Here is a 54,500-nt window from a genome sequence, read left to right as displayed (position 1 = left end):
CGCGCCCGGCTTGGGCGTTTCCCGCGACAGTTCCAGCATGGTGGCGAAGATGCGGTCGCGGACGCGTCCATCCCACTTCTCGCTGAGGTCGATATTGGGTTGGACAACACGGACATTGATGGTCCTGTCCGCCGGCGGCGCTGGCCGCGACAGCCTGTAATAGCCGAAGCCCGCATGGGCGGCGACCAGGATCACTGCAAGCGCTGCGCCCAGCCTGAGGTTTCGCCGGTCGGCCAGAAGTGCCGGCACTGCAAAGACAAACACCGCCAGCACGTTCATACCCACGACGCCGACAACAGTGACGCTCTGCATGAACAGCGGCATCGGCATCATGGCGAAACCGATGGGGTTCCAGGGAAAGCCGGTGAACAGGAAGGTGCGCAACCATTCGGTCAGTCCGAAGGCCAGGGCGAGCGCGAAGATGCGGCCGATGCCGTCGCTCCACAACAGCCGGGCAAGGGCTGCGGCAAAGCCATAAAAGAACGACAGGATCAGCGGAATGCCGACGACGGCGAAAGGCAGCGCCCAGGCAAAACTGTCGGCCTCGACCAGCAGCGCCCCGCCGATCCACCAGAGCCCTGCGAGGAAATAGCCGAAACCGAACCACCAGCCGGTGGCGAAGGCCGGCTTCAATCTGCGCAGAAAGCCGGCAGGACGATCGGCAACAGCGCCATCGAGCAGCCAGACCAGGACAGGAAAGGAGACAAATCCGGCGGCGAAGAAATCATAGGGCGCCTGTGCCAGAACAGCGATGGCGCCGGCGACAAAAGCAAGCAGCGCCCGCTTCCATCCCCACAGCAGGATAATCCGCCCGGCAAGACGCTCCATCCGCTCCCCTCGCCCCAGAATCACGGATCGAAGGTGTAGCAGGGCCGCGCGGCGGCACCAAATGGCAGGCCAGAGCGCCGGTCATCCGACCGGCCGCTCAAAGGCCGCTCCGGATCATTCAAATTGCGCTTCGTGCTGGCAGATATCGGCCCGGAAATCCGGGCCGACGCGCGAGCGCAGGCCCGGCTCACGCCTGTTCAGCCTTGGCGCGACGGCGGCGCTCGCTCTTGAGGCTGTGGACGATGCGGACGCGCTTGACGCGGCGCGGGTCGGCATCGAGCACGTGGAACTCGAAACCGGGGATCGCCTGCACCACCTCGCCGCGCGACGGCACGCGGCCGAGCGCGTTGAAGATCAGGCCGCCAATGGTGTCGACATATTCGGCATGCTCGCCCGGCGAGAACTCCTCGCCGAGGACCTTGGCAACTTCCTCGATCTCGGCCTTGCCGTCGACGACATAAACGCCGTCTCCAGCCTGGGTGATCATCGGTTCGTCGTCGTCGTGCTCGTCCTCGATGTCGCCGACGACCATCTCGACGATGTCCTCGAGCGAAACCAGGCCGTCGGTACCGCCATATTCGTCGATGACCAGCGCCATCTGGGTGCGTGTCGCCTGCATGCGCTGCATCAGGTCGGATGCGAGCATCGACGGCGGCACGAACAGAACGGTGCGGATGAGGTTGAGTTCACCGATCGTGCGGTTGAGGTCGACTTGGGCAAGGTCGAGCGGTGCGTCGGCGGATTGCGCCTTGCGCGACCTGCCTTTCTTGACGCGAGCGCCACGGGTAATGTGGGCCAGTACGTCGCGGATATGGACCATGCCTCTGGGATCGTCGAGCGTCTCGACATAGACCGGCATGCGCGAATGTCCCGACTGCTCGACAAGGCCCAGCAGTTCGCCCAGCGTGGTGCCGAGCTCGATCGCCTCGATGTCGGCGCGTGGGACCATGACGTCCTCGACGCGGACTTCGCGCAACCTCAGGATGTTGTTGAGCATCGCCCTTTCGCCGGGCGAGAAGGAATCGGCGTCGCTGCCTGTCTCGGCCAGCGCATCGGCGATTTCCTCGCGGATGTTGCTGCCGTTGCTGCGCTGCCTGAAAAATCGGCTCAGCCGCTCGATGAAGGACGGCCGCTCGGCCTGGATGTCATGCGCCGCGGTCGACGCCGCGGTCGTACTAGGCTCGTCTTCGGCCTGGTCGGAGGCCTTGGCCGCAGGTCCCGGCTCGGGAGTGGCGGCAGTCTCTTGCTTCTCGTTCATCTTCTTCCGGTCGATTGTCCGTCCCTGTTACGCGTAGGGATCGGGAATGGCAAGCCTCGCGAGCGCCCGCCGCTCCAGCGCTTCCATCTCTTCCGCTTCGTCATCGGTCTCGTGATCATACCCCAAAAGATGCAGGAGTCCGTGGATAATGAGGTGGGTGATGTGGTTTTCGAGCGGCTTTTGCTCAAGCTCAGCCTCGCGCACGACTGTCTCGTAGGCAAGGACGATATCGCCCAGCATCGGCGGCAACGGATCGCCTGGCTCGACGGGAAACGCCGGGAACGACAGCACGTTTGTCGGCTTGTCCTTGTCGCGCCATTCGGCGTTGAGCTTCTGGATCGCCTCGTCATCGGTGAAGACGAGGCTGAGCTCGACACCTTCGCCGCCCTCGACCTCAGCCTCGGCAAATGCTGCCGGCACGGCCCGCTCGACCAGCGCGCGCAGCGCCGCCTCGTCGGCCCAGCCGCCAGCCTCGACCATCACGTCGATATCCAGATCGACGCCGGCCGCGACCGGCGTTTGCTTGTCCGGGGTCATGGCAGCCTGTCAGTCTTCGCTGGCAAGGCCGCGTGCCATCTTGCCGTCACGGTCGTAGGCCCTGACGATTTCGGCGACAAGCGGGTGGCGGACGACGTCGGTGTCGTTGAAGCGCACCGTCACGGCACCCGGAATTCCATCGAGAATGCGCAGCGCCTCGACCAGGCCCGACTTGGTGTTGGGCGGCAGGTCGATCTGAGTCGGGTCGCCGGTGATGATCATGCGCGAGTTCTCGCCGAGTCGCGTCAGGAACATCTTCATCTGCATTGAGGTGGTGTTCTGCGCCTCGTCCAGGATGACGGCCGAATGCGCCAGCGTGCGGCCGCGCATGAAGGCCAGCGGCGCGATCTCGATGACCTCTGCGGCGATGGCGCGCTCGACCTTGTCGGCCGGCATCATGTCGTAGAGCGCATCATAGAGCGGACGCAGGTAGGGATCGACCTTCTCCTTCATGTCGCCGGGCAGGAAGCCGAGGCGTTCGCCCGCTTCCACCGCCGGACGCGACAGGATGATGCGCTCGACCATGCCGCGTTCGAGCAGCATGGCGGCGTGCGCCACCGCCAGATAGGTCTTGCCGGTGCCGGCAGGGCCGATGCCGAAGACGAGCTCCGAACGCTCCAGCGCCCGCATATAGGCGTCCTGGTTGAGTGAGCGGGCATAGATGGTGCGCTTGCGCGTCGAGATCTGGGCAGCCGCCATCTTGCCCTTGCGCTCCAGCGTCGGCAGCGTCAGCTGGTCGTCGGGCGCGACCGCCATGCGGACGGCGCCGTCCACGTCGGATTGAGCCACTTCGCCGCCTTTCTGCAGGATGGCATAAAGATGGTCGAGCGCCCGGCGTGCCTGCTCGGCGGCCTGCGCGCTGCCCTTGATGGTAAGCTGGTTGCCGCGTGAGCGGATATCGACGCCGAGTTTCTGCTCGAGCCGCGCGAGATTTTCGTCGAACTGGCCGTACAGCGCACTGGCAAGCTTGTTGTTGTCGAAGGTCAGTACGATGTGCGCCATGTCAGACGCCCCGGAGGGCAGGTTCTTGAGTTCAGCAGCGCTCAACCGTCTCTCCTCATCTGCCGTGCGGCCGATCAGACCACCTCGGCGAACAGGCTGTTGGTGCCTGTCTTCGTGATTCGTACTTCGATAATGTCACCGATTTCGCCGGCCTTTTCATCAACAATCACAGGCTGGAGCCAAGGCGAACGTCCGACGACCTGACCGGGCTCGCGGCCGGGCTTCTCGATCAGCGTCGACATGGTCTTGCCGACCAGCCCGTCGGCAAAGGCGTGCTGCTGTTTTGTGATCAGCGCCTGCAGGCGCTGCAGCCGCTCGTCCTTCACCCTCTCCTCGACATGCCCGCCCATCTCGGCGCCCGGCGTACCGGGGCGCGGCGAATATTTGAACGTGTAGGCCGAGGCGTAGTTGGTGGCGCGAATGATATCCATCGTCGCCTCGAAATCGGCATCGGTCTCGCCGGGGAAGCCGACGATGAAGTCGCCCGACATGGCAATGTCGGGGCGCGCGGCACGGATGCGCTCGATGAGCTTGAGATAGTCCGATGCCGTGTGCTTGCGGTTCATGGCTTTCAGGATGCGGTCCGAGCCCGACTGCACCGGCAAGTGCAGATAGGGCATCAGCGCCTCGAGGTCGCGATGGGCAGCGATCAGCTCGTCGTCCATGTCACGCGGATGGCTGGTGGTGTAGCGCAGCCGCGCCAGGCCGGGGATTTCGGCCAGGCGATAGAGCAGCCGCCCAAGACCCCACTCTTTGCCGTCGGGGCCTTCACCATGCCAGGCGTTGACGTTCTGGCCAAGCAGCGTCACCTCGCGCACGCCGGCCTCAGCCAGGCGCTCGGCTTCGGTGACGACCTGGGCCACCGAGCGCGACACTTCCGAGCCTCTGGTATAGGGCACCACGCAGAAGGTGCAGAACTTGTCGCACCCTTCCTGTACGGTCAGGAAGGCGGTGACGCCGCGCTTGGCGACTTCAGCCTTCCGCGGCTGCGGCAGATGTTCGAATTTGTCCTCGAGCGCGTATTCGGTCTCGACCACCTTCTGGCCGCCGCGTGCCTTCTTCACCACCTCGGGCAGGCGATGGTAGGTCTGCGGGCCGACCACGAGATCGACCGCCGAGGCGCGGCGCAGGATCTCGCGGCCTTCCGCCTGGGCGACGCAACCAGTGACGCCGACGATCAGCTCGCGACCGTTCTCGGCCCTCTCGGCCTTCAGCTTGCCCAACCGCCCGAGCTGCGAATAGACCTTCTCGGCCGCCTTCTCCCTGATGTGGCAGGTGTTGAGCAAAACGAGGTCTGCATCCTCGATGGTCTCGGTCGCCGAATAACCGTCGGCTGCGAGCGCATCATTCATGCGCTGCGAGTCGTAGACATTCATCTGGCAGCCATAGGTCTTGATGAAGACCTTGCGGGCCGCGCCCGATCCGGCGGCAACAGCCTCATCAGAGGCTGCCGGCATGATTTCAAACATATCGTCGAGTTCCATGCCGCGCCTATTAACGCCTTTCTGCGGCAAAAAACAGAGCTTTGCCTATCTGGGCGCTCAGTGCGCCGGATGCGGCTCGGCGAGTGATTGCAGCATCATCTCGCGCACCCGTTCCTCCATTAGCCGCGTCGCCTCCTTGCGGCTCGACTTGGCCGAGAAATCGATCGGCTCGCCAAAGCGGATTTCGACGTCGAGTCCACCTTCGGCAAGCAGCTGGCCGACATGCGGCACCAGGTCCATGTCGCCGATCCAACTGGCGATCGGGCGATGCTGACGGCCCAGCGGCAGTCCGTGGATGCGGGTATAGGCAATCGACACCGGCTGGATGACGACATGCTCGGCCGCCCCTTCGGCAATCGCCATGGAGGCAGCGCCGAACAGCGTGCTCTTGAACGGCAAAAGCAGATTGCCGTCGCCGGTGCTGCCCTCGGCAAACAGCACCATGGCGTCGCCGGCAGCCAGCCTGCGGGCGATCTCGCTCGCCTGGTCACCCGACTTGCGCTTGCGCTCGCGCTCGATGAACACGGTGCGCTGCAGCCGCGACAGGAAGCCGAAGATCGGCCAGCCATTCAGCTCCGACTTGGCAATGAAGGTCACGTCGAAGCGCGACCCGAGCGCCATGATGTCGGTCCAGGAGATATGGTTGGCAGCAATCATCAACGGCCGGGTCTTCACCATCTCGCCGACGACGCGGACGCGCATGCCAAGCGCCCACAACATGGCGCGATGCCAGATCTTGAGGATTACGGTTTCGGGCCACAGGCCTGTTTTCATCGAGATGAGCTGCAGCGGCACAAGCACCAGCGAGGCAGCGACCATCCATGCGAGCGCCAACCCTGTGCGGATCTTTCCGATCATGTAGCGCTCGATACCTTCAATCGGAGCACTTTTCTCGAAAGCGCTCTATCTCATTGTTTTGTCGCAGGTCTCACGAAAACCGCTTCACGGCCTCCTGGAAATGCTCCAGCAGGGCTTCTGGCTAACGAAGATCGAGCCGCATGACAAGCGCACCGGTAGCGCCCTGCGCCGACTGATAGTAGTTCGGGCGCTTGCCGACCTCATGGAAGCCGAACTTGCGGTAGAGACCGATCGCCGGCGCGTTGGTCTCGTCGACCTCGAGGAAAAGCGCCTCGGCGCGCTGGCCATGCAACTCGCGCAGCACCGCATCCATCAGGCGCCAGCCGAGCCCATGCCGGCGGTGGCTGCGCGACACGGCGATGGTCAATATCTCCGCCTCGCCCGCCGCCAGCCGCGCCAGCACGAAGCCGGCGGGTGCGGCAGCGCCTTGGCCTACTTCACGCACGGCAAAGCCGAACACCGTGTCCTGTTCGAGCAGCGACGAAAATTCCTCCGCCGACCAGGGGCGCACGAAGTCCTCATGGTGCAGCGGCGCGATGGCCGTGCTGTCGCCAATGGTCAGGAGTTCAAGCGCGTAATCCCGCTTCGGCCAGAAAGGCAGTCTCATTTGGCTTCCCTCGGCAGCACGAAACCGGCCTGCGGCTTGGCATCGGGCGCTCTCAGATAGACAGGCTTCGGCCTTTCACCAAGCGCCTTGCCAGCAGCAAGGCGCGCATAGGTTCCGATGTCGGCCGTCGCCAGCATCGGCCCGAACTGGAAAACCTTGTCGACGACAACGGCATCGGCAACCATCCGCGCCGCCGTACCGGCAAGCGCCACCGCACCAGAAGCGGCAATTGTCGCTGCTTCTTCAAGCGACAACACCGCAGGCTCGCGCAGCACCGCTCCGCTTTCGTCGTAGAGAGCAGCGTGAATTTCCGCGCGACCAGCATCGAGCGCGGCAAATACCGGGCGCTCGCCCAGAGCATCGCGCGTCTCCTGGGCCAGGGCCTCCAGCGTGGTGACGCCAACGGCCGGGATTTTCAGCGCCAGCGAAAAGCCACGAGCGGCGGAGACGCCGACGCGCACGCCGGTGAAGGAGCCCGGACCGGTGGAGACGGCAATCCGTCCGAGATCGGCATAACTTTTGCCAGCCTGCGCCAACGCCTCATCGATCACGGCCATCAAATGTTCGGCATGGCCCTTGCCGAGATCGCGCACGGAACGGCCGAGTTCTATGCTCGCACCGGCGTCATAGACAGTTGCGGCACAGAGGCTTGCGGCACAGTCGATGGCGAGCAGGATCATGATGCCCGGTACCTTGCGGAAATGGCGAGCTCTTTCGCACCCCCCTCTGGCCTGCCGGCCATCTCCCCCACAAGGGGGGAGATCGGCAGGTGCCGCCTACCGCCCGCTCTGTAAAGTCCTAAGAGGTCCCCTTTGCCTCGCGGTTGATTAGCTGAGGCGTGCATGAAGGCCTGATCTCCCCCCTTGTGGGGGAGATGGCCGGCAGGCCAGAGGGGGGCGGCGTAAAGCGCAGTCATAATCATCAGGCTGTCAAAATCTCACCGGGCATCATACCCGAGAAATCTAAACTCTTTCCTTGGCCTTGAGCTCGAGCCTGCGCTTGTGGAGCACCGGTTCGGTGTAGCCATTGGGCTGGGCGCGGCCTTCAAAGACGAGATCGCAGGCGGCGCGGAAGGCGGTCGACTGGTCGAACTCGGGCGCCATCGGTCGGTAGAGCGGATCGCCGACATTCTGGCGGTCGACGATGGCTGCCATGCGCTGCAGCGAGTCCATCACCTGGATGTGCGAGCAGACGTCATGACGCAGCCAGTTGGCGATGTGCTGGGAGGAAATGCGCAAGGTGGCGCGGTCTTCCATCAGCCCGACGTCGTTGATGTCTGGAACCTTCGAGCAGCCGACGCCCTGGTCGATCCAGCGCACGACATAGCCGAGAATGCCTTGCGCGTTGTTGTCGAGCTCGCGCTGGATCTCATCGGGTGTCCAGTTGGGACGGACGACAACAGGCACCGACAGAATGTCGTCGAGACGCGCCTTGGGCCGGCTCTTCAGCTCGGCCTGCACTTGGTGCACGTCGACCTTGTGGTAGTGGGTGGCATGCAGCGTCGCTGCCGTCGGCGACGGCACCCAGGCTGTGTTGGCGCCGGCCTTCGGATGAGCGATCTTCTGCTCCAGCATCGCTGCCATCAGATCGGGCATCGCCCACATGCCCTTGCCGATCTGGGCATGGCCCGACAGGCCGCATTCGAGCCCGGTGTCGACATTCCAGGCCTCATAGGCATTGATCCACGGCGCCTGCTTCATGTCGCCCTTGCGCACCATCGGGCCGGCTTCCATCGAGGTGTGGATCTCGTCGCCGGTGCGGTCGAGGAAGCCGGTGTTGATGAACACCACGCGTTCCTTGGCGGCACGGATGCACTCCCTAAGGTTGACGGTGGTGCGCCGCTCCTCGTCCATGATGCCCATCTTGATAGTCTTTCTGGGCATGCCGACCAGGCGTTCGACGCGGTCGAAGATCTCGACGGCAAAGGCCACTTCCTCGGGGCCATGCATCTTCGGCTTGACGACATACATCGAACCGGCACGGCTGTTCATGCGGCGGCCATGGGCGCCGACGTCGTGCAGGGCGATCAAAGCGGTAACAGCCGCATCCATGATGCCCTCCGGCACCTCGTGGCCGTCGCGGTCGTGGATCGCAGGATTGGTCATCAGGTGGCCGACATTGCGCACCAGCATCAAGGAGCGGCCGGGCAGCGAGACAGTCCTGCCATCGGCGCCGGTGTACTCACGGTCGGCATTGAGCTTGCGGGTAACCGGCTTGCCGCCCTTGTCGAAGGTTTCGGACAGATCACCCTTCATCAGGCCAAGCCAGTTGCGGTAGACGGCAACCTTGTCTTCGGCGTCCACCGCCGCAACCGAATCCTCGCAGTCCTGGATGGTGGTCAGCGCAGATTCCAGGATCATGTCGGAGATGCCGGCCGGATCGGACTTGCCGATCGCACTCTCCCTGTCGACCACGACCTCGACATGCAGGCCATTCTTCACCAGCAGCACCGCGTCGGGATTCTTTGCCTCGCCACGATAGCCGGCGAACTGTTTTGCGTCGCGCAGCGCAACCGCGCCTGAAGCGCTCGCAAGCTTCAGCTGCCCGCCCTCGACCGCAAGCCCTGTCACGTCCGACCAGCTGCCCTGTGTCAGCGGCGCGGACGCGTCCAGAAACGCCTTGGCCCAGGCGATGACCTTCTGACCGCGCCTGGGATTGTAGCCCCTGGTCTTCTCGGCACCATCGCTGTCGGGGATCGCATCGGTGCCGTAGAGCGCATCATAGAGCGAACCCCAGCGGGCGTTCGCAGCGTTCAGCGCGTAACGCGCATTCATCACAGGCACCACCAGCTGCGGGCCGGCAACCGTGGCGATCTCGGGGTCGACATTCTCGGTGGTCACCGCAAAGGCCGGACCTTCCGGGATCAGATAGCCGATGTCGGACAAAAACGCCTTGTAGGCGGCCATGTCGTGCGGGGCGCCGTGCTTGCGGTACCAGGCGTCGAGCTTCAGCTGGAAGTCGTCGCGCTTCTCAAGCAAAGCCCGGTTCTTCGGCCCGAGATCATGCACGATGTCGGCAAAACCCGACCAGAACGCATCCGCATCCACACCCGTCCCAGGCAGAGCCTCGGCAACGACAAAGTCGTGCAATTCCCGAGAAATCGAAAGGCCGTGAAGGTCGACGGTGTCGGTCATGACATGCGCTCCAGAATGTCCGGCGCCGCAGGGGCGTTCAAAACAAGGTTTTCGGGCGTTTGGCACGCAAAGCGTGCAGGGTCAATTCGTCCATTGTTGCAGGCGGCATTTCGCGTGCCGCCCATCGCCCGCAACGAAACGATTCAGCCGTCAAACGGCGATGCGGGGCCGGCCGCTGGCGGTCGCAACCACATGCGCCTCAATGAACATACGCTGGCTCTCGACCGTCGACGCCTTGATGTCGACAGCGACATCAATCTCGGCGGCATCGGTACCGGCGTCGCGCGCCTTGGTCGCCACGATCGCGCGCGCTTCAGCCTCGGCCAACGCCATTGCCGCAGCCTCGTCGGTGAAGTCGCGCAGGAGTTCGCCGACCGCGACGCGGAACAGGCCTTCCTTAGGCTGGCTGACGCGCGCCTCGGCCGTGACCCTGACCTGGCCGACCACCGCGCCTAGCGCATTGGCGACATCGGTATCCTCTGGAACCACGCATTCGTTGCCGACGAGCGGCGGCAGGCCGGCATAATGCAGCGGCGCCGAAGCACCCAGCCCGATCACCGGCCGGTCCAGCGCAACCGTGAAGCGGGCGATGCCGGGATGCGCGTCGACCGCGCGCTGCACCAGCGCGTGCGCGACGGTAGCGGCACCGTCGAGCCCGTCCTCGGCAAAGGCTGTTTCGAGGATTACTTCGGCCGAAAGGCGGGTGAGCGCCACAAGCACGCGCTCGGCCAAGATTTCCGGCGTCGCAGCGATCGGCTGGCCACGGCCGTCGCGCTTGCGGGCGAACAGCTCCGCACCCAGCCGTGCTGATATCTCGTCCCAATTGGCCTGGCGGCCCATAACATGCGCCGCATCCGACGGAGTGAAGCCTGCGACATGGACCAGCCCGCGCGACACCAGACGGTTGAGCGTGGCGTTCTGGGCGTTCGAGGTGAGCAGGCGGTCGATGGGCAGCGGGGTGGCGCCGATCTGGTCGTAGAGCTTGGCTTCTGGCGCGGTCAGCCCTGCCGCGAGCTGTTCCGGCACGCCGGTGCGCACGGCGAAGCGGCCGTCCATGCGACCGGGATTGGGGGCGCGCAGCTGCCGCTCCAGTTCGCCCGTAACTGCCTCGCCATGGATCATGCCGGCAAGCGCCAGCGGCACGACGCGGCGCGGCCCGAGCTTGATACGGGGTGTCAGCCCGCCTTCTTCCAGCGAAACCTCGGAGTCGCCGCCAAGACCGAAAGTGCGCATGGCGACAGCCTCGACCATGGTGCGGAAGCCGCCTACGGTAGCGCCCTCGGGGTCAAGTCGCGGACGACCATGATCGAGCACGGCGACGTCTGTCGTGGTCCCGCCGATGTCGGAGACAACGGCGTTGTCGAGGCCGGTCATGTAGCGCGCGCCGACGAGGCTGGCGGCGGGGCCGGAGAGAATGGTCTCGATCGGACGCTGGCGAGCGAACCCGGCCGACACCAGCGCGCCGTCGCCACGCACCACCATCAGCGGCGCATTGATTTTCCGAGCCTCCAGAAAGCCTTCGGTCGCAGCGACCAGGCGGTCGATCATTGAGATCAGGCGCGCGTTGAGCAACGTCGTCAGCGCCCGGCGCGGGCCGCCGAGCTTGGCCGAGAGTTCGTGACTGGTGGTGACGGGCAGGCCCGTGCGCTCGCGGATAAGGTCCCGCGCAGCGATCTCGTGGGCGGGGTTGCGGGTGGCGAAATAGGCGCAGACGGCAAAGCCCGAGACTGATTTTTCCAGCTCCGGCAGCGCGGCTTCGAGCGGTGCCAGGTCGAGGGGGCGAGCATTGCCGTGGACGTCGTGGCCGCCTTCGCACAGCACCAGCGGGTCGGTCCCGAGTGCTGTCTTGAGGCCGTCGCGGCCAAGGTCGGCCTCGGAGAACCCGATCATGACCAGCGCCACGCGCCCTCCCTGGCCTTCGACCAGCGCGTTGGTGGCGAGCGTGGTGGACATTGACACCAGCTTGATGGCGGCGGGGTCGACACGGGCCTTCTCCAGCACCGCATCGACCGCGCCCGAGATGCCCTCGGCCAGGTCGTGGCGGGTGGTGAGCGACTTGGCCTTGGCTATGACGGTACCCGAACCCCTGGGTTCCTCACTCCAGAGCACCGCATCGGTATAGGTGCCGCCGGTGTCTATGCCGAGGAAAAGCGGGGCGTGGTGGCTGGCGTGCATGCGCGGAAGTTCCAGAGTTCAAAAGCTCCGTTCCGCTTAGCCGATATCCCCGGGAAAGGAAAATTGGCCAGACAGACCATTCGACCGGCTCAGAAGCGACGGCCTGTCGTGCGGCTCCTTTTCCGAGGTCGGTGCCGCGTCTGCCCGTCATGCGACGAAGCCGATCTTCTTGTGCGAACCGTCGCAATACGGCTTGGTGGCCGAGTTGCCGCAGCGGCAGAGCCAGACTTTTGTCGCGCGGTCGACCGTGTGGCCTGTGCCGGTGACGATCTCGACATTGCCTTCCAGCTTGAGGTTGCCATTGGGCTGCGGCGTCAGCACCAGCGGGCCGTCACGAGCGGCGAGCGGCTGGCTCTCCTTCAGCGCCGGCTCGCCGGTCGCGGCAAAGCCGATCTTGCTGTGGCTGCCATCGCAGAACGGCTTGTTCTGGGATGCTCCGCAGCGGCACAAGGTTGCGCGGTGGAAGGTCTCGCCATTGAAGACGATCTCGGCATGCACGGCGAGCGGGCCGTTCTCGCGGATGCGCACGGTGTTGACGACGGGCGGCGCCTCCTGCGGGCCGCCATCCTTGCGACGATAGGTGATGGCGCCCGACGGACAGCTTTCGGCGATGGCGACGATCTGCTCGGCCAAAGCCGCATCGGGGTGGATCCACTCGCCCGGCGCATTCGGCTCGAACACGTGCGGATTGCCAAGCACACAATTGCGCGAATGGATGCAGCGGCGGCCGGAAAAGCCGACATCGATCTTCTCGCCTTCGACCACGCCCTTGGACATCTTTTCGTCGCGGCCTCCATGATCCCCTGACACAGCTTATTCCTCGGGTTGGCGCTGGCAAGAGGCCGCCTCCCGCGCTGCGCATTGGGCCAGGATACGGTCGCGCTCGGCGGCGGCCGGTGGAATGGCAAGGCCAACCGCTGGGGTCGCGATCCTTCGCGGCCCAACAAAGAAAATCCGGAACGTGGGAAGAAAACAGTCCCCGTCAGTGCTGGGAAATCTGCTCGTCCTGCTCGACGGTGAGCGGCTTGACCCCTGATGGCAGCGGCTCGACCACGGGCTGGGGCGCTGTGACGGGTGCTGGCGGCACCGGGACGCGGGCAGCGCAGGCGGAGAGGGTTGCCAGGGCAAGGAGGACGGCCAGGGATTTCATGGAACGGGCGTTAGGAGGAAGGTGTGGCGGTATCGCGGCGGCAGATGAACCCGCCGAAGAAGCGAGGTCAAGCCACCCTGACAGCTCCTGACAGAAGGTTGTCAGGAGGCATCGACTATTCTTCCTAGAACCGGAGGAGGATGACATGAGTGGCTTTGATGATTTCGACTTTGTGATCGGCGACCAACGAGCGCCTGCGCGAGCGGCTGGTGGGCTCAAGCGAGTGGGAAACCTTTTCCGCCTTTTCGCATGTCGAAAAGGTGATGCAGGCGCCTGACGGGACTTTTGGCGGCCACATCGACCAGATGGCGGTGCCCGAGCGCGGCTTCACCGGCATGACGCTCAGGCTCTACAACCCCGAGACCGCCCTGTGGTCGATCTACTGGAGCGACACCCGCAGCCACCGGCTGTTCCCCGCGATGGTCGGCAAATTCGAAAACGGCCGCGGCGCTTTTTTTGGCGACGATGTCGAGGGTGGTGTGCCGGTGCTGGTTCGGTTTCTCTGGCTGCCCGGCACAAGCCCGCGCTGGGAGCAGGCGATGTCGGCCGATGGCGGCGAAACCTGGGAGGTGAATTGGCTGATGCGGTTTGAGAAAGCCCCTTCAAACGTCTAAGGTCGCGTTCCACGTCATGACGGACAGGGCGCTTCCTGATTTCTTAACACCGACTTTGTGACGCTTGCTACAGCTCTCCCCGCCCTCATGGACAAACCCCGGCCCGTCCGTTCTACCAAGCCGCTGCTGGCGCGTACTGCATGAGTCGGGCGCGGGCGGCGTTTCAATCCTTGGGGAAGAACATGCGCATTCGGTCGATGATGATGGGCGCCGCCGCACTGGTCGCAGTTGGAGCGTTTGCGCAGCATGCGCAGGCCGACGGGTTCGAAAACATCGTGCTGTCGGCAAGCGAGGACGCCGAAGAAACACAAGCGGCATTTGCGCCTGACACGGCCAAGATTTTCCTCTCCGCCGACCTGACCGACGCCGTGGCCTCAGGGTCGAAGGTGACCGTGAGTTGGGTCTCGGTGAATTCGGGCGGCGTCGCGCCCGCGAACTACAAGATCGATGAAGCCAGCTTTGAAATCGGTATGATCGACAACCATGTCGATGCCTCGATCACCAAGCCCGACGCCGGCTGGCCTATCGGCACCTATCAGGCGCAGATCGCCGTCGATGGAACAGTGAAGGAAACGGTGGATTTTGCCGTGAAGTGATAGGGTAGGGTGGCGCCAGGAGTCCCCGTCACCCGGCCGCTGCGCGGCCACCCTCTCCCCGTGGGGGAGAGGAGGATTGAGGCGTTTGCGCCGCCCTCATCCGGCCCGTTGGGCCACCGCCCTCCGCTATGGCTCCTGGCGTTCGTCGCTCCAGTCGACAAATCGTTGTCGACTGGTCGGCCTTGGCCGAACGCTCCTCACCCCCGCAGGCAGGGAGAAGGAAGAGAAGGCGTCAGTTGTCGCCCATCTTGAGCGCCTGGATGAAGGCTTCCTGAGGGATGTCGACCTTGCCGAACTGGCGCATGCGCTTCTTGCCCTCTTTCTGCTTCTCGAGCAGCTTGCGCTTGCGGGTGACGTCGCCGCCGTAGCACTTGGCGGTGACGTCCTTGCGCAGCGCCGAGATGGTCTCGCGGGCAATGACCTTGCCGCCGATGGCGGCCTGGACCGGGATCTTGAACATGTGCTGCGGGATCAGCTCCTTCAGCTTCTCGACCATGACGCGGCCGCGCTTTTCGGCCGCCGTGCGGTGGACGAGCATCGAGAGCGCGTCGACCGGCTCCTCGTTGACCAGGATCGACATCTTGACGAGGTCGCCCTCGCGGTAGTCGGTGAGGTGGTAGTCGAAGGAGGCGTAGCCCTTGGAGATCGACTTCAGGCGGTCGTAGAAGTCGAACACGACCTCGTTGAGCGGCAGGTCGTAGACCAGCATGGCGCGCTTGCCGACATAGGAGAGGTCGGCCTGGATGCCACGGCGCTCCTGGCAGAGCTTGAGGATCGAGCCGAGATAGTCGTCGGGCGTGAGGATGGTGGCGCGGATCCAAGGCTCCTCGATCGAGGCGATCTTGACCACGTCGGGCATGTCGGCGGGGTTGTGCAGTTCCTTGGTCGAACCGTCGTTGAGGTTCATGCGGTAGACGACCGAGGGCGCGGTGGCGATGAGGTCGAGATTGAACTCGCGCTCCAGACGCTCCTGGATGATCTCTAGGTGAAGCAGGCCGAGGAAGCCGCAGCGGAAGCCGAAGCCGAGTGCGGCCGAGGTTTCCATTTCGAACGAGAAGGACGCGTCGTTGAGGCGCAGCTTGCCCATTGCGGCGCGCAGGTCCTCGAAGTCGGCGGCGTCGACGGGGAACAGGCCGCAGAACACCACCGGCTGAGCCGGCTTGAAGCCCGGCAGTGCCTGGGCGGTGGGGCGCTTGTCCTCGGTGATGGTGTCGCCCACGCGAGTGTCAGCCACTTCCTTGATCGAGCCGGTGAAGAAGCCGAACTCGCCAGGCCCAAGCTCGTCGACCTGGACCATCTTGGGCGTGAAGACGCCGGTGCGCTCGACCAGATATTTGGCGTTGGTCTCCATCATGCGGATGGTCTGGCCCTTCTTGAGCTTGCCATCGATGACACGGACCAGGACGATGACGCCGAGATAGGTGTCGTACCAGCTGTCGACCAGCATAGCCTTGAGCGGGGCGTCGATGTCACCCTCGCGCGGCGGCGGCAGCTGGGTAACGATCGCCTCGAGCACGTCGGGGATGCCGAGGCCGGTCTTGGCCGAGATGTAGACAGCCTGTGAGGCGTCGATACCTATGACTTCCTCGACCTGCTCCTTGATGCGCTCGGGCTCGGCGGCGGGCAGGTCGATCTTGTTGAGGACGACGACGATCTCATGGTTGTTGTCGATGGCCTGGTAGACATTGGCGAGCGTCTGGGCCTCGACGCCCTGCGAAGCGTCGACGACGAGCAGCGAACCCTCGCAGGCCGACAGCGAACGCGACACTTCATAGGCGAAGTCGACGTGGCCGGGCGTGTCGATCAGGTTGAGGACATAGTCCTCGCCGTTCTTGGCCTTGTAGTTGAGGCGGACGGTCTGGGCCTTGATGGTGATGCCGCGCTCACGCTCGATGTCCATGTTGTCGAGGACCTGTTCGGTCATCTCGCGCGCCTCCAGTCCGCCGGTGGACTGGATCAGGCGGTCGGCAAGTGTCGACTTGCCGTGATCGATATGGGCAACGATGGAGAAATTGCGGATGTGGTCGAGCGGTGTGGTCATGCGCCGCGCTTTAGCAGGGGCGGCAAGGGTTAACAAGCAGGGCGGTGCGGGTTTGCAAGGGCAAGGCTCACGCCCGGCCGGCGACCTGCATGGTGCCGAGGTCGCGCGCGCGGCGGCGGGCGGCCGCGCCGAAGAGGGCCGAGCACAGCAGGTCGACATCGGCGCCATCCTGCGGGCACCAGCCGCAACCGCAGGCATAGGGGCCGGAATGGGCGTCGGCCGCCTCGCGGTAGACGGCCCCTACGGCGCGCGCGGCAAGGCGCAGCACCACCATCGGCGGCAGGCCGGACTTGCGCATGGCATCCGAAAAGCCGTTCATGACGGCGGTGCGCAGGATGGCCTCGGCCTCGTCGGCGCGGCGATCGTGGTCGTCGAGATGGGCCATTGGTGTCTCCTGGCGGGTCATGGGTTGGTGGCCTCGTGGGCGGCGGTTCGCAGGGCGGCACGGGCGGCGTCGAGCTGGCGCATCGCCTCGAACAGCGCCTCTCGGTCGCTGCGGTGGAGGTCGAGCAGGGCCATGAAGGCCGAGCCGTCGCCGATCTCGGGCCGGGGTGCGGTGTTGAGCCGCTCCAGGCTGTCGGACGCGGCGGCGCGGGCCGAATTCACGCGCGCCTGCAAGGTTTCAACCCGGGCGAACAGCTTGATGTAGCCGGAGAGGCCAACCTCAGTCGGCGCCGCCGCGCGGGCGGGAGGGAAATGCATCATCTCTGCCTCCTTGTGTTGTTCGAGCGGCAGGTGCTGTCGCGCCCCGCCGTTTCATCGCTGCAGCACGACTACAAAACATGACTATAAATATCAAGTTTAAAATCGAGACTGCGGAGCGCGATGGCGGGCAAGGTTGACGCAGGCGGCATCGCGCGCTCCAATGCAGCTTGCGGTCGTTGCGACCGCTGCGAGGGAGGATGCCATGGCCGAGGAAGCCCTGCCCAGCGACGAGGGGCTGACAGCCCATGCGCGCCCCGCCACCAAGGACGACGCGGCGGTGCTGGCGCGACTGGTCAACATGGCCGGCGACGGGCTGCCGCTCTACCTGTGGACCAAGATGGCCGAAGGCGGCGACCCGTGGGAGGTCGGCCGGCAGCGGGCGTTGCGCGAGACCGGCAGTTTTTCCTACCGCAACTCGGTCGTGCTGGAGCACGGCAAGGTGCTGGCCTGCCTGATCGGCTATCCGATCGTGGCGTCCGTGCCCGATCCCGACACACCCGCCATGTTCGTGCCGATGAACGAGCTCGAGGCGATGGCGGTGGGCAGCTGGTACGTCAATGTCGTCGCCACGATGCCGGAAGCGCGCAAGCAGGGTTTTGGGTCGCGGCTGCTCGCCATGGCCGATGAGATCGCCGAGGCGACCGGCTGCCAGGGCACCAGCCTGATCGTCTCCGACGCCAACACCCGGGCGCGGCGGCTCTATGACAACGGCGGCTATCGCGAGATCGCAAGGCGGCCAATGGTGAAGGACGGCTGGGACAATCCGGGCCAGGAATGGGTTTTGATGGTCAAGCCGTAGCCGGTTCGGCCGACGCCTCAGGACGAAATTGCCGCATGCCCGCTGCCCCATGACATCATTCTGCGACGACACCGACATGGTCTATGACGCGTCGCGCCGGGGCTTTATTCCCGGCGAGGCGCTGACGTTCGACGATGCCTATCGCCTTGCCCATCTGCCGCTGGTAGCCCCCGGCCACGCCGAGATCATCGTAGGCAAAGACGAGACGGACTACCGCAACGGGCGCTACGAGGCGCCGAGATATTCGCTGGTCGTGCCCGTAGATGCGAGTGGGCTCTCCGCATCCGAGGCGTTTCGAGCATTCGAGGCGGAGCTTCGCTCGTTTTCGTTCAGCGACAAGATTGCGTGGGAGCTTGGCCGCAAGCGGACATCGAAGCTGCATGCGACCATCGTCGGCGGCCTGAGCAAAGCGGACGTCGAGCGTTGTGCGCAGGCCGCTGCCGGGGCGCTTGCCTCGCTGGGCCCTCTGTCAATCCGGCTCGCCGGGCCGTTTCTCGGCCGCATCAATACCGGCCGCATCTACCTGCCGGTCTACCCTTGTCGTCACAACGGCGAGGATGTGCTCGGGCTTGTGCAAAGCGCGTGCGGCGCGCGGCAGACGCGCTTCTACGTGGTCGGCATCTACCATTTCACCGCTGCATTGACAGTTGCCGAGACGGCCGACCTAGCCGCGCTGGCGGAGGGGTGGCGCCGGCAGACGCTGGCGGAATTGCCGGTGACGTCGCTGGCGGTGCTGGCGACCAACGACGACCTCGCTCTGTCGGCGCGGGTCGTTGCGACGATCCCGGCGGGCGGGCAGCTGATTTGATTTCGCAGGCGTTGTCGCGGGCCGCCCAGCGCGATCAGGCGGGCGACAAGGAGCTGGCGCATGGAGCGCCAGCTCCGGGGCCGTCGTGCCATTCATCGATGCCGTAACATTGCAGAAGGGCAAGACGGTCCAGATCTGGAATGAGCCGCAGCAACCCAGCGGTCAGAAGCCCAAAATGGCCGCCATGCCGCGATAGCGTTGGAGCGGGTCGCTGGCGTGCTTGACGCCGGGGCGGCATTCGGAGCAAATCGCGGGCACTCGTGGGAGCTTGCCTGAAAATGTCCGTTGTCGGCCTTTCGCTGCTTGGTTTTTCGACCGTCATATTCCTGATTGCCGCGATGGTGGCCAAGACCTGGGGCATCGAGCCAACCATCGGCAAGCTGGTGGTGACGCTGATCCTCTATTCGCTGGGCAATCTGATCATGCTGCGACTGGTGCGCGAGTTCGGCATGTCGGTGTCGTTCTCGCTGTCGGCGGTGATCCAGCTGATTGCCGTCAACCTCGTCGCCATCCTCTATTTCGGCGAGAGGCTGACCGGCATCCAGGGCGTGGGCGTGGGCTTTGCGGTGATCGCGGTGGCGCTGATCACGCTCGGGCCGGCACTGGCCGGGAAATAGGGCGTAGCTGGCAATTACCGCTCTTCCCGAGCTTGTAAGATCGGACACAGGTGCAAATCCTGCACCGATCCTGGTCCGTCGCCGTCTCAGCATGGATTCCCGACACTCTCCGCTCGTTTCACTGGCTCACGGGCCGGGAATGACGGTGGAAGGGGCACGCCACAGTCAACCTTCAAGGTTGCATCGCGTGCAGCATCAGCGCTTGAATCCGCGGCCAACGCGGCAACGCGCAAAAAAATGGGGGCCAACGGCCCCCATTGTCGTCACATAGGTTCTGTCCGGATCAGACGGCGATCTTGCCGCCGCCCTGCCTGGTAATGGCGACGACGGCAGGACGGACCGGCATGTCGGGCTTGAAGTCGGGCCAACGGGTCGAAAGGTCCTCGTAGTAGGACGGACGGCCGAAGCCTTCCCAATCCTCGCCGCCGTCGCCCGGATGCTGGACGGCGACGAAGGCCGTCTGGTCGTCAGGCGTGAACAGCGGGCCGCACATTTCGGCGCCGACAGGCACGCGGAAGAACAGCTTGGAGGTAGCGCGGGCATCACCCTCGGTGTCGACAGCCCAGAGACCGTCGGTGCGGCCGGTGGCCTTGGGCGAGTTGCCGTCGGTGGCGACCCAAAGGCGGCCGGCGGAGTCGACGGCGCAGTTGTCGGGCATGCCGAACCAGCCATTCTCAGTGGTCGAGGTCGAGAACGAGGCGCCTACCTCGGCGACCGAGGGGTCGCCGCATTTGAGCAGGATTTCCCACTTGCCCTTGGTAGCCGTGAAATCGCCTGCGTCTTCGACCAGCTCGATGATGTGGCCGAAGGCGTTTTCGGCGCGCGGATTGGCGGCGTCGACCTGGTCGGTCTTGCGCTTCGAGTTGTTGGTCAGCATCACATAGACCTTGCCGTTGACGCCGTTGGGCTGGATGTCTTCGGGACGGTCCATCTTGGTGGCCTCGAGCAGGTCGCCGGCGCGGCGGGCCTCGATGACCACGTCTGCCTGGCTGGCAAAGCCGTTTGCAGCCGTCAGCGGGCCCTCGCCCTGGACCAGTGGCAGCCAGACGAACGAGCCGTCTTCGGCAAACTTGGCGACATAAAGCGTGCCTTCATCGAGCAGGTCGAGATTGGCGGCGCGGTCGTTGGCGTTGAACTTGCCCTTGGTCACGAACTTGTAGACGTAGTCGAAGCGCTCGTCGTCGCCGAGGTAGAAGACGACGCGGCCGTCGCCAGCCACGATCGATTCAGCACCTTCGTGGCGGAAGCGACCGAGGGCAGTGCGCTTCTTCGGCACGGAGTTCGGGTCGTTGACGTCGACCTCGACGATCCAGCCGAAGCGGTTCGGCTCGTTCGGCTCCTTGGCAACGTCGAAGCGGTCATAGAATTTGTGCCATTCATAGGTGCCCTCGGGCACACCGACGCGCTTGTAATTGGCGGCCTCGGGGTGACCGGCGGGCAGTTCGCCGCCGAAATAGCCGTGGAAATTCTCCTCGGCCATGATGTAGGTGCCCCAGGGCGTGACGCCGCCGGCGCAGTTGTTGACGGTGCCGAAAACCTTGGTGCCGGTCGCGTCGGCATTGGTCTTCAAGCGGTCGCTGCCAGCGGCCGGGCCGGTAATCTGCATTTCGGTGGACGAGGTGATGCGTCGGTTGAGCTTGCCATCGCGGACGGGCTGCCACTTGCCGTCCTGTTTGCGGATCTCGACGATCGAACCGCCATGGGCTGCCATCTCGATGTCGACGCGCTTCTGGTCGGCAGGCGCAACCTCGACCTTGCCATCGACGAGCTTGACGATACCCGGGAACATCAGGTGCTCGTTGGTGTATTCGTGGTTGACCACGAGCAGGCCGTGGTCGGACGAGCCTTCGAGCGCGATGTAGCCGACATAGTCGTTGTTGTAGCCGAACTGTTTGGCTTGCGCCTCCGCCGACTGGTTGGTCGGATCGAACTCGGGAGCATCGGCAAAGATCGGATCGCCCCAGCGCAGAAGCACGTCGGCATCATAGCCTGATGCGACATGATGCTTGTCGTCGATGCCCGCCTCGACCTCGTCGAAGTTGAAAGCCGAGCCCGAAGCGGCGCGGGCGTCGTCGGCCAGGATGATGGCGATGGGGCTGACGGTGGCGGCAATGGCCGAGACGGCGAGCGAGCCCTTGAGGAAGCCGCGGCGCGAGAAGCGGGCCGCGATGATGTCGCCCATGGTCCGGTTGTCGGTCGGGTTGTGGCCGGGACCGTCATTGTCCTCGAGCATCGAGGTGCGGAACTTCTGATCGTAGGGTTGGTTCATGATGTCGACCTCTGGCTAGCATACGGCTTGGGGTTCGCCGGCACCGCTAAGGGGAGGAGATAACAACAGCATGACAATTTCGCCGAAAATCGGCCGCTCCACAAAGCGTGATCGGCGAGGCCGCGCGCAGCAGACTTTGGAGTGCCGCCTCGCACTCTTCGCAAACCGATTGTGGTTCTCGGGTTGATGCGCTGCGACCTTTTGCATGGGCGCCTTTTCTTTGGGAAAGGCTTCCCCACTTGTTGCGTAACAGCCGATTAGGAGCCATCCCGAAGACGAACGGCGAAACGGAAACGACAGGACGATGCACGACAGATTGTGGAACAGGATCGAGTTTTCGCTTTTGGCGGCCGGCATCATCATCGCCGGCGGCCTGTGGGGCTTCGTCGAGCTCTCCGAGATCGCGCGCGACGCCGCCCCGCATGCCTTCGACACCGACATCCTGCTGTTCTTCCGCGAGGCGGGCAACCCGGCCGACCCGATCGGCCCGCTGTGGATGGAAGAGGCCATGCGCGACATCACAGCACTCGGCAGCGCCTCCGTGCTGATCTACATCACCGCCATCACTATCATCTTTCTCGGCATGACCAGGCGCTGGGGGCCGGCGCTGTTCGTGTTCGTCTCGGTGGCGGGCGGTCAGGTGCTGTCGAGCCTGCTCAAGCTCGGCATCGACCGTCCTCGCCCCGAGCTCGTACCGCATCTGGCGCAGGTCTACACGATGAGCTTTCCGAGCGGGCACGCGATGCTGTCGGCAGTGACCTACCTGACGCTGGGTGCGCTGCTGGCGCGCTTCCTGCCGGGCCGGGCGACGACGGTCTTTGTCTTTTCCATCGCCATCCTGACCACACTCATGGTCGGCATCAGCCGGGTATATCTCGGCGTGCACTGGCCTTCAGACGTGCTTGCGGGCTGGTGCGCCGGTTTTGCCTGGGCGACTTTGTGCTGGCTGGTCAGCCGCTATCTGATGCGGCCAGCAGAGGGCGACGCGTAACATGGGGCATAGGCATCAATAATGATGCTTGAAACATCACTATGAATGTATGATACATTTATAGTGCGGATCGAGACGGGAACATCTCAGTGATCACAGCCGCACAGATGCGCGCCGCACGAGCGCTGGCAGGCATCGACCAGAAGACGCTCGCGGACCTCGCAGGCGTGTCGGTGCCAACCATACAGCGCATGGAAGCGAGCGAGGGCGTGGTGCGCGGCGTGGTCGACACGCTGACCAAGGTCGTCGAGGCGCTGAACGCTGCCGGCGTGGAGCTGATCGGCGAGAGCGACACCGGCGGCCGGGGCGTGCGGCTGAGGAAAAAAACCTGAGTTCCCTGACGATCCGCGCGATGTAGTCGCGACGCGACCGCCGACAGTTCTGCCGACGATCCCGCCGCGTTTGCCACGTGGTGGGATGATGGACGCAGGCAGCAATCCAGGACAGCACGGACCGCAGCACAGGCAGCCGAGCTTCGCGGAGCTGTTCACGCCGAAGCTGGTGACGGTTTTGCGCGAGGGCTATGGCACCAGGCAATTCAAGGCCGATGCTATTGCCGGGCTGACAGTGGCGATCGTGGCGCTGCCTCTGTCGATGGCGATTGCCATTGCTTCCGGCGTATCGCCGGACCGGGGGCTGTTCACGGCCATTGTCGGCGGCTTCATCATCTCGGCGCTGGGCGGCAGCCGGTTCCAGATCGGCGGACCGGCGGGCGCCTTCATCGTGCTGGTGGCGGCGACCGTGGCGCGCGAGGGCGTCGATGGCCTGCTGCTGGCAACAATGATGGCAGGCGTCATGCTTGTCGTCATCGGCTATCTCAGGCTCGGCACCTACATCAAGTTCATCCCCTACCCGGTGACAGTGGGCTTCACGGCTGGCATCGCCGTCATCATCTTCGCCAGCCAGCTGAGCGAGATGTTCGGACTGACCTTGCCGGGCAAGGAGCCGGGGCCGCTGCTGCCGAAGATCGAGGCGCTGGCGCAGGCAGCAGGCACGGTGAATACGTCGGCGGTGGCGGTGGCCGCGCTGACCATCGGCACGATCCTTGTGCTCAAGCGGCTCAGACCGCATTGGCCGGGCATGCTGATCGCGGTGGGCGTGGCGTCTCTGGCGGCAGCCTTGCTTGCCCTGCCAGTGGAGACAATCGGCACGCGTTTCGGCGGCATTCCGCGCAGCCTGCCCTGGCCCTCCTTGCCGACCTTCACGATGGACAAGGCAATATCAGTGCTGCCGGATGCGATGGCCTTTGCCCTGCTTGGCGCCATCGAGTCGCTTCTGTCGGCTGTCGTGGCGGATGGTATGACCGGCCGTCGGCACCGGTCCAATTGCGAGCTGGTGGCGCAGGGTTTCGCCAACGTCGCCTCGGCTCTGTTCGGAGGCATTTGCGTCACGGGCACCATCGCGCGCACCGCAACCAATGTGCGCGCCGGCGCGCACGGGCCGGTGGCGGGCATGCTGCATGCGCTGTTCCTCCTCGCCTTCATGCTGGTGGCGGCACCGCTTGCGTCATACATCCCCCTGTCGGCGCTAGCCGGCGTGCTGGCGGTGGTGGCCTGGAACATGATCGAAAAGCAGGCCTTCGCGACGCTGATCCGCTCGTCGCGCGGCGATGCGCTGGTGCTCCTGGTGACGTTCCTGCTGGTGGTCTTCCGTGACCTGACCGAGGGCATTGTCATAGGCTTCGCGCTGGGCTCGGTGCTGTTCATCGACCGCATGGCCAAGAGCGTGGCCGTCGAAACCGAGCTGCCGCTGGCGCAGGAGGACGTGGCCGATGACGTGAATGGTGACCGCCACGCTTATGAGTCACGTGATGCGGGAGACGCCGCGACGGTGATCTACCGGATCTCGGGAGCGTTCTTCTTCGGCGCCGCCTCGACGGTGGGTGCGGTGCTCGACCGCATCGCCGACCAGCGCCGCAACTTCATCCTCGACTGCAGCCGCGTGCCGCTGATTGACTCGACGGGGGCCAATGTGCTGGAGGGTGCGGCGCGCAAGGCCGCAAAAGCCGGCGTGCGCTTCTACATCGCAGGGGCCTCGCCGCAGACGCGGCGCATGCTGATGACGCATGGGCTCAGGCAGCCCGAGGTGACGTATGTCGCGTCCGTGGAGGAAGCGCAGGAACTGGTGCGGGCGGAGAAGGTGGAGGGACCCGCACTGGCAGGGTGAATTGCTCGTTTTGAACTGGTTTCCCTGCGCATGCCCCCTGCGACGAGCCGTTTCCGGCACCGTCATGGCGCGACAGTGCCACCGCCTCGACGGCGGCACTGCCACAAACTCATCAGCGAACTTCCGTCAGCCGAACTTGCGCTGGGCGTCGAGGGCGAGGCCCATGCCGACGGAGCCGAAGGCGTCGCCCTGGACGACCTTAGCGCCGGGAATCAGTTCGAGAATGCTCTGGCGGGCGAGCGGGATGGCAGTCGAGCCGCCGGTCAGGAAGACGGCGGTGATGTCTTCGGCGCGGACGCTGGCCTCGGCCAGCGTGTCGGCGACGGTCGCCGTCACCCGGCCAACCTCGGTGCGGATCGTGTTTTCGAGCTGCTGGCGTGTGAAGGACGCGGTGAATTGCGCGGCCGGCAGGTTGACCTCGACGGTGGCGCTGTCGGCGTCGGTGAGGTCGATCTTGGCCTTCTCCACCCGGGTGGCGAGCGCATGGCCGAAGCGCTGGTCGACCACCTCGATCATGCGATCGACGAGGTCGGGCCGGGCCGCCTCGAAGCGGATCGCGCGCATGTCGAGCTTGGCCTTGGGGGTGTAGAGCAGGTTGATGCGCTGCCAGGTCGCGAGATCGATGAAGTAGCCGGCGGGCAGGTTACGCTTGCCGTCCTTGGTCGCGCTGAGATAGCCGAGCTCGGGCATGACGTGGGCGATCGAGAGCAGGCGGTCGAAATCGGTGCCGCCGATGTGGACGCCACGGTTGGCCAGGATGTCAGCCTTACGATCGGCCGCCGCCGCACGCTCGGGCGAAACGCGGACGATGGAGAAGTCGGAGGTGCCGCCGCCCATGTCGACGATCAGCGCCAGCTCCTCGCGGCTGACCGTGCGCTCGTAGTCAAGCGCGGCCGCGATCGGCTCGAACTGGAAGTCGATGTGCTGGAACCCTTGCGCGCGGGCGGCTTTTTCGAGCTCACCCTGCGCGTCGGCGTCGGCCTTGGCGTCCTCGTCGACGAACTGCACGGGGCGGCCGAGCACGACGTTTTCGACCGGCTCGCCGACATGGTTTTCGAGCTTGTCCTTGAGGTGACCGACGAACATGCCGATAATGTCGGTGAAGGCGATCTGCTTGGCCTTGATGCGCGTCTTTTCATGGACAAGGGACGAGCCGAGCACGCTCTTCAGGGCGCGCATCAGGCGGCCCTCGGCGCCGTCGGTGTATTCGCCGATGGCACGGCGGCCCATGGCGGTGTTGTCGTCCTCGAAATTGAAGAAGATGGCCGACGGCAGGGTGACGCTCTCGCCTTCGAGCGCGACGAGGCGCGGGCGGCCATCCTCGATCACGCCGACGGTGGAGTTGGAAGTGCCGAAGTCTATGCCGCCGTATGCCGGTCGCATCATGTAGATCCTGAATTTTGCTGCGTGGGTCGGCGGCGCTCGACAGATCGGGCCGCGGCGGGGACCGTGCGGGTACACGAGCAGGCGGCGAATGTCGATGTCCGGGCACATTATTTCTGGAAATGTGATCGCTGGCCCAACGTCGCGACGTTCACAGGAAACCGCTTTCGTGGCATAGGTCGGCCGACCAACCGACAATCAGGCTGTTCCGATGACGCTTACAGGATTTCTCGCCTATAGCGGCGCACTCGCCATTGCCGCGGCCATTCCCGGCCCGGGCGTGACGGCACTTGTGGCACGCGCGCTCGGCTCCGGCTTCCGCTCGTCGCTGGCGATGTCGCTGGGACTGGTGGTGGGCGACCTCACCTATCTCACCGCGGTCGTGCTGGGGCTTGCCATGGTGGCGCAGACCTTCGGCATGGTGTTTCTCGCCATCAAGTGGCTCGGCGTCGCCTATCTCGCCTATCTGGCCTGGTGCTTCTGGAACAGCGGCATCACACCTGAGACGATCGAGGCGAAGAAGGGCAAGAGCGGGCTGTTTTCCAGCTTCCTCGCGGGACTTACGGTGACACTCGGCAATCCGAAGACGATGATATTCTACCTGGCGATCACGCCGACGGTCGTCGACCTCAGGACGGTGACATTGGCCGACTACGGCATCCTGGTGGCTATCACCATCGCGGTGTTGCTGGTGGTGCTGATCCCTTATCTGGCGCTGGCCTCGCAGGCGCGCTGGCTTTTGAAGACCCCGCGTGCGCTGAAGACACTGAACCGCACGGCAGCTGCCTTCATGGTGGGTGCGGCGGCAGCGATCGCCGCCCGCCAATAGGCCTCCGGACGGATTCTTTTTCCACTAATTTGGCCATTGCGGAAATACGTTTCCGTCAATGGTCGCCAATCAGCATGACGCCCACTCGGAATTTGCCCGGCGACACCCTATCTTCAGGGCCGAAAAAAGCATTATCCGGCAGGGAGCGAAACCGCATGAACAAGCCCGTCACCTCCACCCGCATTCCCGGCCGCGGACGCATCTACGGCTCGATCACCGAGACCATTGGCGACACGCCGCTGGTACGGCTCGACAAGTTCGCCAAGGACAAGGGCGTTGTGGCGAACATCCTCGCCAAGCTCGAATTCTTCAACCCGATCGCCTCGGTCAAGGACCGCATCGGCGTTGCGATGCTTGAGGCACTGGAAGCGTCGGGCAAGATCGAGCCGGGCAAGAGTACGCTGATCGAGCCGACTTCGGGCAACACCGGCATTGCCCTTGCCTTTGCCGCCGCCGCCAAGGGCTACAAGCTTATCCTGACCATGCCCGAAACGATGTCGATCGAGCGCCGCAAGATGCTGGCGCTGCTCGGTGCCGAGTTGGTGCTGACCGAAGGCGCCAAGGGCATGAAGGGTGCCATCGCCAAGGCCGAGGAGCTGGTGCAGACCATTCCGAACGCCATCATCCCGCAGCAGTTCGAAAACCCGGCCAATCCGGAAATCCACCGCCAGACAACGGCCGAGGAAATCTGGAACGACACGCAAGGCTCGATCGACATCCTGGTTGCCGGCATCGGCACGGGCGGCACGATCACTGGCGTCGGCCAGGTGATCAAGGCCCGCAAGCCGTCGCTGCATGTCGTGGCGGTCGAGCCCGAGGGCTCGCCCGTGCTTTCGGGCGGCCAGCCGGGCCCGCACAAGATCCAGGGTATCGGCGCCGGCTTCGCGCCGAAGGTTCTGGACACGACCATCTATGACGAGATCATCAAGGTCTCCAACGACGACGCCATCGCCAATGCCCGGCTGGTGGCGCGGCTGGAAGGCGTGCCGGTCGGCATCTCCTCGGGCGCAGCGCTGCAGGCGGCCGTCGTCGTCGGTTCGCGGCCGGAGAATGCCGGCAAGAACATCGTCGTTATCATCCCGTCCTTTGCCGAGCGGTACCTGTCGACGGTGCTGTTCGAGGGATTGGGCGGATAAGCCTTCCTTCTCCCCTTGCGGCAGAAGGTGCCCCGAAAGGGCGGATGAGGGGTGCGGACGGACCGGCTTTGCCGAGTTCGCTGGGATGGCGCCTGTTCTGCGCCCGCTCATCGCTTCCAACAGCCCTCATCCGTCTTGGCGCTGCGCGCCAATCCACCTTCTCCCACTAGGGGAGAAGGCACGGGCCAACGCTCACCCGGCCGCCACCCCTGCCCGCTTGCGCTCCAGAAATGCCCGCACGGCGGGATCGGTTTCGAGCCCGATGGCGAGCCCGTAGGCCTGGTTCGCCTCCTCCGCGTGGCCGACGAGCGACAGAAGTTCGGCGCGTGCCGCCCAATAGGGCTGGTACTGGTCGAGCCTGGGGTCGCCCATGGCATCGAGCAGGGCCAGGCCGTTGGCCGGGTTGCCGGCATAGGCGACGGCGACCGCGCGGTTAACAGCGGCGACCGGCGAGGCGGTGATGGTGGTGAGCGCCTCATAGAAGATGGCGAGCGCCGGCCAGTCGGTGCGGCCGGTCATCCGGCGGGCTGCGTGGACGGACTGGATCGCCGCCTCGATGTGGTAGCGGCCCATGGTTTCGAAGAAGCCGGCGCGGACCAGAAGCGCATCGGCCTCGGCGATAAGGCCGGCATCCCAGAGACGGACGTCCTGCTCGGCGAGCGGCACGAATTTGCCCTCCGTGTCGCGCCGGGCCGGGCGGCGCGCCTCGGCGTGGAGCATCAGGGATAGAAGACACAGTGCCTCGGGCTCGTCGGGCATCAGCCGGGCAACGAGTTGGCCGAGCCAGATGGCTTCGGAGGCGAGGTTGCGGCGACGGGATTCTGTGCCCCCGGCATCGGCCCAGCCTTCGGAAAAGGCGGCGTAGATCGCTTCCAGTACGGCCGAAAGCCGCTCAGCCATTTCAGGCCTTTCGGGCACGCGGAAAGGAATGCCCGCCTGGCGGATGCGTGTCTTGGCCCGCACCAGGCGCTGGCTCATGGTGGCGGGCGAGACCAAGAAGGCGGAGGCGATGGTTGCCGCGTCGAAGCCAAGCACGGTCTGCAGGATCAGCGGCGCGCGCACGCTCGCATCGATGGCCGGATGGGCACAGGCGAAAAGCAGGCCGAGGCGCTCGTCGGGCAATTTTTCGCGCACGGCCTCCTCCTCCAGTTCCTCGCCGATCAGCCTGAGATGCGGCAGCGCCGCCTCACGGACTGCGTGGCGGCGATGCCGGTCGGTGGTGCGGCGACGCGCGACCGTGAGCAGCCAGGCTTCGGGATGGGTGGGCACGCCCGTCTGCGGCCAGCGGACAAGCGCCTCGGCGAAGGCGTCAGCCAACGCATCCTCGGCGCCCGCGACATCGCGTGAGCGGGCGGCGAGGAAGGCAATGAGCTTGCCGTAGCTTTGACGGGCGGCGGCTTCGGCTGCCGCCCGGGCGCTGTCGCCGATGTCAGGCACCGTCAGCGTGTCTTCCAGATCGGCCTGACCTCGATGGTGCCGGTGCTGGCGCCAGGGCAGCGCGCCGCCCAGTTGATCGCGGCGTCCAGATCGGGAGCCTCGATGATGTAGTAGCCGCCGAGCTGTTCCTTGGTGTCGGCGAAGGGGCCGTCGAGGACCTCGGTCTTGTCGCCACGGACGCGGATGACCGTGCCGGTGGACGACGGGGTCAGCCTTTCGCCGCCGACCATGGCGCCGGCTTTGATCAACGCTTCGTTATAGGCCATGTAGGGTGCGGCCATTTCATAGGCCTTGTCAGCGGGCGTTGCGGCCATCGCGGCCTCGTCGACGTGGATGAGAAGCATGTACTGCATGGTCGTCTCCTGCGTTTGCCAGCACCGCATCATCGCGGGCTGAACTGATGTCGCGCTGGCCGAGGCGATTTCGACAGCCGTTCGAAACTTTTTGCAAGAGAGCGGCAATGGATCGGCTGGCCCGGTGAAAATAGCCGGCTGGCGAGTGCATGCCACGCTTGAGCAGCCTGCGTCGGGCGTGCCAACTAGAGCGCAGTGCGTCCGAACGGACGCACCAGGGACGCTCGAAATGTTTGGATCTGTGGCATCGTGCTTTCCGAAAATCGATTCCGATCTTCGGGCCGATGCGCCAGGATCGCCGGCTAAGATGCCGGAAAGGGGGAATGAGAATGTACCAGCTCTACACGCGCGCCGGCAGCGGCGGTTTTGCGGTCGAAGCCGCGCTGGAACTGGCGGGGGCACCGTTCGAACGCACCAATGTCGTCAAGGGCGTCGATCCCGACACGCGGTTCCGCGAGATCAGTCCGCTCGGCCAGGTGCCGGCGCTGGTGCTGCCGGAAGGCGGAGCGATGACCGAGTCGGCAGCGATGTGCCAACTGATCGCCGAGCGTTACCCGGCATCGGGACTGGCGCCAGCAGCCGATGCACCCGACCGGCCTGACTTCCTGCGCTGGATGACGTTCATGACTTCGGTGATGTATCCAGCGCTGCTGCGCATCTATTACGCGCCGCGCTACACGGCCGATCCCGACGGCATCGAGGCGGTGAAGGCGGCGGCGCTGGCCGAGGTCGATCGCGGCTTCGGCATCGTCGACCAGGCGCTGGAAGGCAAGCTGTGGCTGGCAGGCGAGCGCATGTCGATCGCCGACATCTATCTGCTGATGCTGGTGTGCTGGCATCCCGAGCCGCGCAAGGCGGAGGGGGCATGGCCCGAAATCGCCCGCGTCTCGGCCATGCTGCGCGATGTGCCGGTGATCAAGGACCTGAACGTCCAGCACGAGATGTGGTGAGACAGCGATCCGAAGGCCCGTCGGGCTTTCGGACTGACGCGCCAAGGCGCTGCCGCTGGCCGGAATTGGAGTTCCGGCAGGCGGCGGTGCAGCGATGTGGGGGCGTGGACGCCGGACTTTCGCCGCGGCAGGGTTCAAGGTGTGCAGCGTCTTTGCGCGTCCGATTGGACGCGCGGTGCCGCAAGACCTTTAAAGGCGGGTGGACAAAGCGCGGCGTTCGCCGCGCAGCGTGGTGCTACGGTGGTCGGTTGTCGGCCGCGATTTGCGGCTTTCGTGGCGCGAGGTGACGGTCATAATCAGTGGATCGTCACGCGGGTATGAAGCTGGTGCTCGCGACGGGCACAAGCCGGGCCCGGGCCGCGCATGTAGTGGCGCTCGGGGCGATAGGTCGGGGCGATGAATTCGCGAAACGCCACAGCGGCGTGAGTGAGTTGGTTCCAGATAGCCATTGTTCTTATCCCTGTCCGCCCGGGGCTCGTCCCGAACGTGAAAGCGATCATAGCCGGCGGTTGTGAATCTTCGGTGAACGCGATGTTAATCTTCGTGTGAAAATGCGGCCGATCGCGGCTGAATAGTGTTTTTTTCTAGGCATTTAGGCCGGATCAGGCGGCATTGGTTAAGATGTGCCTTTTGGACCACACAAGTAACGGTGCATTGTCGCCGAACTGTCCACAGGTTTCGGCGCACGGTTACATCGACAGAGGTGGTTGACAGGCTACGGCGGCAGATCCGGCTTCAGGCGAGGAAGAGTTTCTCGAAGGCCTTGCGTCCGGGCGGGGTGAATTCGACGACGCGGCTGCCGGCAGGGCGGCGCGCCCATTTCTCTGCAAGAATCTTGTCGAGGATGGCGGTGCCGAGCGAGCCTGCCAGGTGCGAACGCCTGACGCTCCAGTCGAGGCAGGCGCGGCACATCGGCCGGCGCGATCGGCCGAGGCCTGAGGTATCGATGCCGATGGCGGCGAAGAAGCCCGGGCCGGCCGGCCCGAGCCGGGTTTCCTCGCCATTGCGGACGATGATCTCGTCGACCAGGAAACGGTCGAACATCGCCACCGCATGGTCGCCGGCAAGGTGGTCGTAGCAGACGCGGGCCTCGCGCATCGACTTGTCGCGCGGGCCAGGACGCGCACGCTTCGGTCCGGAATGGGCGGCGACGCCGCTGATCGCCTCGATCATGTTGGCGACCTCGGTGCCTGACAGCGCGTAGTAGCGATGCCGGCCCTGGCTTGCCACCGTCAGCAGCTTGCCGTCCATCAGCTTGGCGAGATGCGAACTGGCCGTGGGCAGCGAAACGCCGGCTTCGAGCGCCAGTTCGCTCGCCGTCAGCGCACCGCCATCCATCAGAGCGGTCAGCATGTTGGCGCGCGCCGGATCGCCGACCAGGCTGGCGATGCGGGCGATGTCGGGACCTTCCTTCATAGCACGGCTACCTCCATGGTTCGATGCTAGTCGAAGCATTCTCGTCAGGCAAGGCGTAGTCTCCGGCCAGACAAAGGAGTTCGCCATGCCGACGAAAACCGAATTCGCCACCGCACCGAAGCGTCTGCCGCTCGGCGTCTTCGGCCGGGTGCTTACGTTTCTCTGCCGCGGCTACGACCGGCATCTGCAACGGCTCGACCTTTCCGAGTTGACCGACGACCAGCTCGACGACATCGGCCTTTGCCGCCGCGACGTGACGCATGAAGTCGCAAAACCATTCTGGCGCTAGCACGTCTTTTCGACCCGACGCTTCGATACCGATCGAAGCGTTGCCAACATTTCCGGAGACCAAGATGACCATCACCTGCTTCATCCGCTATCAGATCGAACCGTTCGGCAAGGCGGCGTTCGAAGAGTATGCCCGCAACTGGGGCCAGGCGATCCCGCGCTGCGGCGCCGACCTGATCGGCTATTTCGCGCCGCATGAGGGCTCGGCGACAACGGCCTATGGTGTGTACAACATCGACAGCTTGGCGGCCTATGAGGCCTACCGGGCAAGGCTGGCGGCGGACCCGTTGGGTCGCGAGAATTACGAGTTCGCGCGGCGGGAGAAATTCATCCTCAGGGAGGATCGCGTGTTCCTGAAGCTGGCCTCGGGACCGCATGCGGCCTTGCATGACCCCGAAAAGCTGCAGACTTTTCGGACGGGGATCATGCAGCAACAGGAAAGCGTGAAGCCATGATCGCCGTGATCTTCGAAGTGGAACCGGCGGAAGGACAGCGTGATGCCTATCTCGGCATCGCCGCAGACCTCCGGCCGCTGCTCGATGGCATCGACGGCTTTCTTTCCATCGAGCGCTTCCAGAGCCTCGCCTACCCCGGCCACCTGCTGTCGTTGTCGTTCTGGCGCGACGAGGAGGCGGTTAAGGCATGGCGCACGACCGAAGAGCATCGCCAGGCGCAGAGCGCCGGGCGCGGCGGGGTGTTTGCGAGTTACCGGCTGCGAATTGCGCATGTGGTGCGGGATTATGGGCTCACCGAGCGGGCGGAGGCGCCTGCAGACAGCAGGGTTGCGCATGGATAGGTCGCGTTCCTTTGCGCCCCTCTCTGCCCTGCCGGGCATCTCTCCCTCAACGGCGAGATCATGCCGCCATTGACTTCGCGACAATCACCAACGTGGCAAAGCCCATGACCTTGCAGGTCAAATGCCACCGGCGATGAACCCCATCTCCCCCTCGAGGGGGAGATGGCCGGCAGCCCAGACGGCGATGCCGTGCCCGCTAAGCGTTGCCGATCAGCACGCCAGCGGCAAAGACCAATGCGCCGCCGAGCACGACCTGGAAGGCGGCGCGGAGGAAGGGGGTTTCCATGAACCGGTTCTGGATGAAGGCGATGGCCCAGAGTTCGAAGAACACGACGATTGCCGCCACCGTGGTGGCGGTCCAGAAATGCGGGATGAGATAGGGCAACGCGTGGCCGAGACCGCCGACTGCGGTCATGATGCCCGACGCCAGGCCGCGCTTGAGCGGAGAGCCGCGTCCCGACAGCTTGCCGTCGTCATGGGCGGCTTCGGTGAAGCCCATCGAGATGCCGGCGCCGACAGAGGCGGACAAGCCGATGAGGAAGGTCTGCCAAGTGTCCTGGGTGGCGAAGGCGGCGGCGAAGATCGGCGCCAGCGTCGACACCGAGCCGTCCATCAGGCCGGCGAGGCCCGGCTGGACATAGGTCAGGATGAACTGGCGGCGCTCGCCCGCCCTCTCCTCGTCCTTGACGTTCTCGGGCACGAGCTTGTCCCCCAGCCGCTGGGCGAGCGACTCGTGGCCCTGCTCGGCGGCAGCAAGGTCACCGAGCAGCTTGCGGGTCGAGGCATCGCTCGTGCGCTTCATCGCCTCGACATAGAAGCGATAGGCCTGACGCTCCATCTCCTCGGCCTGGTCGCGGACCTTGTCGATGCCGAGCGGACGCACGAGCCAGTCGGGCTTGCGCTCGTAATAGCCGCGGACATGCTCGCGCCGGATCAGCGGGATGCGCTCGCCGAAGCGGGCGCGGTGCAGTTCGATGAGGGCGGCGCGGTGGCCGTCCTCCTCCTCGGCCATGGCGTCGAACACCTTGGCCGATTGCGCAAACTCGTCGCGCAGGCCATCGGCATAGGCGCGGTAGATGCGGGCATCGTCTTCTTCCGAGGAAATGGCGAGCGCGAGGATCTCCTGTTCGGACAGGGACTCGAAGGCGCGGCGGCCGAAGCCGAAGACACGGGAGAGCATGCTGATTCCTCAGTTTAGAATAATTCTAAACTAGAAGCTGAGGATGGCGCGGTCAACAAGCAGGAACGCCTTCCGCATTTTTTTGCCGCAGGCGCAGATATCGAGGATCGCCTTCCTTGTTATAGGGCAATGTTCGCCTATATTGCCTAACTTCACAGGATAGAGGCGATCATGACGGCAAAGCAGAAGACCCCGCAATTCGATACCAAGCCCGTGCTCGAGCTGATCGCCAGCATCGAAGCCGATCTGCAGCGCCTTAAGGACATGCTGCGGCAACCAACCGAGATGTTCGACCCGGCTAACCCACACAACAAGGGTGGCGACGGAAAACTGACTGAACAGGGCGTCGAATGCTGCTACCGCATGTTTGACGAGGGCAAGTCGCGCTACTCGGTGGCGCGGGCGATGAAGATCTCGTTCGCCGCGGCCACGCACCGCTTCAACGCCTGGCGCAAGGCCGGCGGCAAGAAGCGGATACGATCGCTGCTGGGGTGATCTCCGGGCGTGTTGTCTTCCCCTTTGCAGGAGCGTCATGCATCGTCTTCAGACGTGGCGCGTGCAGACGCCCGCCCCTGCACCCTTCCTGCAAAGCGCAAGGAGACGCGCGCAGCACCCCGTCTCCACGATCCCAGTAGCTTCGGATTCATCGGTCGAAACCCAACCAAGATCCGCTTTCCCCTCGCGGGGAGGATCAGGGTGTCTGACAGGCACCACGCAGGCAGCTCTATTTCCGTGCCTCGTTCCCCGACAACACCTGGGCCGCGCCGCCGAGGCCGTTGCGGAAGGCATCGTCGAAGCCGACGCCTGATGTGCTCCAATCCGTGGGCTGGCCGGCGATGTGCCATTCGGCGACCCAGCCGAGCGCCTTGTCGTTCCAGACGAGCGTGCCGACCAATGTCATGTCGCCACCGGCCGCACGAGCAAGGCTGGACATCGTCACGGGATCGGCTTTGGGCAGCTTGCCGATATCAGCATGGGCCGCGACCAGCGCCGCCTGGCTGGGGAGCACGAGTTCGAGCCCCTGCCTTTCGGCGGCGGCGGCAAGGGACGTGCGCATGTCCTGGTCCCGTGGAGCGACGGCATCGGCGGCGAGCAGGCTCTCGGCGCCCTTCATGTCGCGGATGCCGACCATAGCGACCAGGCGCGGGCGTTCGAGCCATGGCTTGCGTCCCAGCGTCGCCAGGAAGGCGTCGAGCTTTGCCTGGTCGAAGACACAGGTGAGGTCGTGCGGGCGGTCGTAGCTGCCCTGCTCGTCATGCATGGGCACGCCGGAAAGCCGGTCGCGGAAGGCGAAGGTTGAAATCAGCTCCCCTGCCCTGCCAGCCTCGATCGCCACCGCAGGTTCGGCCAGCACGCGCTGGTCGCCCGACACCTTGACCAGTATGTCGCGGAAGCAATTGCCGAAGCCCAAGGCGCGGCGCTCGGGTGCGGTGCCGCTGGTGACCGTGACGGTGGTGTAGAGATCGGAACTGGACGCCGCTGCGCCGCCAAATGAGACGGCGGCGACAAATGCTGCAGCAACCAGTGCCATTACCCTGCGCGACATCCTGCCAGCTCCCCTGGTATGCGTGAAGCCAAAGGGGCGGCATCCTGACGAATGCAACTCAACCGCTTCAGCTGCCATTTTTCAGCCGCATCCTGCGACGTCATGTTTCAGCCTGGCTGCCGAAGGTTCCAGCAGACCGGTCGCGGGTGCAAGAGCTCAGTCGAGCGTGCGGCGGAAGCGGAACAGGGCAAGGGCGGCAAAGACCACGACGAAGACACCGAGGATGGCGATCTCGCCGGCGACGGCGGGCAGTTCGGCGCCCTTGAGCATGACGGCGCGGATGATGCGCAGGAAATGCGTCAACGGCAGGATTTCGCCCAGCGCCTGGGCCCAGTCGGGCATGCCGCGATAGGGGAACATGAAACCCGAAAGCAGGATCGACGGCAGGAAGAAGAAGAAGGTGAGCTGCATCGCCTGCATCTGGGTGCGGGCGACCGTAGAGATGCTGTAGCCAAGCAGCACCAGCGCCATGACGAACACCAGGATGGCCGACAGGAGCAGTGCCAGCGAGCCGACGAAGGGGATGGCGAACATCAGCTTGGAGGCGACCAGCACGACCGTCACCTGGACCGCGCCGACCACGAGGTAGGGCAGCACCTTGCCGAGCATGATCTCAGCCGGGCTCGCCGGCATCGCCAAGAGGTTTTCCATCGTGCCACGCTCGGTCTCGCGCGTCAGCGCCATCGCCGTCATCATCACCATGGTCATCTGCAGGATGACGCCGAGCAGGCCGGGCACGATGTTGTATTGCGAGATGCCCTCGGGATTGTAGCGGCGATGGACGACGACCTGGAGCTGGCTCTTGGCCTGCTCGGCAGCGGCCGCCTGCATACCCTGGGCCCTGAGCAGCGCCTGGCTGGCGACCGTGCCGAGCGTCGACACCGCGCCTGAGGACGCGGAGGGATCGGTGGCATCGGCCTCGATGAGGATCTGCGGCTGGTTGCCGGAAACCACCCGCCGGCCGAAATCGGCGGGGATGGTGACGACGAAGGCGACCGCGCCGCTGGCCATCAGTTCCTCGGCCTCGGCGGCAGTCTTTGCCACATAGTCGAAACGGTAATAGTCGGTGTTCTGCAGCGAGGCGACGATGGCGCGGGTGTACTGGTCGTTGCTCATCGTCAACAGCGCGGCGGGCAGACTCTTGGGGTCGCTGTTGATGGCGAAGCCAAACAGCACCAGCTGCACCAGTGGCACGCCGAGCATCATGGCGAAGGTGATGCGGTCGCGCCGCATCTGGATGAACTCCTTGGCCAGGAGCGCACCGAGGCGGGCAAAGGAGAACAGGCCATTGGCGATGCTCTTCATGACATGTTGTCCTTCGAGCCGGCCATGAACTGGATGAAGACATCCTCCAGGCTGGTCTCGCCCGGCTCGACTTTGATGTCTTCGCGGCCCGCGAGATCGGCGAGCGAAGCTTCCAGCGCGGCCCTGTCAGAGCCGACGACATGGAGCGTGTTGCCGAAGGGCGCGACCTGATCGACGCCCGGCCGGCCCTCGAGTTCTGCAGCTACCTGGTCAAGCCTTGCACCGGAGACGACGAAGGTGGTGAGGCCGGCATTGCGCACGACCTCGTCGACCGTGCCGGTTGCCAGGAGCTTGCCATAGGAGATGTAGCTGATGCGGTGGCAGCGCTCGGCCTCGTCCATATAGTGGGTGGAGACCAGCACGGTGAGACCGCCACGCGCCAGCTTGTGGATCTCGTCCCAGAACTCGCGTCGCGCCTTGGGATCGACGCCGGCGGTGGGCTCGTCGAGCAGCAGCAGCTTCGGCTCGTGCATGATGCAGGCGGCGAGCGCCAAACGCTGCTTCCAGCCGCCCGACAGCGTGCCGGCGAGCTGGTTACGGCGCGAGGTCAGCCCAAGCTCCTCCAGCGTGCGGGCGACATAGGTCTCGACCGGGCGGAGCTTGTAGAGCCGGGCGACGAATTCGAGATTTTCGCCGATCGTCAGGTCCTCATAGAACGAGAACTTCTGTGTCATGTAGCCGACTTCGCGCTTGATCTTCAGCCCTTCGTTGCGCAGGTCGTAGCCAAGCACCTGCCCCTCGCCCTCGTCGGGAGTGAGCAGGCCGCACATCATACGGATGGTGGTGGTCTTGCCCGAGCCGTTGGGGCCGAGGAAGCCGACGATCTCGCCTTCGGCGACCGACATCGTGACATGGTCGACGACGGCGCGGCCGCCATAGCGCTTGACGAGATTCTTGACGTCGATGGCGTTCATTGGATGCTGCCTCTGGCAGCGGGCGAATAGGGAATAGCGAATAGTGAGTAGAGAATGATTGCCATGACCTGTTCCGACCTAGACCCGCCCTATTCGCTACTCACTATTCGCTATTCGCTCTTTTCCAACGCCACATCCACGATCTGCCCCGGCTGCAGCACCGACACGGGATCCACCGGCCGTGCCTCGACGAGGTAGACGAGCTTCTGGCGGTTCTCGAGCGAATAGATGACGGGCGGGGTGAATTCGGGATCGGGCGAGACATAGCTGACGCGTGCCTTGAGATCTGGAGCGCAGCCGTCACAATTGACGCTGAGCAGCGAGCCGATCCTGACCGACGAGAAATCGGCCTCGGGCACATAGACCGTCAGCTTGACCGCACCGTCGGGCAACATCGACAGTACAGGGGCCGACGGGCCGGCGAGATCGCCGGGGTTGCGGATGACGTCGGTGATGCGGCCAGGCGCCGGCGCGGCGATGGTGCGCTGCGAGCGGCGCCACTGGGCCTGGCCAAGCTGATGTTCGGCGACCTTGACGGCATTCTCGGCCGCTTTGATGGCTTCGGGGCGCGCCGGCAGCTTGCCGACGGCAAGATTGGCCGATGCCTGGCCGATGGCTGCCTGGGCGAGCTCGAGCTGGGTGGTGGCATCGTCGAGCTGGGCCTGAGTGGCGACGCCTCTCTTGGTGAGGTCCTGGGTGCGGGTCAGCGTGCGCTGAGCCTCGTCGGCCTGGGCCTGGGCCGAGCGCAGCGTCGCCTCGAGCACGGCGATTTCTTCCGGGCGCTTGCCGATCCCGAGGTCGGCGAGCTGGGCCTGCGCCTGGGCCAGGGCGGCTTCCGCCTGGGCAACGGCGATGTCGGTGTCGGCGGCTTCCATCATCGCCACCGGCTTGCCGGCCTCGACGCGGTCACCGCGGCGGACGGCGATGGAGTTGACCTGCGCCACCTCGATGGGAGCGAGCAGTACATAATCGCCCTCGACATAACCAACGGCGAGCGGCGCGGGCCCCGCGCACGCGGAAAACAGCGAGGCGGCGAACGGGATGGAACAGAGGATGCTCATGGCTTTCCTGCCTTCCGCGCGGCGATGATGGCCGCGACGTTTTCCTTGGCGATGGCGATGACTTTGGCCGCTTCGGCCGGGCCGATGTCGGGCCATCCCATGCGCCTGACGACGGCGGCGCGGGCGATGCGGAAATAAACGACCTGGCCGATCATCATGAAGACGGTGATGCGGGTGTGCTCGCTTTCGGCCGTCTCGCCAGTCGAGGCGGCCCACAGCCGGCACAGGCGCCTGTGCACCGGCTCGAACACGCCGGAATAAATGCGGTCGAGCGCATCGGTCGGCGTCGACAGTTCACGCAGCACGAACTGGACGATCTCGCCAGCCTCGGGACGGGCGATCATGAAACCGGCCATGCGCTCGACAGCGGCCTCTATCTGCGCCTCAGCCTCGGCGGGGCTGGCGGGATCGGGCTGACTGAGCGTGGTGCTGCCCAGAGCCTGGGCGGCGACTGCCTGAATGGTGTCGACGATGTAGTCGACGGCTGCCAGCCTGAGGCCTTCCTTGCTGCCGAAATGATAGGCGATGGAGCCGATGTTGGCATTAGCCGCGGCCGCGATCTGGCGCGTCGAGGTGCCGTCGAAGCCCTGGCGTCCGAACAGGCTGAGCGCCGCCATGACCAGGGACGTGCGGGTGGCGTCGGCGGCGGAGACCGCCTGCTGGGCGACGTTGCGCGGCTTGTTCATGCCATTATTTTTAATCAATCGATTGATTAATGTCAAGATCAGTGTTGCGTCGCGCCCCGCCACACGCTTTACTGCCGCCCATGGCCAAGGAGATCGAACGCAAGTTTCTGGTAAATGGACCGGAGTGGCGCACCCTTGTGTCGGACAAGCTCGAAATCCGGCAGTTCTATCTGGCGTCGCACAGCGGCCGCAGCGTGCGCGTGCGCGTCACCGACGGAGTCAAGGCCAAGCTGACGCTGAAATTCGGCGAGCAAGGCCGCGAGCGCGACGAGTTCGAATATCCGATCCCGCTGTCGGACGCGGCAACGATGGAAGAATTCGCCATCGGCAATGTCATCGAGAAGACACGCCATCATGTTAGCCACCGGGGCCATCTCTACGAGGTCGATGTTTTCCATGGCGCGTTGTCGGGGCTGATCATCGTCGAGCTGGAGACGCCGGAACAGGTTCCGGCCGCCATGCTGCCCGGCTGGCTCGGCCGCGAGGTCACCGGCGAGGCGGAATACTACAACTCGTCGCTGGCGCTTGGCGACGTCCCGGAGGCGGTTGCATGAGCTTTCGCATCGATCCGCGCGCACCTCTCACAGTCGAGGTTCGGCGTATCGCGCATGAAGAGCTCGACAAGATCGCCGCCTATCTCGACGCCGCCCGCGACGACCCCGACAAGGCTTTGCACAAGGCGCGACGCCGGCTGAAGAACCTCAGGGCGCTGCTGCATCTGGTGCGCCCAGGGGCGGAGGCTTTCTGCCGAGGCGAGAACGACCGTTATCGCGACATCGCGCGCTCGATTGCCGGTCCGCGCCAGGCCAGCGCGCTGATCGAGACCGTCGACAGGCTGGCCGACGATTTTCCGGAGGAGGCGAAAGCAGCCGGGCTTGGCGCGATCAGGCTTTCGCTGGTGCGTCACCGGGCAGAAACGACCTATGGCGAGGCAGGGCTTGCCGCCACCCTCGACGCCGCCCTTTCGGAATGCACGGTGGGCCGGATCGCGCTTGAGACGCTCACCTTGCCCGACAGCCCCGAAGCTGCCGCCGACGTGCTGGCCGAGGGCGCGCTCGGCACGCTGCGCCGCGCCCGCAGAGGGCTTGAGCAGGCGCGCGAACGCGGCGAGGCCGAGGACTTCCATGAGCTGCGCAAGGCGGTGAAGACCCATGGCGCGCATCTGTCGTTGCTGCGCAAGCTGTGGCCATCGCCGGTCAAGCCGCGGCGTGAGCGCATCGACATGCTCGGCGAGAGCCTTGGCGAGTTGCACGACATCTTCGTGATGCGAGCACTGATCGAGGCGCATGAGGCACCGTTTGACGAAGCACCCGAGCAGAAGTCGCTGATGAAGGTCATGAAGCGCTCGGAAAAGGTGCTGCGCAAGCTTTGCCTTACCAGTGCGGAAGACCTGTTCGAGGAGAAGCCGAGGCGCGTGGCGCGGCGGCTTGCCCACAAGGCCCGCGACGGATTGGCGGAGGCTGCAGCCGACGGCAAGGCGGAGCCCTCGACGGGAAAATAGCCGGCTCAAGAAGAGCCGTCGACGCTGCTGGCCTCGCCGGCCTGCCCCGTGCTACGTCCTTCGCTCATGACGCAGAAGACGGACACATTGCTCGACCGGCTCGGGCGCCGGGTGGCGGCGCTGCTGCAGGCCGAATCCTCCGGCTACCAGCCCTACACGCCATCCGATCCCGAGACGCTGCGGCGGACACTGCAGCCTGGCGACATCCTGTTGGTCGAAGGCAACCAGCACATCTCAGCGGTCATCAAGTACCTGACCCAGTCGACATGGTCTCATTCAGCGCTTTATGTCGGCGATGCGCTGCCCGAGCCCGCCGACGGCTCTGAGCGGCCGCGACTGATCGAAGTCAATCTCGGAGAAGGCTGCGTTGCGGTGCCGCTGTCCAAGTACCGCACCTACAACACCCGCATCTGCCGGGCCAACGGCCTGTCGCCGGAAGACCGCCAGAAGGTGGTCGACTTCATGCTGGCCCGGCTCGGGCTGAAATACGACATGAAGAACATCTTCGACATGCTGCGCTATTTCATGCCCGCGCCACCGGTGCCGGTGCGCTGGCGGCGCCGGATGCTGGCCTTCGGCTCGGGCGACCCGACACGCGCCATCTGCTCGACGATGATCGCCGAAGCCTATGGCGAGATCCGCTATCCGATCCTGCCCGAGATCACGCGTGCGCCCGGCCGGGCGTCGGCCCAGTCGAACTACATGCGGCGCGAGATCATGCACATCCGCCACCATTCGCTCTACACGCCGCGCGACTTCGACCTGTCGCCCTATTTCAGGATCGTCAAGCCGACGCTGGAATATGGCTTCGACTACCGCCAGATCACCTGGGGCGAGGAGGCAAAGAGCGGCGGCGACGGGGAAAAGACCGGAAGCGCCTGAACCTCAGGCCTGCGAAAAATCCTCATCGAGGCGCTTTTCGAGATCGACTAAGTCCTTGGGCAGCGGCAGGCCTTGCGCGCGCAGTTCGGCGAGCTTTTCGCGGATCTGTTCCTGAAGCTCGTGGGCGTCCTCGGGCTGGTTGACCATCTCCTGAAACAGGACCGCGATCTGGGCCTTGATCTGTTCGAGCGCCATCTGGGCCTCCCTTGGAACGCCGTTTGCCCAACCCTGTCGAGAGTGCGCAGAGCACTTTCCGAAACCTGCGGCGGTCTGGCTCGGCGCGGACTGGGCAGTCAGCGCAGCATGCGCGAAATCAGCTGCGCCGTATAGTCGACCATCGGCACGATGCGGGCATAGTTGAGCCGGGTCGGGCCGATGACGCCGAGCGCGCCGACGACGCGGGCATCCTTGTCGCGATAGGGCGCGACGACAAGCGATGAGCCCGACAGCGAAAACAGCCGGTTCTCCGAGCCGATGAAGATGCGCACGCCCGAGCCTTCCTCGGCGAGGTCGAGCAACTGGATCAGCCCGTCCTGGGTTTCCATGTCCTCGAACAGGTGCTTGAGAAGTTCGATGTCGGCCTGGGCAGTGACGTTTTCGAGCAGGTTGGCGCGGCCACGCACGATTAGGCGCGCCGGCAGACCGCTCTCGGCGCCGGCCCAGACGGCGAGGCCCTTTTCGACCAGCTGCTGCGACAGCGTGTCGAGCGCCGCCTTGGTCTCGTCCTTGATGCGGGCAATCTCGAGCCGCGCCTCGGCGAGGGTGCGGCCGCGGATATGGGCATTGAGAAAGTTAGACGCCTCATGCAACTGGGAGACGGTGACGCCGAGCGGCAGCTCGACGACGCGGTTTTCGACATCGCCATTCTGCGAGACGAGCACGGCAAGCGCCTTGGTGGGTTCGAGCTGGATAAACTCGATGTGCTTGAGGGCGACCTCGTTCTTGGTGGCGAGCACGAGGCCGGCGCCGCGCGACATGCCCGACAGCATCTGGCTGGCTTCGGTCAGCATATGTTCGAGCGTGGCGCCCTCGCCCGAGGCCTTGACCTGGGCATCGATGGTGCGGCGCTCCTCGTCGGAGAGATCGCCAAGCTCCATGAAGGCGTCGACGAAGAACCGGAGCCCCTTCTGCGTCGGCAGGCGCCCGGCGGAGATGTGCGGCGCGTAGACGAGACCGAGATGTTCGAGGTCGCTCATGACGTTGCGCACGGTGGCCGGCGACAGCGACGAGGGCAGCATGCGCGACAGGTTGCGAGAGCCGACGGGTTCGCCGTCGCGCAGATAGGAATCGACGATGCGCCGGAAGATGTCGCGCGAGCGCATGTCGAGGGATTGCAGGCTGGGGTCGGTAACCGCTTTGGTCATGTCTGTTCGTGGTCTCCGCCTCAAATGATATAGACAGCGCCGGGCCGAACACAACCGCCTGGGCGCTGCGACCCGTTTTCCTTTGCGCTGCACCCGGCATGGGGCTACAAGCCGGCAACGTTTACGATTTTCCCTGGAAAGAACCCGAATGCGCCCCTCAAAACGCCAGTTCGACGAAATGCGCGCCGTTTCCTTCGAGCGCAACATCTCCAAGCACGCCGAAGGCTCGTGCCTCGTCAAGTTCGGCGACACCCATGTGCTGTGCACGGCAAGCCTTGAAGAGAAGGTGCCGGGCTGGATGCGCAACACCGGCAAGGGCTGGGTGACGGCCGAATACGGCATGCTGCCGCGCTCGACCGGCGACCGCATGCGCCGCGAGGCCTCCTCTGGCAAGCAGGGCGGCCGCACGCTGGAGATCCAGCGCCTGATCGGACGCTCCTTGCGCGCCGTCGTCGACATGCAGGCGCTGGGCGAACAGCAGATCACCGTCGACTGCGACGTGCTGCAGGCCGACGGCGGCACCCGCACTGCCTCGATCACCGGCGCTTGGATCGCCCTGCACGACTGCCTGCGCTGGATGGAAGCGCGCCAGATGGTGAAGGTCGACAAGGTGCTGAAGGACCATGTCGCCGCCATTTCCTGCGGTATCCATGACGGCCAGCCGGTCATCGATCTCGACTATCTCGAGGATTCGTCTGCCGGCACCGACGCCAATTTCGTCATGACCGGCAAGGGCGGCATCGTCGAGATCCAGGGCACCGCCGAAGGCACGCCGTTCTCCGAGGAAGAATTCCTGCAGCTGATGGGCCTCGCCCGCAAGGGCATTGCACGGCTGGTCGACCTGCAGCAGATGGCGGTGGCGTAAGCCGCCGCAAGGTTGGTCATGCTCGCGCTGTGGTAGCTGTTCCGGAGGCGTTCTAGATGCAACCCTCGGCCATCCTCGAATCCGCCCTTTACGTTTGCGACCTCGATGCTGCGGAGAGATTCTATGGCGAGGTGATGGGGCTGGAGCGGATCGCCAAAGTGGAGGAGCGGCATGTGTTCTTCCGCTGCGGCCAGGGCGTGCTGTTGCTGTTTTACGCCGAGGCGACGCGGCAAGCGCCGAAGCCGGGCGCAAGGCTGCCGGTGCCGCCGCATGGCGGGTCGGGTCAGGGGCATCTGTGTTTTGCCGGCACTGCAGCCGAGATCGATGACTGGAAAGTCCGGCTCGAAGGCCAAGGCATTGTCATCGAAGCCGATTTTGAGTGGCCGAACGGCGGCCGCTCCATCTATTTCCGCGATCCCTCGGGCAATTCGCTTGAAATCGCCGAGCCGAGGATATGGGGTATCTGATGCGTGAACTCGCCGACAAGAAGATCGTGATCGCCAGCCACAATGCCGGCAAGCTGCGCGAATTCGCCGACCTGATGGCGCCGTTCGGTTTCGAGGCTAAGTCGGCCAAGGAATACGGCCTGCCCGAGCCCGACGAGACCGGCACGACCTTCGAGCAGAACGCCTACATCAAGGCACTGGCTGCAGCACAGGCGACCGACCTGCCGGCACTGTCGGATGATTCCGGCCTCGTGGTCGACGCGCTCGACGGCGCACCCGGCGTCTACACCGCCAACTGGGCCGAGAAGGAAGACGGGACGCGCGACTTCGCCATGGCGATGCAGCGCACCGAGGACGCCATGCAGGAACGCGGCGCAAGCTCGCCGGACCAGCGCAGCGGCCGCTTCGTCGCCGTCATCTGCCTGGCCTGGCCCGACGGGCACGCCGAATATTTCCGCGGCGAGGCCGAAGGCAAGCTGGTGTGGCCGCCGCGCGGTGAAAAGGGTTTTGGGTACGACCCGGTGTTCATGCCCGAAGGCTTCGACAAGACCTTCGGCGAGATGAGCGCCGACGAAAAGCACGGCTGGAAGCCGGGCCAGGCCGATGCCCTGTCGCACCGGGCGCGCGCCTTCCAGAAGTTTGCGCGCGCCAAGCTTGGTTCGGCCTGAGGAATGTCGTTGGAACGCAAGCGCCGCCCCGCATCCCTCTGCCGGGATCTTCTCCCCGTAAACGGGGCGAAGGAGGCTGGCCGCGACGCCGTAGCTTCGTCCTTCTCCCCGATCGCCGGGCCCCAAAGGACGAGGCGAGACCCGAGAGCCGCCCCCGTGTGGCGGCGGCCGAATGAGGGGCAGCGCCAGTCTTCGAGGGCAGCCCTGTGACCTTCGACCGCTCCCCCGGCTTCGGCGTCTATGTGCATTGGCCGTTCTGCGCGGCCAAATGCCCTTATTGCGATTTCAATAGCCATGTCCGTCACCAGCCTGTCGACCAGGAGCGCTTTGCCCGCGCCTTTGCGACCGAGCTTGCGACGATGCGCGCCCGCACCGGACCGCGCGAGGTGACGAGCGTGTTCCTCGGCGGCGGCACGCCGTCGCTGATGAAGCCGGAGACCGTCGGCGCGGTGCTGGAGGCGATTGCCGCCAACTGGACAATTGCAAACAACGCCGAGATCACGCTGGAGGCGAACCCCTCGTCGGTGGAGGCCGAGCGCTTCCGCGGCTATCGTTCGGCCGGCGTCAACCGAGTGTCGCTTGGCGTGCAGGCACTGAACGACGCCGACCTGCGTTTCCTCGGACGGCTGCACAATGTCGAAGAGGCGCTGCACGCCATCGGCCTTGCGCGTGAAATCTTCCCACGCCTGTCGTTCGACCTGATCTATGCCCGGCCGGGCCAGATACCCGATGCCTGGGCGGCGGAGCTGAAGCAGGCGATCGGCTATGCCGTCGACCACCTGTCGCTCTACCAGCTGACCATCGAGGAAGGCACGCGCTTCTTCCAGCTCTACAATGCCGGCAAGTTCCAGATACCCGACGGCGAGCACGCGGCTGAACTCTATGCGATCACGCAGGAGGTGACGGCGGCCAACGGCCTGCCGGCCTATGAGATTTCCAACCACGCCAGGCCGGGCGCCGAGAGCCGGCACAATTTGACCTACTGGCGCTACGGCGAATATGTCGGCGTCGGTCCCGGCGCGCATGGCCGCTTCGTCGAAGGTGGCAGGCGCATCGTCACCATTGCCGAGAAGATGCCGGAACGCTGGGCCGATCTGGTCGAAGAACGCGGCCACGGCGTCACCGGCGGCGAGACGCTGAACCGCTCGGAAGAGGCCGACGAGTTCCTGCTGATGGGGCTCAGGCTGGTCGAGGGCATCGACCTCGCCCGCTACGAGCAGCTTTCGGGCAAGTCGCTGTCATCGGCGCGACTGGCCATCCTGCAGGGCGAAGGACTGGTGGCGCCGATCGGCAATTCACGCCTGCGCGCCACGGCGGAAGGCATGATCGTGCTGGACGCGGTCGTAGCGGATCTGGCGCGGTAGGCGCAGGCTGCAGTGAAGAACGTTCTCTTCGTCTGCAGCCAGAACAAGTTGCGCAGCCCGACGGCCGAGCAGATATTTTCCGGTCGCCGCGACATCGAGGTCGAGTCAGCCGGCACCAACCACGACGCAGAGAACCCGCTGACTGCGGAGCTGGTTGCCTGGGCCGATATCATCTTTGTCATGGAAAAGGCCCACCGCGCCAAGCTGCAGCAAAAGTTCCGCAAGGCGCTTAAGGCGCGTGTCGTCTGCCTGGACATCCCCGACGACTACGCCTTCATGGCACCGGCGCTGGTCGGTCTGCTGGAAGAGCGGGTTTCAAAGCACCTGCACTGATCAGACCACCTGCTGCTTCATCGCAAAGACGTTGAGACCTTCGACGTCGTCTTCGATGCGTCGCCAGCCCATGGCTTCGTAGTAGCCTGAAAGATGAGGCTTGGCACAGAGGTAGACGGTGTCGTGGCCGGCGGTGAAGGCGGCTTGCGCCGTGGCAAGCGCAAGCGCGGTGCCCACTCCCATCTTGCGCGCTACCTCGTCCACCCAAAGAGCGGCAACCCAGGGTGAATACTGCGGCCGGGATTCGAGGTCGTTTTCGATCAGGTGGGCGGTGCCGAAGAATGTACTGCCGTCATGGGCGACGAGCGCCATGGGCAGGTCCGTGGAGGCAAAATTCTCGTTCACGAGACCCTGGATGAAGTCGAGTTCGTGGCCATCCGCGCGCCACCACGCATTCCAGATGCGGTCGGCGACGGGTTCGGCGAATTCGGGCCTGTCGCGAAGGTCGGAGATGGAATAATTCTTGTCCTTGATGTTCGCCATCGCGCCTGCTGCCGTGCTGGAATTTCAGAAATCTGGCGACCGATAAGGGGCGGGCAAGCAACTATCCAGCAGCCAATAGCTCAAATCCACGGAGCCAACATGAACACCGCATTCGAATCCTGGCAGTTCTGGGCGGTGCTTTCAGCCGTCTTTGCGGCGCTGACGGCGATCTTCGCCAAGGTGGGCATCGAGAACATCAACTCGGATTTCGCCACGCTGATCCGCACCGTGGTGATCTTGCTGGTGCTGGCCGGCATCGTGACCGCCACCGGCCAGGCACAGGCGCTCGGCACGATCTCGACCAAGACCTACACCTTCCTGATCCTGTCGGGACTGGCGACCGGTGCGTCGTGGCTGTGCTATTTCCGCGCGCTGAAAATCGGCAATGCGGCGCAGGTGGCGCCGATCGACAAGCTAAGCGTCGTTCTTGTCGCGGTGTTTGGCGCCATCTTTCTGGGCGAGCGACTTGGCCCGGCGAACTGGCTCGGCGTCGCGCTGATCGCGGCGGGAGCGGTGCTGGTCGCCTACAAGGCGTGATGGCGGAGCTGCCTTGGTGGCGGCGTCGAGACGGGAGATGAAGGCGTCGAAGCGATGAGGCATGGCCCGTACTTTGCCGTTGATCGCGAATCTCAGGGGTTCTGATCCGCGCCGCGATTTCTGTCCCGCACTGTGGCAAAGCCAAGGCAATGGCGATCACATGTTTTGCAACCAGGCACCGGTCGTGCCAAACAGGCGCTGAAAGTGAGGCGGCGTGCAGAACAACGACAACAGGCGGGTTTATGTGATCGGGCAGACCGAGGTTACGGCGCGGCCGCTCGATCCGGCGCTTTATCTGGTGGCGACGCCGATCGGCAATCTCGGCGACATCACGCTGCGCGCGCTGGAAACGCTTGCCGGCGCCGACATGGTGGCCTGCGAAGATACGCGCGTGACACGCGTCCTGCTCGACCGCTACGGCATCCGCCAGCGGCCGACCGCCTATCACGAACACAACGCCGCTGAGGCCGGGCCGCGACTGATCGAGGCGCTGGAGAACGGCCGCAGCGTCGCGCTGGTGTCGGACGCGGGCACGCCGCTGGTTTCCGATCCCGGCTTCAGGCTGGTGGAGCAGGCGCAGGCGCATGGCATCCGCGTGGTGCCGATCCCCGGTGCTTCCGCCGTGCTCGCTGCACTTACCGCCTCGGGCCTGCCGTCGGATGCGTTTTTCTTTGCAGGCTTTTTGCCCGTGAAGGACGGGCAGAAGCGGACGCGCCTTGGCGAACTGAAGGCCGTGCCCGGCACGCTGATCTTTTTCGAATCGCCACGCCGGCTGGCCGATACGCTCGAGGCCATGGCCGACGTGTTTGGCGCGCGCCAGGCGGCGATCGGGCGCGAACTGACCAAGGCCTTCGAGGAAATCCGCACCGGCACGCTGGCCGAGCTCGCAGCACATTATGCCGAGGCGGACACGCCGAAAGGCGAGGTCGTGATCTGCGTAGCACCGCCGGAACAGCGGCCCGAAACGGCTGACGATGTCGACAAGCTGCTGATTTCGCTCGCTAGCGAGATGCCGGCATCGAAGGCCGCTGCGGAAGCCGCGCGCATGACCGGCCAGCAGAAGCCCGCACTCTACCGCAGGCTGCTGGAGCTCAAGGAAGGATCAGGTGACTGACCGGCTCGCCCGGCAGAAGGCACAAAGCCGCGGCCACCGCGGCGAATGGCTGGCCGCGCTCGCGCTGATGCTCAAGGGTTTTCGGATCGTTGCCCGGCGCTACAAGACCAGGCTCGGCGAGATCGACCTGATCGCGCGGCGCGGCAATCTGGTGCTCATCGTCGAAGTGAAGGCGCGGAAAACGCTTGTGGAGGCGATGGACGCGGTAGCCTACGGTTCGGAACGGCGCATCGAGGGCGCGGCCGATCTGTGGCTGTCACGTCAGCCTGACTATGGCAAGCTTTCGGTGCGCTTCGACATGGTTGCGGTGTTGCCGAGGCGCTGGCCGGTGCATGTCGAGAACGCGTTCCAGGGGCGGAATTGAGGCTGGCCCTTTACGCTGGGCGCCAATGCCCTTAACAGGCCTCGCAAAGCCCGCGATGCGGGCAACGCTGACTGCGCCCTGCAGGGCGCCTGAATTCCCGGAGTGAGCAATGACCCTTCCCGACCGACTGAGCATCGACCCGCGCAGCCCCTTCTTCGACGGCGAAGCGCTGCAGGCAGGTGTCGGCATCATGTTCAACGGCAAAGAGCGCGAGGATGTCAGCGAGTATTGCGTCAGCGAAGGCTGGATCCGCGTGCCGGCAGGCAAGTCCAAGGATCGTTACGGCGACCCGGTCACCATCAAGCTCAAGGGCACTGTCGAGCCGTTCGTGAAGCCTTAAGGCGCCTCCGACCTGCCTCAGCCTGTGATGTCGAAGCCTGAAGGCGCGTCTGTCGGATCGGCCGTTTCCGGCACGACGCTGCGGACATTGGCGCCGCGCGGCCCCTGCCATAATGCATCGAGCATCGAGGCCACGGCGTCGTCGGCCCCCGAAATCAGGGCGCTGACGGAGCCGTCGCGCTCGTTGCGGACCCAACCGTTGAGGCCGAGCCTTTCAGCTTGACGCTTGGTCCAGATGCGGAAGCTGACGCCCTGGACGCGGCCGGTGATGCGGACGAGGACGGCTTTCTGGTCTGGCATCGACATCTCCAAGTCCGTTAGAGGCGGCGCTGCCCCTCCCTTCGGGGGCGGGCCAACGGTCTCCCCCAGTCCTCGCTTGGGGGAGGACGCAGCGTCAGCGCCGTGTCACTCGCATCGGCAAGCCGCCTTGCGGCTGGGTGGTGAGTTTCTGCACTGGCCATGGCCTTGTCTCAGCGACGGTGTCGAAGCGGAAGCGGGAGAGCAGGACGGCGAGCGCGATGATTGCCTCCTGCATGGCAAAGCTCATGCCGATGCAGACACGCGGGCCGGCGCCGAAGGGCAGATACTGGTAGCGGTCGATCCTGTCGCGGTTTTCGGGATGGAAGCGCTCGGGCAAAAAGGCTTCGGGCTTGTCCCACAGCTTGCGGTGGCGATGCACCGTCCAGGGCATGACCAGCACCTGGGCCTTGCGGGGAATTTTCAGCCCCTTGTACTCGTCATCGGCGATGGGTTCGCGGTTGATCGACGGCGCCGGCGGATAGAGCCTGAGCGCCTCCTCGAAGACAGCGCGGGTATAGGGCATGGCGTCGAGCCATTTGACAGGATCGGGTTCGCGCCTCAGCACCGCGTCGATCTCGCGCTCGACGCGGTCGCGCTCCCAGGTGGCCTCCGCCAGGCAATAGATGGTCCAGCCGAGCGCTCGTGCCGTGGTTTCGTGGCCGGCGCCGATGAAGGTGATGATGTTGTCCTCGATCTCCTGGCGTGACAAGCCATCGGGGCCTTCGGCGCGCAGCAGCAGCGTCAGGAAGTCCTCCGGCGCACCGTCGGGATCGCGGGCCAGCTTTTCGCTGCGCATCGCCACGGTGTCGGTGACGATCTTGCGGAAATAGGCCATGGTCTTGCGACCACGGAGGCGGGTGATGCGCGGCAGCCATTCGGGCGCGCGCAAGAGGTCGAGCGGATCGACGCGTCCCATGGTCTCGAACAGCCGGTCGATCTCGTGGGCGAAGCTGCCGGCCTCGCCGGCGATCTCACCCGAAAACAGTGTCTCGGCCAGGATCTCGTAGGTCAGCATGGTCATGTCGTGGGCGACGTCGACAGCGCCTGCGGCATCGTCGTAGCGCTTGACGAAATCGAGCGTGCGGGAAAGCATCGGCCGGGCGAAGCCGAAGATGTGGCGCGGCGTGAAGACCGGCGCCATGGCCTTGCGCGAGCGCTTCCAGACATCGCCCTCGGCGGTCAAAAGCCCGTCGCGCAAGATCGGCCTGAGGATCATCTGGCGGACGGTCGCCATTTTGTAGTTCTTGGCGTTGTCGACCAGCACGTGGCGGATAAGGCCAGGATCGTTGGCGATGACCAGCGGGCCGCCGATGCCGTTCACCGAAATCCACGGCTCGTTGTAGGACGGTTCGCCCCACAATTCGAGCGGGTTGCGGTAAACGATCCGCATCATCTCCAGCGTCGACGGCGGCGAGGTGCGCGGCGTCGGCGCCGGCGGTATGAAGGGTTCGGGCCTGCTGTCCATCAATTCTGCCTCCCTGTGCAATGTAGGTGCGGGGGAAGCAGCCGTCCATGCGACGGATGGATTAACCTCAGGCGCTCCAGCCGAGCTGGCGGGCCTGGACGCTACTGTCGCGCACGCCCCAGCGCTCGACGATGCGGCCATCGACGACAGTGAACCATTCGATGGCTGTCACCTCGAAGCTCTTGCCGGTGGCCGGCATGCCGCGGAACGGCGCGATCGACTTGCCGGTCTCGCGGAAGCGGACGACGACGCTTTCGCCCTCCTCGGCCATGTCGGTGATCTCGAGGCGCATGGCCAGGCACTCGTGCAGCTCGCGCCAGATGGGCAGGGCGACCTCGAGCGAACCATGGCCAAGCACCCCATGGATGACGGCCTCGGGCGCGAACAACGAGGTCAAGGACGCGAAATCGCCTGAGTTCATCGCCTCGACATAAGCGCGCACGACAGCCTTGGCGGGTGTGGGGTTCAGCATGTGACGGTCTCCAGGGCAAGCATGGCGTGACGGCATGGCGGTTGAGTTTCTCTGCGGTTCGGCGCCGGTTTACCGCGACGGCCGATGGTCAGGTAACTGCGCCCCTTGCCGAACGGTTCTGCATAAGTGCAGAATAGGCGATGTTCGACTGGAACGACCTGCGCTACCTGATCGCCACTGCCCGCCACGGCTCGACGCTGAAGGCTGCCGGCGCGCTCGGCGTCAACCAGACCACGGTCGCCAGGCGCATCAAGGCGCTTGAGGACGCGCTCGGCATCGGGCTATTCCATCGCAGGCAGTCGGGCTACAGCGTGACCGGCGAAGGGCGCGCCGTGCTCGACCTCGCCCGCGCCACGGAGGAGGCCGCGGCAAGGCTGGAAGAGAGGGTAGAAGCACGCAAGCGCACGCTGTCGGGCAAGGTCAGGATCACCGGTACGGAGCTGACCGCGCGCCTGTTGCTGGCGCCGGCGATTTCGCGGCTGCGCGCGACCTATCCTGAAATCGCTACCGAGATCATCGCCACCGACAAAAGGCTCGACCTCGGCAAGGGCGAAGCCGACATCGCGCTTCGCGCCGGCGGCGCCGACGAGCGCGACGACATCGTCAGGCGCAGGCTGCCGGACTCCGTGTGGGCGATCTACATGGCGAGATCGCTGGCCGAGACCTCAGGGATGCCAGAGAACGAGGCCGACATCGCCCGCTTTCCCGTCGTTGCCGGCGAAGGCGCCATCGCTGTCGCGGGACCTGTAGCGCTGCTGGAAAGGCAAGCCGACCCGGTACGGATCGCGCTGCGGTCCAACTCGCTGCCCGGGCTTTTGGCCGCTGCCGAGGCCGGTCTCGGGCTCGCCGCGCTGCCGGCGGTGGCGGTGCATGGTTCGACCCTTCTCGTGCGCTGCGAAGCGCTCGGCAGCTTTCCGAGCCCGTTCTGGATGTGCTGGCACGAAAGCCGGCGCAACGACCCGCTGATCCGGTCGGTGGCGGATTTGCTGGTGGCCGAGATCACCGCCAAGCAGGCGCTGATCAGCAGGGCGATTACCAAGATGTGATGCGGTTACCTCCAGGTGCCTCCTTGCCACTGGAGGGTTTGGGCGACTATGTCCCGCCAGTCACCTTTTGATACCGCCCCCCCCCGAACTGCCCAAGGACTGAAATCTTGAAACACCAGCTCAACATCGTCGTGGCCAGCACCCGCCCCGGCCGCGTCGGACCCGTTTTCGCCCGTTGGCTCGAAGCCTATGCATGTGAACACGGCAAATTCGAACCCGTCATCACCGACATCGAGGCATTCGGCCTGCCGATCTTCGACGAACCCAAGCATCCGCGTCTCGGCCAGTACGAGAACGAACACACCAAGAAGTGGTCCGAGGCGATCAAGGCCGGCGACGCCTTCGTGTTCGTGACGCCGGAGTACAATTTCTTCGCGGCGCCCGCACTGGTGAACGCCGTCAACTACCTGGCGCGCGAGTGGAACTACAAGCCGGCCGGCTTCCTGAGCTATGGCGGCGTCTCGGCCGGCCTGCGTGCCGTGCAGTCGGAAAAGATGCTTTTGACGACGCTGAAGATCATGCCGATCCCCGAGGCGATCGCGATCCCGGCCTTTGCCCAGCACCTCGACGAGGGCGGCGAATTCAAGGCCAACGACCTGGTCAAGGACAGCGCCAGGACGATGCTGGACGAGCTGCACCGCTGGAGCGAAGCGCTGAAGCCGCTGCGCGCCGCCTGATACGCCCTTGCCGCCCCGGTGCATCATCGGGGCGGCAACCGGCCACCCGGAAGACCTTGCCTGCCGTGTCGGTGACGGCATCGTTTTCACGGCCCGCAATCATTGCCCGCACGGTGATCGCGACTGGCCCGCAGGGAGCCCATTATCCCCGCCCAAAAGCCCGGTAAAACTTGGAAAAACCACACTTAACCCCTATATCTTGGGGACCAACGGGCGTGCGATTCGGGGCCGATTTTGCCGCGTCCTCCTGCGGCAGTCAGACGAAAGATTTTCATGAGCGACCAGTCCGAGAACCTTCCCGGCGCCGAGGCCGAATACGGCGCAGATTCCATCAAGGTTTTGAAGGGCTTGGATGCCGTCC

General features: G+C 64.9%; 62 protein-coding genes and 1 pseudogene (2 of these 63 only partly in view). 30 read left to right on the top strand and 33 right to left on the bottom strand.

What is annotated here, in order from left to right:
* From lnt to B015_RS33195, 12 genes are all read right to left on the bottom strand, one after another.
* Positions 1-828, bottom strand: the 5' portion of a protein-coding gene (gene lnt / locus B015_RS0103050) for an apolipoprotein N-acyltransferase (RefSeq protein ID WP_018426187.1). 759 nt of this gene lie to the left of the window's left edge; only the first 828 of its 1,587 coding nucleotides appear in the window; the start codon lies at positions 826-828; its stop codon lies off the left edge, out of view.
* 187 nt (positions 829-1,015) lie between these two features.
* Positions 1,016-2,086, bottom strand: coding sequence for a hemolysin family protein (locus B015_RS0103045; RefSeq protein ID WP_018426186.1), 1,071 nt, complete (start codon positions 2,084-2,086; stop codon positions 1,016-1,018).
* Between the two features lie 27 nt (positions 2,087-2,113).
* The gene (gene ybeY, locus B015_RS0103040; protein WP_018426185.1) at positions 2,114-2,623 is read right to left on the bottom strand and encodes an rRNA maturation RNase YbeY; all 510 of its coding nucleotides are present in this window, start codon (positions 2,621-2,623) and stop codon (positions 2,114-2,116) included.
* Positions 2,624-2,632: 9 nt separating this feature from the next.
* The gene (locus B015_RS0103035) at positions 2,633-3,670 is read right to left on the bottom strand and encodes a PhoH family protein (protein ID WP_040455949.1); all 1,038 of its coding nucleotides are present in this window, start codon (positions 3,668-3,670) and stop codon (positions 2,633-2,635) included.
* 29 nt (positions 3,671-3,699) lie between these two features.
* Positions 3,700-5,094, bottom strand: a complete 1,395-nt coding sequence (miaB, locus tag B015_RS0103030; protein WP_198292889.1) for a tRNA (N6-isopentenyl adenosine(37)-C2)-methylthiotransferase MiaB — start codon at positions 5,092-5,094, stop codon at positions 3,700-3,702.
* Positions 5,095-5,166: 72 nt separating this feature from the next.
* Positions 5,167-5,967, bottom strand: a complete 801-nt coding sequence (locus tag B015_RS0103025) for a lysophospholipid acyltransferase family protein (protein ID WP_018426182.1) — start codon at positions 5,965-5,967, stop codon at positions 5,167-5,169.
* Between the two features lie 121 nt (positions 5,968-6,088).
* Complete coding sequence (locus B015_RS0103020; RefSeq protein WP_018426181.1) at positions 6,089-6,574, bottom strand: N-acetyltransferase; 486 nt, start codon at positions 6,572-6,574, stop codon at positions 6,089-6,091.
* Positions 6,571-7,254: a tRNA (adenosine(37)-N6)-threonylcarbamoyltransferase complex dimerization subunit type 1 TsaB gene (tsaB, locus tag B015_RS0103015; protein WP_018426180.1), complete on the bottom strand. Its 684-nt coding sequence runs from the start codon at positions 7,252-7,254 to the stop codon at positions 6,571-6,573. Before tsaB ends, B015_RS0103020 begins: the two co-directional genes overlap by 4 nt.
* Positions 7,255-7,536: 282 nt before the next feature.
* On the bottom strand, positions 7,537-9,708 hold the full coding sequence (locus B015_RS0103005) for a malate synthase G (RefSeq protein ID WP_018426178.1): 2,172 nt from the start codon (positions 9,706-9,708) through the stop codon (positions 7,537-7,539).
* Between the two features lie 150 nt (positions 9,709-9,858).
* Positions 9,859-11,883, bottom strand: a complete 2,025-nt coding sequence (locus tag B015_RS0103000) for a hydantoinase/oxoprolinase family protein (protein WP_018426177.1) — start codon at positions 11,881-11,883, stop codon at positions 9,859-9,861.
* 147 nt (positions 11,884-12,030) lie between these two features.
* Complete coding sequence (locus tag B015_RS0102995; protein ID WP_245262113.1) at positions 12,031-12,693, bottom strand: CDGSH iron-sulfur domain-containing protein; 663 nt, start codon at positions 12,691-12,693, stop codon at positions 12,031-12,033.
* Between the two features lie 172 nt (positions 12,694-12,865).
* Entirely contained in the window at positions 12,866-13,033 is a 168-nt protein-coding gene (locus B015_RS33195) for a hypothetical protein (protein WP_018426175.1), read from the bottom strand.
* Positions 13,034-13,242: 209 nt separating this feature from the next.
* Between B015_RS33195 and B015_RS30335 the strand changes: the two genes are divergently transcribed.
* Both B015_RS30335 and B015_RS0102980 read left to right on the top strand, forming a co-directional pair.
* Positions 13,243-13,647 (top strand): hypothetical protein, encoded by a 405-nt coding sequence (locus B015_RS30335; RefSeq protein ID WP_018426174.1) that lies wholly within the window; start codon positions 13,243-13,245, stop codon positions 13,645-13,647.
* A gap of 182 nt (positions 13,648-13,829) precedes the next feature.
* A complete protein-coding gene (locus B015_RS0102980) occupies positions 13,830-14,243 on the top strand; it encodes a hypothetical protein (RefSeq protein ID WP_026226823.1) in 414 nt (137 codons plus the stop codon).
* Between the two features lie 232 nt (positions 14,244-14,475).
* On the opposite strand, the gene lepA is transcribed toward B015_RS0102980, so the two are convergent.
* The 3 genes from lepA to B015_RS30330 all read right to left on the bottom strand — a co-directional run bounded on the left by lepA (position 14,476) and on the right by B015_RS30330 (position 16,989).
* Positions 14,476-16,284, bottom strand: coding sequence for a translation elongation factor 4 (lepA, locus tag B015_RS0102975; protein WP_018426172.1), 1,809 nt, complete (start codon positions 16,282-16,284; stop codon positions 14,476-14,478).
* 67 nt (positions 16,285-16,351) lie between these two features.
* Complete coding sequence (locus tag B015_RS0102970; RefSeq protein WP_245262112.1) at positions 16,352-16,690, bottom strand: hypothetical protein; 339 nt, start codon at positions 16,688-16,690, stop codon at positions 16,352-16,354.
* Positions 16,687-16,989 carry a hypothetical protein gene (locus tag B015_RS30330; protein ID WP_018426170.1) on the bottom strand — a complete coding sequence of 101 codons (303 nt, stop codon included), beginning with the start codon at positions 16,987-16,989 and terminating at the stop codon, positions 16,687-16,689. Before B015_RS30330 ends, B015_RS0102970 begins: the two co-directional genes overlap by 4 nt.
* Before the next feature lie 202 nt (positions 16,990-17,191).
* Here B015_RS30330 and B015_RS0102960 point away from each other — a divergent pair, with 202 nt between their 5' ends.
* The 3 genes from B015_RS0102960 (at position 17,192) to B015_RS0102950 (ending at position 19,213) form a co-directional block, all read left to right on the top strand.
* Positions 17,192-17,788 carry a GNAT family N-acetyltransferase gene (locus B015_RS0102960; protein WP_157632680.1) on the top strand — a complete coding sequence of 199 codons (597 nt, stop codon included), beginning with the start codon at positions 17,192-17,194 and terminating at the stop codon, positions 17,786-17,788.
* A 76-nt stretch (positions 17,789-17,864) separates the two neighbouring features.
* Positions 17,865-18,596 carry a hypothetical protein gene (locus B015_RS0102955; RefSeq protein ID WP_157632679.1) on the top strand — a complete coding sequence of 244 codons (732 nt, stop codon included), beginning with the start codon at positions 17,865-17,867 and terminating at the stop codon, positions 18,594-18,596.
* Positions 18,597-18,874: 278 nt separating this feature from the next.
* Positions 18,875-19,213, top strand: a complete 339-nt coding sequence (locus B015_RS0102950; protein WP_018426167.1) for a hypothetical protein — start codon at positions 18,875-18,877, stop codon at positions 19,211-19,213.
* 283 nt (positions 19,214-19,496) lie between these two features.
* Here the strand turns inward: B015_RS0102950 and B015_RS0102945 are convergent, their stop codons facing one another.
* Positions 19,497-21,482 (bottom strand): PhoX family phosphatase, encoded by a 1,986-nt coding sequence (locus tag B015_RS0102945; RefSeq protein WP_018426166.1) that lies wholly within the window; start codon positions 21,480-21,482, stop codon positions 19,497-19,499.
* Positions 21,483-21,786: 304 nt separating this feature from the next.
* Between B015_RS0102945 and B015_RS0102940 the strand changes: the two genes are divergently transcribed.
* From B015_RS0102940 to B015_RS0102930, 3 genes are all read left to right on the top strand, one after another.
* Positions 21,787-22,473, top strand: coding sequence for a phosphatase PAP2 family protein (locus B015_RS0102940; RefSeq protein WP_018426165.1), 687 nt, complete (start codon positions 21,787-21,789; stop codon positions 22,471-22,473).
* A gap of 89 nt (positions 22,474-22,562) precedes the next feature.
* Positions 22,563-22,805: a helix-turn-helix transcriptional regulator gene (locus B015_RS0102935; protein ID WP_026226821.1), complete on the top strand. Its 243-nt coding sequence runs from the start codon at positions 22,563-22,565 to the stop codon at positions 22,803-22,805.
* Positions 22,806-22,890: 85 nt separating this feature from the next.
* Entirely contained in the window at positions 22,891-24,639 is a 1,749-nt protein-coding gene (locus B015_RS0102930; protein ID WP_018426163.1) for a SulP family inorganic anion transporter, read from the top strand.
* A 126-nt stretch (positions 24,640-24,765) separates the two neighbouring features.
* Here the strand turns inward: B015_RS0102930 and B015_RS0102925 are convergent, their stop codons facing one another.
* Positions 24,766-26,022, bottom strand: a complete 1,257-nt coding sequence (locus tag B015_RS0102925) for an Hsp70 family protein (RefSeq protein WP_026226819.1) — start codon at positions 26,020-26,022, stop codon at positions 24,766-24,768.
* A 211-nt stretch (positions 26,023-26,233) separates the two neighbouring features.
* Here B015_RS0102925 and B015_RS0102920 point away from each other — a divergent pair, with 211 nt between their 5' ends.
* On the top strand, positions 26,234-26,851 hold the full coding sequence (locus tag B015_RS0102920) for a LysE family translocator (RefSeq protein ID WP_018426161.1): 618 nt from the start codon (positions 26,234-26,236) through the stop codon (positions 26,849-26,851).
* Positions 26,852-27,006: 155 nt separating this feature from the next.
* Complete coding sequence (gene cysK, locus B015_RS0102915) at positions 27,007-27,987, top strand: cysteine synthase A (RefSeq protein WP_018426160.1); 981 nt, start codon at positions 27,007-27,009, stop codon at positions 27,985-27,987.
* A gap of 192 nt (positions 27,988-28,179) precedes the next feature.
* Here cysK and B015_RS0102910 read toward each other — a convergent pair whose 3' ends face one another.
* Positions 28,180-29,424: a DUF6596 domain-containing protein gene (locus tag B015_RS0102910; protein WP_018426159.1), complete on the bottom strand. Its 1,245-nt coding sequence runs from the start codon at positions 29,422-29,424 to the stop codon at positions 28,180-28,182.
* Positions 29,425-29,426: 2 nt separating this feature from the next.
* The gene (locus B015_RS0102905; protein ID WP_026226818.1) at positions 29,427-29,777 is read right to left on the bottom strand and encodes a YciI family protein; all 351 of its coding nucleotides are present in this window, start codon (positions 29,775-29,777) and stop codon (positions 29,427-29,429) included.
* Positions 29,778-30,100: 323 nt separating this feature from the next.
* Here B015_RS0102905 and B015_RS0102900 point away from each other — a divergent pair, with 323 nt between their 5' ends.
* The gene (locus tag B015_RS0102900) at positions 30,101-30,727 is read left to right on the top strand and encodes a glutathione S-transferase family protein (RefSeq protein WP_323848120.1); all 627 of its coding nucleotides are present in this window, start codon (positions 30,101-30,103) and stop codon (positions 30,725-30,727) included.
* A gap of 296 nt (positions 30,728-31,023) precedes the next feature.
* Here B015_RS0102900 and B015_RS33500 read toward each other — a convergent pair whose 3' ends face one another.
* Positions 31,024-31,176: a hypothetical protein gene (locus tag B015_RS33500; protein WP_085941109.1), complete on the bottom strand. Its 153-nt coding sequence runs from the start codon at positions 31,174-31,176 to the stop codon at positions 31,024-31,026.
* A 286-nt stretch (positions 31,177-31,462) separates the two neighbouring features.
* A complete protein-coding gene (locus tag B015_RS0102890; protein WP_018426154.1) occupies positions 31,463-32,143 on the bottom strand; it encodes a winged helix-turn-helix domain-containing protein in 681 nt (226 codons plus the stop codon).
* An 85-nt stretch (positions 32,144-32,228) separates the two neighbouring features.
* Here B015_RS0102890 and B015_RS30320 point away from each other — a divergent pair, with 85 nt between their 5' ends.
* The 3 genes and pseudogenes from B015_RS30320 to B015_RS0102875 all read left to right on the top strand — a co-directional run bounded on the left by B015_RS30320 (position 32,229) and on the right by B015_RS0102875 (position 33,227).
* Positions 32,229-32,432: a DUF1127 domain-containing protein gene (locus B015_RS30320; protein ID WP_018426153.1), complete on the top strand. Its 204-nt coding sequence runs from the start codon at positions 32,229-32,231 to the stop codon at positions 32,430-32,432.
* Between the two features lie 64 nt (positions 32,433-32,496).
* Positions 32,497-32,826 (top strand): annotated as a pseudogene (locus B015_RS0102880) (NIPSNAP family protein); the annotation flags it as partial.
* A 56-nt stretch (positions 32,827-32,882) separates the two neighbouring features.
* Positions 32,883-33,227, top strand: a complete 345-nt coding sequence (locus tag B015_RS0102875) for an antibiotic biosynthesis monooxygenase (RefSeq protein WP_018426151.1) — start codon at positions 32,883-32,885, stop codon at positions 33,225-33,227.
* A 196-nt stretch (positions 33,228-33,423) separates the two neighbouring features.
* Here B015_RS0102875 and mbfA read toward each other — a convergent pair whose 3' ends face one another.
* Positions 33,424-34,407 carry an iron exporter MbfA gene (mbfA, locus tag B015_RS0102870; protein ID WP_018426150.1) on the bottom strand — a complete coding sequence of 328 codons (984 nt, stop codon included), beginning with the start codon at positions 34,405-34,407 and terminating at the stop codon, positions 33,424-33,426.
* Positions 34,408-34,578: 171 nt separating this feature from the next.
* Between mbfA and B015_RS0102865 the strand changes: the two genes are divergently transcribed.
* Positions 34,579-34,902: a hypothetical protein gene (locus B015_RS0102865; RefSeq protein WP_018426149.1), complete on the top strand. Its 324-nt coding sequence runs from the start codon at positions 34,579-34,581 to the stop codon at positions 34,900-34,902.
* 229 nt (positions 34,903-35,131) lie between these two features.
* On the opposite strand, the gene B015_RS30315 is transcribed toward B015_RS0102865, so the two are convergent.
* From B015_RS30315 to B015_RS0102840, 5 genes are all read right to left on the bottom strand, one after another.
* Positions 35,132-35,953 carry a DUF2066 domain-containing protein gene (locus B015_RS30315; protein WP_040455947.1) on the bottom strand — a complete coding sequence of 274 codons (822 nt, stop codon included), beginning with the start codon at positions 35,951-35,953 and terminating at the stop codon, positions 35,132-35,134.
* Positions 35,954-36,109: 156 nt separating this feature from the next.
* On the bottom strand, positions 36,110-37,258 hold the full coding sequence (locus tag B015_RS0102855; RefSeq protein WP_018426147.1) for an ABC transporter permease: 1,149 nt from the start codon (positions 37,256-37,258) through the stop codon (positions 36,110-36,112).
* Complete coding sequence (locus B015_RS0102850) at positions 37,255-38,172, bottom strand: ABC transporter ATP-binding protein (protein ID WP_018426146.1); 918 nt, start codon at positions 38,170-38,172, stop codon at positions 37,255-37,257. Before B015_RS0102850 ends, B015_RS0102855 begins: the two co-directional genes overlap by 4 nt.
* A 110-nt stretch (positions 38,173-38,282) precedes the next feature.
* Positions 38,283-39,233: an HlyD family efflux transporter periplasmic adaptor subunit gene (locus B015_RS0102845; RefSeq protein WP_018426145.1), complete on the bottom strand. Its 951-nt coding sequence runs from the start codon at positions 39,231-39,233 to the stop codon at positions 38,283-38,285.
* Positions 39,230-39,919 (bottom strand): DUF1956 domain-containing protein, encoded by a 690-nt coding sequence (locus B015_RS0102840; protein ID WP_018426144.1) that lies wholly within the window; start codon positions 39,917-39,919, stop codon positions 39,230-39,232. Before B015_RS0102840 ends, B015_RS0102845 begins: the two co-directional genes overlap by 4 nt.
* An 80-nt stretch (positions 39,920-39,999) precedes the next feature.
* On the opposite strand from B015_RS0102840, the gene B015_RS0102835 reads away from it, so the two are divergent.
* The 3 genes from B015_RS0102835 to B015_RS0102825 all read left to right on the top strand — a co-directional run bounded on the left by B015_RS0102835 (position 40,000) and on the right by B015_RS0102825 (position 42,302).
* Complete coding sequence (locus B015_RS0102835) at positions 40,000-40,473, top strand: CYTH domain-containing protein (protein WP_018426143.1); 474 nt, start codon at positions 40,000-40,002, stop codon at positions 40,471-40,473.
* Positions 40,470-41,420 (top strand): CHAD domain-containing protein, encoded by a 951-nt coding sequence (locus tag B015_RS0102830; RefSeq protein ID WP_018426142.1) that lies wholly within the window; start codon positions 40,470-40,472, stop codon positions 41,418-41,420. The genes B015_RS0102835 and B015_RS0102830 overlap by 4 nt, the downstream gene beginning before the upstream one ends.
* Before the next feature lie 66 nt (positions 41,421-41,486).
* Positions 41,487-42,302 carry a YiiX/YebB-like N1pC/P60 family cysteine hydrolase gene (locus B015_RS0102825; protein ID WP_018426141.1) on the top strand — a complete coding sequence of 272 codons (816 nt, stop codon included), beginning with the start codon at positions 41,487-41,489 and terminating at the stop codon, positions 42,300-42,302.
* 3 nt (positions 42,303-42,305) lie between these two features.
* Here the strand turns inward: B015_RS0102825 and B015_RS0102820 are convergent, their stop codons facing one another.
* Positions 42,306-42,497 (bottom strand): hypothetical protein, encoded by a 192-nt coding sequence (locus B015_RS0102820; protein WP_018426140.1) that lies wholly within the window; start codon positions 42,495-42,497, stop codon positions 42,306-42,308.
* 98 nt (positions 42,498-42,595) lie between these two features.
* A complete protein-coding gene (gene hrcA / locus B015_RS0102815) occupies positions 42,596-43,666 on the bottom strand; it encodes a heat-inducible transcriptional repressor HrcA (RefSeq protein WP_018426139.1) in 1,071 nt (356 codons plus the stop codon).
* Positions 43,667-43,814: 148 nt separating this feature from the next.
* Between hrcA and rph the strand changes: the two genes are divergently transcribed.
* From rph to B015_RS0102790, 5 genes are all read left to right on the top strand, one after another.
* Positions 43,815-44,531 carry a ribonuclease PH gene (gene rph / locus B015_RS0102810; RefSeq protein ID WP_018426138.1) on the top strand — a complete coding sequence of 239 codons (717 nt, stop codon included), beginning with the start codon at positions 43,815-43,817 and terminating at the stop codon, positions 44,529-44,531.
* A 56-nt stretch (positions 44,532-44,587) separates the two neighbouring features.
* Positions 44,588-44,998 (top strand): VOC family protein, encoded by a 411-nt coding sequence (locus B015_RS0102805; protein ID WP_018426137.1) that lies wholly within the window; start codon positions 44,588-44,590, stop codon positions 44,996-44,998.
* Positions 44,998-45,645: an RdgB/HAM1 family non-canonical purine NTP pyrophosphatase gene (rdgB, locus tag B015_RS0102800; RefSeq protein ID WP_018426136.1), complete on the top strand. Its 648-nt coding sequence runs from the start codon at positions 44,998-45,000 to the stop codon at positions 45,643-45,645. The genes B015_RS0102805 and rdgB overlap by 1 nt, the downstream gene beginning before the upstream one ends.
* 206 nt (positions 45,646-45,851) lie before the next feature.
* On the top strand, positions 45,852-47,009 hold the full coding sequence (hemW, locus tag B015_RS0102795; protein ID WP_018426135.1) for a radical SAM family heme chaperone HemW: 1,158 nt from the start codon (positions 45,852-45,854) through the stop codon (positions 47,007-47,009).
* 12 nt (positions 47,010-47,021) lie between these two features.
* Complete coding sequence (locus B015_RS0102790) at positions 47,022-47,342, top strand: low molecular weight protein tyrosine phosphatase family protein (RefSeq protein WP_018426134.1); 321 nt, start codon at positions 47,022-47,024, stop codon at positions 47,340-47,342.
* Here B015_RS0102790 and B015_RS0102785 read toward each other — a convergent pair whose 3' ends face one another.
* A complete protein-coding gene (locus B015_RS0102785) occupies positions 47,343-47,825 on the bottom strand; it encodes a GNAT family N-acetyltransferase (protein WP_018426133.1) in 483 nt (160 codons plus the stop codon). It abuts the gene before it with no gap.
* Positions 47,826-47,924: 99 nt separating this feature from the next.
* Between B015_RS0102785 and B015_RS0102780 the strand changes: the two genes are divergently transcribed.
* From B015_RS0102780 to B015_RS0102765, 4 genes are all read left to right on the top strand, one after another.
* Entirely contained in the window at positions 47,925-48,362 is a 438-nt protein-coding gene (locus tag B015_RS0102780) for an EamA family transporter (RefSeq protein WP_018426132.1), read from the top strand.
* A gap of 214 nt (positions 48,363-48,576) precedes the next feature.
* Entirely contained in the window at positions 48,577-49,476 is a 900-nt protein-coding gene (gene rsmI / locus B015_RS0102775; RefSeq protein WP_018426131.1) for a 16S rRNA (cytidine(1402)-2'-O)-methyltransferase, read from the top strand.
* Positions 49,469-49,840, top strand: coding sequence for a YraN family protein (locus B015_RS0102770; protein WP_018426130.1), 372 nt, complete (start codon positions 49,469-49,471; stop codon positions 49,838-49,840). The genes rsmI and B015_RS0102770 overlap by 8 nt, the downstream gene beginning before the upstream one ends.
* A gap of 109 nt (positions 49,841-49,949) precedes the next feature.
* Positions 49,950-50,180 carry a DUF3297 family protein gene (locus tag B015_RS0102765; protein WP_018426129.1) on the top strand — a complete coding sequence of 77 codons (231 nt, stop codon included), beginning with the start codon at positions 49,950-49,952 and terminating at the stop codon, positions 50,178-50,180.
* A gap of 17 nt (positions 50,181-50,197) precedes the next feature.
* Here B015_RS0102765 and B015_RS0102760 read toward each other — a convergent pair whose 3' ends face one another.
* From B015_RS0102760 to B015_RS0102750, 3 genes are all read right to left on the bottom strand, one after another.
* Positions 50,198-50,479 (bottom strand): acylphosphatase, encoded by a 282-nt coding sequence (locus tag B015_RS0102760; RefSeq protein ID WP_245262110.1) that lies wholly within the window; start codon positions 50,477-50,479, stop codon positions 50,198-50,200.
* Between the two features lie 94 nt (positions 50,480-50,573).
* Positions 50,574-51,944, bottom strand: a complete 1,371-nt coding sequence (locus B015_RS0102755) for a cytochrome P450 (RefSeq protein WP_018426127.1) — start codon at positions 51,942-51,944, stop codon at positions 50,574-50,576.
* Between the two features lie 67 nt (positions 51,945-52,011).
* The gene (locus tag B015_RS0102750) at positions 52,012-52,416 is read right to left on the bottom strand and encodes an ester cyclase (RefSeq protein ID WP_018426126.1); all 405 of its coding nucleotides are present in this window, start codon (positions 52,414-52,416) and stop codon (positions 52,012-52,014) included.
* Positions 52,417-52,556: 140 nt separating this feature from the next.
* Here B015_RS0102750 and B015_RS0102745 point away from each other — a divergent pair, with 140 nt between their 5' ends.
* The 3 genes from B015_RS0102745 to gyrB form a co-directional block, all read left to right on the top strand.
* Positions 52,557-53,462, top strand: coding sequence for a LysR family transcriptional regulator (locus B015_RS0102745; protein WP_018426125.1), 906 nt, complete (start codon positions 52,557-52,559; stop codon positions 53,460-53,462).
* Positions 53,463-53,569: 107 nt separating this feature from the next.
* A complete protein-coding gene (locus B015_RS0102740; protein WP_018426124.1) occupies positions 53,570-54,139 on the top strand; it encodes an NADPH-dependent FMN reductase in 570 nt (189 codons plus the stop codon).
* A 273-nt stretch (positions 54,140-54,412) separates the two neighbouring features.
* Positions 54,413-54,500 carry the 5' portion of a DNA topoisomerase (ATP-hydrolyzing) subunit B gene (gyrB, locus tag B015_RS0102735; RefSeq protein WP_018426123.1) on the top strand. The gene runs 2,360 nt beyond the window's last position, so the window shows 88 of its 2,448 coding nt (coding positions 1-88); it begins with the start codon at positions 54,413-54,415; the stop codon falls past the right edge of the window.

The organism is Hoeflea sp. 108 (genome assembly GCF_000372965.1).
GTDB lineage: Bacteria > Pseudomonadota > Alphaproteobacteria > Rhizobiales > Rhizobiaceae > Aminobacter.
Note: the sequence above shows the minus strand (reverse complement) of the source record. Positions and strands in the feature narration are given on the sequence as shown.

Coding starts and splice junctions, on each gene's coding strand:
- B015_RS0102940 (WP_018426165.1), top strand. CDS start 21,787: ATGCACGACAGATTGTGGAACAGGATCGAGTTTTCGCTTTTGGCGGCC.
- B015_RS0102930 (WP_018426163.1), top strand. CDS start 22,891: ATGATGGACGCAGGCAGCAATCCAGGACAGCACGGACCGCAGCACAGG.
- B015_RS0102830 (WP_018426142.1), top strand. CDS start 40,470: ATGAGCTTTCGCATCGATCCGCGCGCACCTCTCACAGTCGAGGTTCGG.
- lepA (WP_018426172.1), bottom strand. CDS start 16,284: ATGACCACACCGCTCGACCACATCCGCAATTTCTCCATCGTTGCCCAT.
- B015_RS0102820 (WP_018426140.1), bottom strand. CDS start 42,497: ATGGCGCTCGAACAGATCAAGGCCCAGATCGCGGTCCTGTTTCAGGAG.
- miaB (WP_198292889.1), bottom strand. CDS start 5,094: ATGTTTGAAATCATGCCGGCAGCCTCTGATGAGGCTGTTGCCGCCGGA.
- B015_RS0102950 (WP_018426167.1), top strand. CDS start 18,875: ATGTCCGTTGTCGGCCTTTCGCTGCTTGGTTTTTCGACCGTCATATTC.
- B015_RS0102760 (WP_245262110.1), bottom strand. CDS start 50,479: ATGCCAGACCAGAAAGCCGTCCTCGTCCGCATCACCGGCCGCGTCCAG.
- B015_RS0102875 (WP_018426151.1), top strand. CDS start 32,883: ATGATCGCCGTGATCTTCGAAGTGGAACCGGCGGAAGGACAGCGTGAT.
- B015_RS0102745 (WP_018426125.1), top strand. CDS start 52,557: ATGTTCGACTGGAACGACCTGCGCTACCTGATCGCCACTGCCCGCCAC.
- B015_RS0102755 (WP_018426127.1), bottom strand. CDS start 51,944: ATGGACAGCAGGCCCGAACCCTTCATACCGCCGGCGCCGACGCCGCGC.
- B015_RS0102805 (WP_018426137.1), top strand. CDS start 44,588: ATGCAACCCTCGGCCATCCTCGAATCCGCCCTTTACGTTTGCGACCTC.
- B015_RS0102835 (WP_018426143.1), top strand. CDS start 40,000: ATGGCCAAGGAGATCGAACGCAAGTTTCTGGTAAATGGACCGGAGTGG.
- B015_RS0102955 (WP_157632679.1), top strand. CDS start 17,865: ATGGTCTATGACGCGTCGCGCCGGGGCTTTATTCCCGGCGAGGCGCTG.
- B015_RS0102750 (WP_018426126.1), bottom strand. CDS start 52,416: ATGCTGAACCCCACACCCGCCAAGGCTGTCGTGCGCGCTTATGTCGAG.
- B015_RS0102865 (WP_018426149.1), top strand. CDS start 34,579: ATGACGGCAAAGCAGAAGACCCCGCAATTCGATACCAAGCCCGTGCTC.
- B015_RS30330 (WP_018426170.1), bottom strand. CDS start 16,989: ATGATGCATTTCCCTCCCGCCCGCGCGGCGGCGCCGACTGAGGTTGGC.
- B015_RS0103000 (WP_018426177.1), bottom strand. CDS start 11,883: ATGCACGCCAGCCACCACGCCCCGCTTTTCCTCGGCATAGACACCGGC.
- B015_RS0102980 (WP_026226823.1), top strand. CDS start 13,830: ATGCGCATTCGGTCGATGATGATGGGCGCCGCCGCACTGGTCGCAGTT.
- B015_RS0102960 (WP_157632680.1), top strand. CDS start 17,192: ATGGCCGAGGAAGCCCTGCCCAGCGACGAGGGGCTGACAGCCCATGCG.
- B015_RS0102945 (WP_018426166.1), bottom strand. CDS start 21,482: ATGAACCAACCCTACGATCAGAAGTTCCGCACCTCGATGCTCGAGGAC.
- B015_RS0102925 (WP_026226819.1), bottom strand. CDS start 26,022: ATGCGACCGGCATACGGCGGCATAGACTTCGGCACTTCCAACTCCACC.
- hrcA (WP_018426139.1), bottom strand. CDS start 43,666: ATGACCAAAGCGGTTACCGACCCCAGCCTGCAATCCCTCGACATGCGC.
- ybeY (WP_018426185.1), bottom strand. CDS start 2,623: ATGACCCCGGACAAGCAAACGCCGGTCGCGGCCGGCGTCGATCTGGAT.
- B015_RS0102900 (WP_323848120.1), top strand. CDS start 30,101: ATGAGAATGTACCAGCTCTACACGCGCGCCGGCAGCGGCGGTTTTGCG.
- B015_RS0103025 (WP_018426182.1), bottom strand. CDS start 5,967: ATGATCGGAAAGATCCGCACAGGGTTGGCGCTCGCATGGATGGTCGCT.
- B015_RS0102890 (WP_018426154.1), bottom strand. CDS start 32,143: ATGAAGGAAGGTCCCGACATCGCCCGCATCGCCAGCCTGGTCGGCGAT.
- B015_RS0102920 (WP_018426161.1), top strand. CDS start 26,234: ATGACGCTTACAGGATTTCTCGCCTATAGCGGCGCACTCGCCATTGCC.
- tsaB (WP_018426180.1), bottom strand. CDS start 7,254: ATGATCCTGCTCGCCATCGACTGTGCCGCAAGCCTCTGTGCCGCAACT.
- B015_RS0102780 (WP_018426132.1), top strand. CDS start 47,925: ATGAACACCGCATTCGAATCCTGGCAGTTCTGGGCGGTGCTTTCAGCC.
- B015_RS0102970 (WP_245262112.1), bottom strand. CDS start 16,690: ATGACCCGCCAGGAGACACCAATGGCCCATCTCGACGACCACGATCGC.
- B015_RS0103045 (WP_018426186.1), bottom strand. CDS start 2,086: ATGAACGAGAAGCAAGAGACTGCCGCCACTCCCGAGCCGGGACCTGCG.
- B015_RS33500 (WP_085941109.1), bottom strand. CDS start 31,176: ATGGCTATCTGGAACCAACTCACTCACGCCGCTGTGGCGTTTCGCGAA.
- B015_RS0102905 (WP_026226818.1), bottom strand. CDS start 29,777: ATGCAGTACATGCTTCTCATCCACGTCGACGAGGCCGCGATGGCCGCA.
- B015_RS30315 (WP_040455947.1), bottom strand. CDS start 35,953: ATGTCGCGCAGGGTAATGGCACTGGTTGCTGCAGCATTTGTCGCCGCC.
- B015_RS30320 (WP_018426153.1), top strand. CDS start 32,229: ATGCCGACGAAAACCGAATTCGCCACCGCACCGAAGCGTCTGCCGCTC.
- B015_RS0103020 (WP_018426181.1), bottom strand. CDS start 6,574: ATGAGACTGCCTTTCTGGCCGAAGCGGGATTACGCGCTTGAACTCCTG.
- mbfA (WP_018426150.1), bottom strand. CDS start 34,407: ATGCTCTCCCGTGTCTTCGGCTTCGGCCGCCGCGCCTTCGAGTCCCTG.
- B015_RS0102825 (WP_018426141.1), top strand. CDS start 41,487: ATGACGCAGAAGACGGACACATTGCTCGACCGGCTCGGGCGCCGGGTG.
- B015_RS0102785 (WP_018426133.1), bottom strand. CDS start 47,825: ATGGCGAACATCAAGGACAAGAATTATTCCATCTCCGACCTTCGCGAC.
- B015_RS0102845 (WP_018426145.1), bottom strand. CDS start 39,233: ATGAGCATCCTCTGTTCCATCCCGTTCGCCGCCTCGCTGTTTTCCGCG.
- B015_RS0103005 (WP_018426178.1), bottom strand. CDS start 9,708: ATGACCGACACCGTCGACCTTCACGGCCTTTCGATTTCTCGGGAATTG.
- B015_RS0102855 (WP_018426147.1), bottom strand. CDS start 37,258: ATGAAGAGCATCGCCAATGGCCTGTTCTCCTTTGCCCGCCTCGGTGCG.
- B015_RS0102850 (WP_018426146.1), bottom strand. CDS start 38,172: ATGAACGCCATCGACGTCAAGAATCTCGTCAAGCGCTATGGCGGCCGC.
- rph (WP_018426138.1), top strand. CDS start 43,815: ATGCGCCCCTCAAAACGCCAGTTCGACGAAATGCGCGCCGTTTCCTTC.
- B015_RS33195 (WP_018426175.1), bottom strand. CDS start 13,033: ATGAAATCCCTGGCCGTCCTCCTTGCCCTGGCAACCCTCTCCGCCTGC.
- cysK (WP_018426160.1), top strand. CDS start 27,007: ATGAACAAGCCCGTCACCTCCACCCGCATTCCCGGCCGCGGACGCATC.
- B015_RS0102765 (WP_018426129.1), top strand. CDS start 49,950: ATGACCCTTCCCGACCGACTGAGCATCGACCCGCGCAGCCCCTTCTTC.
- B015_RS0102840 (WP_018426144.1), bottom strand. CDS start 39,919: ATGAACAAGCCGCGCAACGTCGCCCAGCAGGCGGTCTCCGCCGCCGAC.
- rdgB (WP_018426136.1), top strand. CDS start 44,998: ATGCGTGAACTCGCCGACAAGAAGATCGTGATCGCCAGCCACAATGCC.